The following is a 57,671-nucleotide window of genomic DNA, read 5'->3' as shown; positions in this document are numbered from 1 at the left end:
GATTTATCAGAAGGGAAAGAAAAATACAAACACGGTATTTTTGGATTTCAAGTTTCAACCAAAAGTTCATCTAAAAATGAAGCCGAACAAATTTTAGATTATTCTAGTGGAGGCACCACAGCAAAAGAAACCGCAATTCTTATTAATAAAATGCAAAAATATTTTATAAACGAAACAAGACTTGGCATTCCTATTATTCCTTTTGATGAAGCTCTGCATGGTTTAATACGTAAAGATGCAACGGCTTTTCCGCAATCTATTGGGTTAGCAGCATCTTTTAACACAAAACTAATGGATACAGTTGCAGCAGCAATTGCAACCGAAGTAAAATTACGCGGAATTCGTCAAATCTTATCTCCGGTAATAAACATTGCTAGAGATGTAAGATGGGGGCGTGTAGAAGAAACCTATGGAGAAGACCCTTTTTTAACTTCAAGAATGGCTGTTTCTTACGTTTCTGCCTTCGAAAAACGTGGCGTAATTACCACTCCTAAACATTTTGTAGCCAATGTTGGAGATGGTGGACGAGACTCCTACCCTATTCATTTTAACGAACGTATTTTAGAAGAAGTGTATTACCCAGCTTTTAAAGCCAGCGTTCAAGAAGGAAAAGCATGGTCTATTATGACTTCTTATAACTCTGTTGATGGAACCCAAGCCAGCGCAAATAACGAAATCTTAAACGAAAAATTAAAAAAAGATTGGGGTTTTGGAGGGTTTGTAATTTCTGATGCAGGCGCAACTGGAGGTGCAAATGTGTTGCATTTTACAGCGAAAGATTATGCAGAATCTACCAAACAGGCTATTGAAGGTGGATTGGATGTTATTTTTCAAACCTCTTACAATCATTATCCGCTTTTTTACGAAGCTTTTGAGAAAGGAATGATTGACGAAAAAGCCATCGACGAAGCTGTAAGACGTGTTTTATACGCAAAATTTAAATTAGGTTTGTTTGAAAATCCGTATGTAAATGTTACCGATTTAGAAAAAAATAATAGTGTAGAAAAAAACAAAGGCTTAGCAAAAACAGCTGCTTTAGAATCTATTGTTTTGCTTAAAAATAAAACACAAACACTGCCGCTTAAAAAAGATATAAAATCGATTGCTGTAATTGGTCCTGATGCAGATGCAGCACGTTTGGGTGGTTATTCTGGGCCAGGAAACAACCCTGTAAGCATTCTAAAAGGCATTAAAAATAAGGTAGGTAATGCTAATATAACATATGCAAAAGGTGCTGAAACAGTTGTCGAAGATTTTGTGTCGATTCCTAAAGAAAATTTATTTCATTTAGATAATGGCGAAAAAAAACCAGGTTTAAAAGCTAATTATTACAACAATATTAATTTAGAAGGAGCGCCTGCATTATCGAGAATTGATGAAAAAATCGATTTTCGTTGGACGCTTTTTTCTCCAGATCAAAATAAAATTAACTACGACTATTATTCAGCAAGATGGACTGGTAAATTAATTGCGCCAGAATCTGGAAACATAGCTATTGGTATTAAAGGAGATGATGGTTATAGATTATACATTAATAACGAACTTATTATTGATAATTGGAAAAAACAAACAGTACAGCAAATCACAAAAAAATACAAGTTTCAAAAAGACAAAATTTACGATATTAAGGTAGAATTTTACGAAACTACTGGAAATGTTTGGTTTAAATTGCTTTGGAATGCTGGCATAAAAGATAATTGGAAGCAAGAAATAGCAAATGCCGTTTCAATCGCAAAAAAAGCAGAAGTAGCAGTTGTTTGTGTTGGAATTGAAGAAGGCGAATTTAGAGATCGTGCTTATTTAACATTGCCAGGACATCAAGAAGAATTAATTAAAGCTGTTGCCGAAACTGGCACACCAACTGTTGTTTTATTGGTAGGTGGAAGTGCAATTACAATGCAAAATTGGGTAAATGATGTCGCTGCTATTGTAGATGTTTGGTATCCTGGAGATGAAGGAGGAAATGCTGTTGCAGACGTACTTTTTGGCGACTACAACCCTGCTGGCAGATTGCCTATAACTTTTCCTGTTCACGAATCGCAAGTTCCTTTGTACTATAATCATAAACCAACAGGAAGAGGAGACGATTATTTAAATCTCACTGGAAAACCAATGTTTCCTTTTGGTTTTGGGTTAAGTTATACAAACTTTAAATACAGTGATATAAAACTCGATAAAAGCAACATAAAACCATCTGAAACCACAACCGTAACTTGTAAAATAACAAATACTGGTAATTTTAATGGAGACGAAGTTATTCAATTATACATTAGAGACGAGTTCGCTTCTGTGGCAAGACCTGTTTTAGAACTAAAAGGTTTTAAACGTATTCATCTTAAAAAAGGAGAATCTAAAACAGTAAATTTTAAAATTACCCCAGAGTTATTAACAATGTTAAATAAAAAAATGGAACGTGTTGTAGAACCTGGAACTTTTAGAATTTTAATAGGAGCAGCGTCTAACGATATTCGATTGAGAAAGATTTTAACAGTCGAGTAATTTTTTGGCTACGATATTAAAATCTGGCTTTAAAAATCACTAAAAAACTTACATTTGCAAGATGCGAATAGATATTATTTCAGTAGCTCCAGATTTATTAGAAAGTCCGTTTAATCACTCAATTGTTAAACGTGCAAAAGAAAAAGGTTTGGCAGAAATTATAATTCATGATTTACGTGAATATGGCTTAGGCAACTACAAACAAATTGATGACACTCAGTTTGGTGGTGGTGCAGGAATGGTAATGATGATTGAACCGATTGCAAATTGCATTCGAAAATTACAATCAGAAAGAGTGTATAACGAAATTATTTACATGACTCCAGATGCAAAAACGCTAAATCAATCTACCGCAAACACACTTTCATTAAAAGAAAACATCTTAATTCTTACAGGACATTATAAAGGTGTAGATCAACGCATTAGAGACCTATTTATTACCAAAGAAATTTCCATTGGCGATTATGTTTTAACGGGTGGCGAATTGGCTGCTGCAGTTTTAGTAGATGCTATTGTTCGTTTAATTCCAGGGGTTATTGGCGATGAGCAATCGGCTTTAACAGATTCTTTTCAAGATAATTTGTTGTCTCCTCCTGTATATACAAGACCTGCCGATTTCGAAGGAAATAAAGTGCCTGATATTTTATTGTCTGGAAATTTTCCAAAAATTGATGATTGGAGAAGTGAAAAAGCTTACGAAAGAACAAAAAAAATAAGACCCGATTTATTAGATGAGTAGCGTTCAAAAAATAACAACCTATTTTAAAGAAAATAAAGCCATTCGTTGGGTTTTAGGGTTTCAATTATTTAGGTTGATACTCTTGCCATTTATGGGGTTAATGCCTCAAGATGCTTACTATTATCTATATGGGCAAAATTTATCGCTTTCTTATTTCGATCATCCAGGAATGATTGGCTACATTCTAAGAGCCTTTACAGATACATTTGGCGATTCTGTTTTTGTGGTAAAATTTGCCGATTTTGTAATTACATCTTTAACTATATTCAGTTTTTACAAATTAGCGAGTTATTTTTTGTCTAAAAGAAAACAGCAAAGAGCCTTGTTATTATTTGCATCTAGCATTTTTGTTTCCATACTTTCTTTCAATTCTACACCAGATGTTCCACTATTATTATTCTGGACCTTAAGTTTAACCTGCTTGTACAAAGCCATTTTCGAAGAGAAAAAATGGTTTTGGATTTTGGGTGGAATTGCAATGGGGTTGGCTTTCAACAGTAAATACACCGCAATTTTATTACAATTTGGTTTGTTCGCTTTCTTACTATTCTCCAATAAATACAGAAAATTATTAATTTCTCCTTGGGTTTGGATTTCTATAATTATTTCTGTAGCAGTTACTTTTCCTGTTTGGTACTGGAATTATCAAAACGAATTTGCTTCGTTTGCTTTTCAATCTTCTGCAAGAACAAGTTCTATCAGTAAGTTTGAAATTTCTCCTAAAAACTTCTTTGGTGCCATTGGTCATCAACTATTTTTATTATTACCTGTTTTATTTTTAGTGATAATTACTTTCACTTTTAAATACATTAAAAGAGCCTTGCTAAAATTTAAAATTCCGCAGGCGAAAACTTTATTTTTATTAGCCTTTTTCGTTCCAACATTTGTTGGTTTTTTTGCCCTCACTCCTATTTATTGGGTAAAATTAAATTGGATGATGCCTTCTTACATCACAGGAATTATAATTGCGGGCATGTTTATCAATCAAAAATTATTAAAGGCTCAAATTATAATATCTATTATTTTTCATGTTTTGGTAAGTTTGCAAATTCTCTTTTATTTAGTGCCTATTAAAAGCGATGATACTTGGGTGGGTTGGAAAGAATTGGCTATTGAAACCGAAGAATTACAAGAAAAATACCCAAACACATTTATTTTTTCTAACGACAATTATAAAACTTCTGCTTGTTTAAAGTTTTTTATGGAAGATAAAGTGTATGCACAAAACATCATAGGTTTGCCTGCTTTGCATTTCGATTATTTAGGAGACGACTTATCTACCTTAAAAGGAAAAAATGCTATTTTTATAGATTCTGATAAACGTTTTAAAGATAAAAATCGATTAGGAACCATCGATCCTTTATTAAAAGCTTACTTTAAAAATGTTGCTGAATTAGAACCAATTATCATTAAAATTAATGGCAAAGAGAGTAGAAAATTTTGGGTTTTCTATTGTACTGACTATCAACCTAAAAATTAATTAAAAATTAGTTTTTACGAACTAAAAATAATTACTACTTTTGCAACCGCTAAATTAACCTCTGACGAAAAAATCGTGAATGTTGCTTTACAAAATCATAAATATTTAATATGGAAGCTTTAATAAAATTTGTACAAGACGAATTTGTAACAAAAAAAGAATTTGCAGAATTTTCTGCTGGTGATACAATTACTGTGTATTACGAAATTAAAGAGGGAGAAAAAGTAAGAACTCAGTTCTTTAGAGGTGTTGTTATTCAAAGAAGAGGAACCGGTCTTTCTGAAACGTTTACTATCAGAAAAATGTCTGGTACTGTGGGGGTAGAAAGAATTTTCCCTGTAAACCTACCTTCTATTCAAAAAATTGAAGTGAACAAAAGAGGTAAGGTACGTAGAGCTCGTATTTTCTACTTTAGAGGTCTTACTGGTAAGAAAGCTAGAATTACTGAAAAAAGAAGATAATCTCTTTCAAATAAAAGTATTAAAAAGCGTTGTGAAAATTCACAACGCTTTTTTTTAGATGCCTTTTTGGGATAACCATTTCAGTTGAAATCTTGTGAAGAAAAATCACAAGAATTTATCTTTTAAACAAATGTTTATAACTATAGTTAATATTGTGTTGATTTCTAAATGGTTAAAAAATTTGCAAGTTTTAAAATTGAAACTATATTTACCATAGCATTTACTAACTAATTAAACGATAAGTTTACAAAAGCTCATAAAAAAATTAAAAGTAAATACTTAAAGTAACGTTCTTTACATATTGTTTTTCTAAAAATTAATCGAATATTAAGATTCAATTCAGGTATTTTAAATCATTATAATTAGGTAGTTTAAAAAAGAAACATTCTAAAAAATAACAAAGACAACTGCGTTTATTTTAGAATTGCTAAGAAATTAGTAGCGTAAGCTTACTTCTTAACGCACAGAATTTATAACGTATATTTTAAAATTATCTACTAAAATGTATTCTTAGTTTAAGTTTTATTTTTTTAAAACAATAGAAACATCGATAAAAATTTTATAAAAGTAGAATGCTTCTATAACATTAAGGATGTTTCAAAAACTGAAATAGCAGATAGCAATTTCCTTTTTAACCCGCATTATGCATTAGGAATACACAAAAGGAGGACTTAAATCATTAATTTGGGAGAATAAGCCATCCATCCAAGGTCTTTTTTTAGTGTTTAAAGCAATCTTTAAGACCTTTCTGTTAGCATGATTTACTGTCCAAGCTCCTAATGCAAAGCAATAGACTTTTAGGGTTTTTAAAGTTGCTCGATTATGATGATTTAAGGCAAAATGTCTAAACAAACTCATTAGGTTATAAGCCACCATAATGAATCTAAAGGAAGCCTCAGTTGCCCAAAAATCCTTTAAACAAAAGTTATCTAATCCAAAGTCTTCTTTGAGTTCTTTGATTCTGTTTTCACAATCAGCTCTGGTGTTGTAGATATTCCAAACTTGGTCTAGCGGTAAATCTAGATTGGTTACATAGCAACTAAAACGATAACCAGGCAGATCATCAAAAAGTAATTTTCCAGCTGCTTTTGGACGATCTTCTACTTTCTTTTTTATGACAATATAGCGCCTTGACTTACCATCTGTATGGTTAAAAATCATCTCATTAAGCTCAATTCCTTTTGTGAGTTCTATCCAATTATCCAAACCCCAAACTGCATTTTTTATATTTGGGTACATACGTGCTGCCATAATGTAATTGAGTTGTTTGCCTTCTAGATAATCTAATAAATCTTGTGTGTAAAAACCACTATCTGCACGAACTAAACCAACTCTTTTGTCCTTTAAAGCTTCATTGAAGGTTTCTTCCATAAACTCTTTACAGCTACTACTATCTGCTGTATTGCCTGGTCTTAACCAAGCATTGGCAACCATTCTGGTTTGGCTTACAAAGGCCATTAATGGGTGATGTGAGTTCCTGCCTTTTTTATTGGGATTATAACCTTTTGCGCTACCTTGTTGCTCTCCATATCTTGTAATAACTGTGCTATCAAAATCTATAGTTAAGTTGTCAACATCTAATTGCTTGAAAAACCAATGTTGCAACTTTGGAAATACTTCTGTATTGCGCTTTTGAGAAAACTTGCCAAAAAAACGACTATAGGTACTTTGTGATGGCATACGATTCCATCCAAAAATATCTTGCAATGTGCTATCATAACGTAACCAATCACAATGGATATAACGAGAAGCTCCTGTCCAAATACTCAACCAAAAAGCTTCAGTTATATGTGCAGGATTATAACCTGCATTAGAGCTTGGTTGAGGTAAATCTAATTGTGCTAGTTGTTCTCTAATTTCTGTTTGATCAATAAAACGCTTCATTAAGCTCATCCCTCCAAAAGGGGTGACTTTCTTACTTGAATACTCAATAGGGAGATTAACCATTTGGGTTATGTGTTAAATTCGCTATAAAGCTAATAATCATAAGCGTTTATACAAAATTTTAAATCATCTATTGCATAATTCAGGGTTAAGGAAATATAAAACATTTGTTTTATTTGTTTTGTACCAATACAAAACAGTACTTAAAACTATTTCGAAGAAGCCATATCGCAACAAGAAATTGTTTGATATGGCTTTTATTTTTAACTTTAACGAAATCGATTTCAAAAATTGCTAATTCTGCAATAAAACTCGCTAATTAATCACATTTTACCAATAAAATACTCAACAAAAATTCTTAAATTTGCTCGCTTTCAAAAATAATGATTCTTCATTAAGGAAGTTATTCCATTAGTACAATTACTTAAAACACAATTTACATGAGCAAAATAGCTAAGATTATATACACAAAAACAGACGAAGCACCTGCTTTGGCCACACGTTCTTTTTTACCAATTGTAGAAGCTTTTACAAAATCTTCTAACATCGAAATTGAAGTAAAAGATATTTCTTTAGCTGCAAGAATTTTAGCTAATTTTTCTGAATACTTAACAGAAGATCAAAAAGTTGAAGACGCCTTGGCTCAATTAGGCAATTTGGCAAAATTACCAGATACAAACATTATAAAGTTGCCTAATATTAGTGCATCTGTACCACAGTTAAATGATGCTATAAAAGAATTGCAAGCTTTAGGTTATGCACTGCCAGATTATCCAGAAGAAGCAAATACTGCCGAAGAGAAAAAGGTATTGGCTTTATACAACAAAGTAAAAGGTTCTGCTGTAAACCCAGTTTTACGCGAAGGAAATTCCGACAGAAGAGCTCCAAAAGCAGTAAAAAATTATGCTCGTAAAAATCCGCATTCTATGGGAGTTTGGTCTTCAGACTCAAAAACACATGTTGCAACGATGGCAGAAGGCGATTTTGCCCACAATGAGTTATCTGTAACACTACCAAAAGCAACGACAGTAAGCATACAACATATTGCAGAAAATGGAGAAAAAACAGTTTTAAAAGACAATCTTTCTCTTTTAGAAGGAGAAATTATCGATGCCACTGTAATGAGTAAAAAAGCATTGGTTAATTTTTTAGAAAGAGAAATTGCAGACGCTAAAGAAAAAGATGTTTTACTTTCATTACATATGAAAGCAACGATGATGAAGGTTTCTGACCCAATTATTTTTGGACATGCAGTTCGTATATTTTTTAAAGATATTTTTGATAAGCATGGTAACACTTTAGAAGAAATTGGTGTAGATGTAAATAATGGTTTTGGAAATTTATTAAGAAATTTAGAAGAATTATCTCCAGAAAAAAAAGCAGAAATTTTATCGGATATTGCCGAAGTTTATAAAAAAAGACCCGCTGTTGCCATGGTAAATTCCGACAAAGGAATTACCAATTTACATGTTCCTAGCGATGTAATTATTGATGCGTCTATGCCAGCAATGATTCGTACTTCTGGACAAATGTGGAATGCAGAAGGAAAATTACAAGATACCAAAGCAATTATTCCAGATAGTTCTTATGCAGGAATTTATACTGCAACCATCGATTTTTGTAAAAAGAATGGTGCTTTCGATCCAACCACAATGGGTACAGTTCCTAATGTTGGTTTAATGGCTCAAAAAGCAGAAGAATATGGTTCTCATGACAAAACTTTCGAAATCAATAGAGATGGAAAAGTTGTAGTTGTAGATGCAGATGGAAATACATTAATGCAACACCATGTAGAAACTGGAGATATTTGGAGAATGTGTCAAACAAAAGATGCTCCCATACAAGACTGGGTAAAATTAGCCGTAACAAGAGCAAGAGCTTCTAAAACTCCTGCTGTTTTTTGGTTAGATAAAAACAGAGCACATGATGCCGAAATTATTAAAAAAGTAAATACTTATTTGCCAAATCACGATACTTCTGGTTTAGATATTCGAATTTTAGCTCCTATTGAAGCAACCAATTTTACATTAAATAGAATTATTAAAGGAGAAGACACCATTTCTGTTTCAGGAAATGTTTTACGCGATTATTTAACAGATTTATTCCCAATTTTAGAGGTAGGTACTTCTGCAAAAATGTTGTCGATTGTTCCTTTAATGAATGGTGGTGGGTTATTTGAAACGGGTGCTGGAGGTTCTGCTCCAAAACACGTGCAACAATTTTTAGAAGAAAACCATTTAAGATGGGATTCTTTAGGAGAATTTTTAGCCTTAGCCGTTTCTTTAGAGCATTTAGGAAATACACAAAACAACCCAAAAGCCCTTATTTTAAGCGAAACGTTAGACGATGCTACAGACACTTTCTTAGATAATAAAAAATCTCCTTCAAGAAAAGTGGGCGAATTAGACAACAGAGGAAGCCATTTCTATTTGGCATTATATTGGGCAAAAGCTTTAGCAAACCAAACAAAAGATGTAGAATTAAGTAAAGAATTCTCTAAAATATATAAAGAGTTGCAAGAGAATGAGACTAAAATTATAGATCAGTTAAACGAAATTCAAGGAAATCCTGTTAACATTCAAGGGTATTACAAACCTAATGATGCCTTGGCAAACAATGCAATGAGGCCTAATGAAATTTTTAATGCAATTTTAAATTAACTAAATATTTAAAAAATTGTAATTTTATTAACATAAAGAGTACTTTCAAAAGTACTCTTTTTTTATAGCTTTGTTTTTCTTCAATCAACCATTATTATGAACAAGAAACGTATTGCAATTATTACTGTGCTATTAGCTTTAGTAACTTATGCCCTTTATAGTTATTTTTCTACATCTTCAAACGATACAATATATTTAACTTCAAAAGTTAAAAAAGGAGATTTTATTAGCGAAGTAATTACCTCTGGCGAAGCCCAATCTACAAGTTTAAAAAATATTAATGGGCCAGAAAATCTAAGAAAATTTAAATTACGAGATATTAAAATTCAAGATTTAATTCCAGAAGGAACTATCGTTAAAAAAGGAGATTATGTTGGAAGATTAGATCCTTCTGGCGTAAATGAACAAATTTTAGATGCCCGTTTAAATTTAGAAACGGCACAATCTAAATACACACAACAACAATTAGATACCACTTTATCTTTAAAACAAGAAAGAAACGCAATTAAAGATTTGCGTTTTTCGATGGAAGAAACAAAACTAGAGTTAAAACAATCTATCTACGAACCACCTGCAACCATAAAAAAATTAGAAATAAAACTAGAAAAAGCAGAAAGAGATCTTAAAGAAAAGTTAGAAAACTATAATATTAAAAAAAAGCAAGCCAATGCTAAAATGGTTGAAGTAGGTACAGAGGTTTCTAAAATAAAAAAAGAGGTAAATAACTTATTAGAGTTATTAAAATCTTTTACTATTTATTCGAACGGTAATGGAATGATTACTTATGTAAAAGAATGGAATGGAACAAAGAGAAAAGTAGGATCTTCTATAAGTCCTTGGGATCCATCTATTGCAAGTTTGCCAGATTTAACAAAAATGGAATCTAAAACATATGCAAACGAAGTAGATATTCGAAAAATTAAAAAAGGGTTGCCTGTAAAAGTTGGTTTTGATGCTTTTCCTGATGTAGAATTAGATGGAGTTGTAACAGATGTTGCAAATGTTGGAGAAAAGAAAAGAGGTTCAGATATTAAAGTGTTTCAAGTTTTAATTAAATTAAAAGAAACAAATGAAAACATAAGACCAGGAATGACTACTTCTAATAGAATATTAACCTTCGAAAAAAAGGATGTCTTAAGCATTCCTTTAGAAGCTGTTTTTTCTAAAGATTCAATAACCTATGTATATACAAAATCTGGTTTTTCTATTACAAAAAAACAAATAGAAATAGGAGACTCTAATAACGATGCGGTTATTGTTAGAAAAGGATTGTCGGAAAACGACCTCGTTTACCTAAACAAACCCGAAGGTTATGAGGCAGCCGAAATTATAAAATTAAACTAATTTCTATGTTTAATAAAATATACATAGAGAAACTAAAATCTAATTTTAGTGAAGCCATTCGTGTAATTTCTTCCAATAAAATAAGAACTTTACTAACTTCTTTAGGCATTATTTTTGGTGTTGCAGCTGTAATTACCATGCTTGCGATTGGTAATGGAGCCGAAAAAGAAATTTTATCTCAATTAGAATTGGTGGGGGTAAATAATATTGTTATTACACCTATACCCGATGAAAAAAAAGACAACGCTTCAGAAGATGAAGATGATGAAGCGAATACAGAATCTAAACGTTTTTCTAAGGGATTAGACATGTTAGATGTAACAAGTATTGCAAACAACATTCCTTCTGTAAAAACAGTAAGTCCAGAAATAATTTTAGACACTTACGTAATTAAAAAAGGAAGACAAAATCCTGTAAAACTAATTGGTGTTTCTAATGAGTATTTTGCAACCTCTAATATAGAGATAGAAAGCGGAAAAAACTTTTCTATTGCACAATCGAAAAATGCATTGCCTGTTTGTATTATTGGTAAAAAAATCGAGAAAAAATTATTTACTGGAGAAAGTGCCATCGGAAAAAATATTAAAGTAAAAGATGTTTGGTTACAAGTTATTGGGGTTATAGAAGAAAAATTTATTTCTGATACTGCACAAGAAAATTTAGGAATTAGAGATATGAACCAAGATATTTATATTCCCATAAAAACATTTTTAGTTAGATATAAAGACCGTAAAATAATTTCTGAAAAACAAATGGATTTTGAAAATGGAATTTTTGTGATAAGTAATGGCAATTCACAAGGTCCTAAAAAAAGAATTCCAAGAGGTAATTATCATCAAATAGACAAATTAATTGTTCAAGTAAACAACTCAAAAGAACTAAATGCAACTGCAGATGTTTTAAGTAGAATGTTAAAGAGAAAACATAATGGAATGTTAGATTTCGAAATCTCTATACCCATTCAGCTTTTAAAACAGCAACAAAAAACAAAACAAATATTTAATATTGTTTTAAGTATTATTGCTGGTATTTCTTTGTTAATTGGTGGTATTGGTATTATGAATATTATGCTGGCTTCTGTTTTAGAAAGAACCAAAGAAATTGGCATTATAAGAGCCATTGGCGCCACACAAGAAGATGTAATTCTTCAATTTTTAACAGAATCTGTACTGGTAAGTATTGGTGGAGGAATTATAGGAATTTTTTTAGGGATTTTAGCCTCCTATATTTTAGAAGCTACTACCGGAATTGAAACTATTTTATCTTTAAATTCTATTTTACTATCCTTTTTTGTGGCAACACTTATTGGATTAGTTTTTGGAATCGCACCTGCAAGATCTGCCGCAAACAAAAGCCCTATTGAAGCAATTAGACACGAATAAAACTATGAAAAATCTTATTTTATTTCTTTGCGTTTTATATACTGGAGTTACTTTCAGTCAAAATAAACAGTTTATTACACTAGAGCAAGCAATAGAAATTGCACAAAAAAAATCACCCGATTACAAAGCATTATTAAACCAAAATCAATCTAGTTATTGGAGGTATCGAAATTATAAAGCAGGTTTTTTACCTCAATTAAGGTTAGATGCTACTTTACCACAATATGCCAATTCAGTTCAAAGGTTAACCAACGATAGTGGACAAGATATTTTTGTGCGTTCGAATCAATCTAGAATCGATGGAACACTTTCTTTAAATCAGAATATTGCTTTTACTGGAGGTACCTTATCTTTTAGTTCTCAATTAGAACGCGTAGATATTTTTGGAGATAATAACGCTACCAGATTTTCCGTAGTTCCATTTTCTATCAATTACAATCAAAATTCTTTATTATTTAATGAGTTTAAATGGGACAAAAAAATTGAACCTTTAATTTACGAAGAGTCTAAAAGGCAATTTATAGAAAGTATGGAAGAAATATCTTTAAATACAGCCAGAAGATATTTTGCGCTTTTAAAAGCCCAAATGCAAACAAAAATTGCATTGGCCAACTTATCAAATCAAGATACACTTTTTCAAATCTCAAAAGGAAGATTTAAAATAGGAAAAATCGCAGAAAACGATTTGCTACAAATGGAGTTATCTGTACTAAACTCTAAAAATACAGTTACTACAAACGAAATAGATTTAAAAAGAAGTTCTCAAAATTTAGCAAGGTATTTAGAGTTAAACACAGAAAACCTCGTACTAAATATTCCTAAAGAGTTAACCACATTTACAGTAACCGTAGAAAAAGCATTAGAAGAAGCAAAATCTAATAGAAAAGCAGTTATAGAGTTTCGTAGAAAACGCTTAGAGGCAGAAAAACGTGTTGCAGAAGTAAAAGGAAGCAATCGTTTGCGACTAGGGTTAAGTGCTAATTTTGGTATTTCGCAACAAGGAGATGTTTTTAACGATCTTTTTCAAAACTACAATCAACAACAAAACTTACAAGTTACACTAAGTATTCCTTTATTAGATTGGGGCGTTTCTAAATCTCGAAGAAAATTAGCTGAGGCAGATAAAGATTTAATTTACAATAATGTAGATCAAGACGAACAAGAATTCGAACAAGAAATTTACCTACACACACTAAATTGGCAAAATCAACGTAATTTTTTAAAAACAGCTAAAAAAGCGAAAGAAATCGCAACCAAAAGGTACGAAATTACTAAAAAACGTTTTGTTTTGGGCAAAATTACTATTACAGACTTAAACTTGGCTTTAACTGAAAAAGACAGATCTGTATTGCAATATTTAAATTCTCTAGAAAAGTTTTGGATAGATTATTATACACTTAGAAGGTTAACTTTATACGATTTTATTAAAAACAAAAAAATTGAAGTAGAAGATATCACGTACGATTAATACATTCTTTTTTAAAATTTCTTTTAAAGTTTCTTTTTGTATCAGTTTTGTGTTGTATTTTTGTTGAAATTATTATCAATATAATTAAACAAAAAACAATGCATTTAAAAAACATATGTATTCTATTTTTCCTCTGTTCTTTTACTTTTTTAGGACAAGAAAAAATTACACTTAGTGGAACTGTTTACGACAATTCTAATAACGAAACATTAATTGGTGTTTCTATTTATTTTCCAAATTTAAATGCAGGAACAACCACCAACGAATATGGTTTTTACTCCATAACAATTCCTAAAGGCACCTATAAAATACAAGTTAGTTATTTAGGATATACTACTTTACAAGAAACCCTAAACTTAGTAGAAAAAACGACCAAAAATTTTAATCTTGTCGAAGAAACCGAAAGTTTAGACGAAATTATTATAGAAAGTAATATCGAAAAACTAAACATTCGTACACCGCAAATGAGTGTAAACAAGCTTACTGCATCTACCATAAAACAAATTCCTGTTGTTTTAGGTGAAGCAGATATTATAAAATCACTTATTCTGTTACCTGGAGTTACCAGTGCTGGAGATGGCGCTTCTGGTTTTAATGTAAGAGGTGGAGCAGCAGACCAAAATTTAATTTTATTAGACGAAGCCATTGTTTTTAATTCTTCGCATTTATTTGGTTTTTTCTCGGTTTTTAATCCAGATGTAATTAAAGATGTACAACTTTATAAAGGAGGCATACCAGCAAAATATGGTGGAAGATTATCTTCGGTTTTAGATATTTATCAAAAAGAAGGAAATAGCAAAAACTTTAATATTACTGGCGGAATTGGTTTGGTATCGAGTAGATTATTGGTAGAAGGTCCTTTAGAAAAAGAAAAAAGTTCTTTTTTAATTGGTGGTAGAGCTTCATACGCCCATTTATTTTTACCACTGTTTAATAATGACAACAAAGCATACTTTTACGATTTAAATAGCAAAATAAATTATCGTTTTAACGATACAAACAATGTTTTTCTTTCTACTTATTTTGGTAAAGATGTTTTCGGAATTAACGATAGCTTTGTAAATTCTTACGGAAATACAGTGGTTAACTTACGTTGGAATCATCTTTTTTCAGATAAATTATTCTCTAACCTTTCTTTAATTTATTCAGATTATTTTTATGGATTGATCTTAGATTTTGTCGGTTTCGAATGGGATTCTGGAATTACCAACTTTAACCTAAAATACGATTTTAAACATTATTTAAACGAAAAATTAAAACTAAGTTATGGTGTTAACAACATCTATATAAAATTCAACCCAGGTAAAATTATTCCAAATAGAGAAGATTCTGGCATTGTTGCCGAAAAATTAATTGATAAATATGCGAATGAATTTGCAGCGTATGTAGAAGCAGAACATAAAATTAGCAACAAACTTACTTTACAATATGGTGTTCGTTTTAGCAACTTTTTAAGATTAGGGCAAGACGAATTAAATACCTATCAAAATAATCAAGCAGTTATTTTTAATAATCAATTTAAAAAATACGAATCTGCCACACCAACAGGAACAGAAAATTTTAAAAGAAGCGATGTAATTTCTAGCTTTAGCAATTTCGAGCCTCGTTTTTCGATGTCTTATACTTTAGATGATAATACCTCTATAAAAGCGAGCTATAATAGAATGGCACAATATTTACATTTACTTTCGAACACTGCCTCTCCTACTCCATTAGATGTTTGGACCCCAAGTGGAAAATATATACAACCGCAATTATTAGATCAATTTGCTGTTGGCTATTTTAAATCGATAAAAGATGGCGATTATTCTTTAGAAACTGAAGCATTTTATAAAGATATAAAAAACAGAATAGACTATATAAATGGCGCTAATTTAATTGCAAATAACGAAATAGAAACCGTTATTTTAAATGGAAAAGCCAGAGCTTACGGATTGGAAGTATTATTTAAAAAAAACGAAGGAAAATTTAAAGGATGGCTTGCCTATACCTTGTCTCAATCCGAACAATTAACAGTTGGTAGAAATGCCAACGAACCAGGAATTAACCGAGGAAATTGGTACAGTACACCTTACGATAAAACACACGACTTTTCTATAAATGCAAGTTACGAACTCAATGAAAAATGGACGTTTAACAGTAATTTTGTTTTTCAAACTGGGCAACCCACCAATTACCCTGTTGGGCAATATGAACTGCAAGGTTTAAATGTACCTATTTATGATGATAATCGTAGAAATGCAGACAGGCTTCCTGCATATCACAGGCTAGATATTTCTGCCACATTAACTCCCAAAAAAAATAAAAACAGAAAATGGCAAGGAGAATGGGTTTTCGGTATCTACAATTTATATGGAAGACAAAACGCAGCTTCTTTAGCCTTTAGACAAAATGATGAAACCATGCAAAACGAAGCCTTACAAACTTCCATTTTTGGAATCGTACCTTCTGTAACCTACAATTTTAAATTTTAACAATGGGTTTTAACCCATTGCTTTTAAAAAACATATAATAATGAAAAATATAAAAATAATTTTTGTTTCTTTAATACTTCTTTTTGCCAACTGCGAAAAAGTAGTAGATATCGATGTGCCAAGCATTCCACCAAAATTAATTATCGATGCTTCTTTTGAAGTGTTTTTTAATGAAAATCCTGTGGTTGCAAATACCGTTGTTAAATTAAAATTGTCTGCAGATTATTTCGAGGAAACCATACCAACTGTAACCAATGCAACTGTATTTCTTACCAACTTAAGCGACAACACTGTTATTAATTTTACTGATGTAAATTTAGATGGCAGTTACGAACCAACTACAAGCTTTATTCCGGAAGATAATGTTGTGTACGAATTAACTGTAATTCACGACAGCCAAACCTACAAAGGTAAAGCTACAAAAGTAAAATCGACAGTGATAAACAACGTTAGTCAAGGAGATGGTACGCTTTTTTCTGGAGATGAAATAGAGTTAGAAACATCTTTTACAGATGATGGCACACAAGAAAATTACTATTTATTCAATTTTGGTTTTAACAACTATGTAACTATCGAAGACAAGTACTTAAATGGTTCTGAATACAATTTTTCTTACTATATAAATATGGAAAAAGTGGCATTACCTTCTACTCTAGTCGTTACACTTTCTGGTGTCACCAAAGAATATTACACCTATTTTAGAATTTTAGTGGACCAAAGTGGACAAAATGCTGGTGGTCCATTTCAATCTGTACCCTCTTCACTTTTAGGAAATATAATAAATACTACCAATGAAGAAAATTTTCCTCTAGGGTATTTTCATATTGGAGAATCAGATACTTTTTCTTTAGATTTAGTAGCAAAAAACTAAACCATCTTTATAAAAATCCTACAAAGTCTTTTTTTTTGATTTTGTAGGTATTACAAAACAATATTTGTTGTAAGTATTGCAAAACAATACTTATTATCTAATACCTACAAGGTTTTTGAAACCTTGCAGGAAAACAGTATTTTTGATGCATGACATTTATAAAAACGACAGAGCAAGATTCCAAGTACAATCATTTAGAAAAAATGACGGTACAAGAATTACTTTTCAATATAAATAAAGAAGACAAAACGGTTCCTTTGGCTGTAGAAAAAGCGTTACCACAAATAGAAAAATTAACAACACAAATTGTTCAAAAACTAAAAAATGGTGGAAGGCTTTTTTATATTGGTGCTGGAACTTCTGGCAGATTGGGCATTTTAGATGCTTCTGAATGTCCGCCAACTTTTGGTGTTTCTCACGAATTGGTCGTGGGTTTAATTGCTGGTGGAGATATGGCCATTAGAAAAGCTGTAGAAAATGCAGAAGATTCTAAAACCCAAGGTTGGTTAGATTTAAAAAAACATAAAATTTCAGAAAAAGATGTTGTGGTTGGTATTGCTGCTTCTGGCACTACACCTTATGTAATTGCTGCTTTAAAAAAATGCAACGAAAATAACATCGTTACAGGTTGTATTAGCTGTAATAAAAACAGCCCTTTAGCAGAAGTTTCTCTATTTCCAATAGAGGTAATTGTAGGAGCTGAGTTTGTTACTGGAAGCTCTAGAATGAAAGCTGGAACCGCACAAAAATTGGTTTTAAACATGCTTTCAACAGCTACCATGATTCAACTTGGAAAGGTAAAAGGCAACAAAATGATAGACATGCAATTGTCTAACAACAAGTTAGTAGAAAGAGGCGAAAAAATGTTAGTTAAAGAATTAAATATAGACTTAATAACTGCTTCTAAACTTTTAAAAAAGTATGGAAATGTTAGAAATTCGATTATAAACTACAAAAAATGAGTACAAATGTAAATTTATTGGGCAAAGGTTTCAAATATTTAGCCATTCTTGTTTTTCTCTTTATTGCATCTCCAATTGCCTTAACAATGAGTTTTAAAGCTTTAAAAAAGTTTGAAAACACAGCTAATGAATCCCTTTCTTATATTATTTTACCAATTGCAGGAATTCTAGTAATTTTTACCATTTACTTCGCTTTTAAAACTTTTAAAATTTTACTAAAAGCTATTTTTAATAAGTAAGAAGAATGCATAATTCTAACGGAATCATAATTATTTTATCATATCCAGATACAGTTGTACGCCCTGCTTATTGGGAAAGATTAAGTGGCTTTTGGCCAAAAATTGGCATTGGTGGTAAACACGCTGTACAAGCTGGTCATGCTGCATTTTTGCTTATCAAAAAAGAAAAACCAGAGATTAATTATTTCGACTTTGGCAGGTATATAACTTCTTACGGAAATGGGCGCGTTCGCTCTAAAGAAACAGATCCAGAATTAGCAATTCCTATTGTTGCCCGCTTTAAAAATAATACATTAACAAATCTTTCAGAAATTTTATTGTGGGTAGAAAATCATCCTAAAAAAACACATGGAGATGGCAGGTTGGTTGCAAGTATAAATGAAGATATTAATTTTGAAAAAGCGAAACTATTTATCAATCAATTAATTGAAAAAAAAGAAATACCTTATGGAGCGTTTCTTAAAAACGGCACCAATTGCGCTCGTTTTGTTACAGATACTATTATTGCAGCTTCAAACAACAAAAAAATTACCAATCAATTAAAAACATCGAACTTATTTACACCAAGCCCTATTGGAAATGTAATTAAAGGAACTACAGAAAATATCATTTACGAAACATACAATCAGCATATTACCGAATATAAAAACAGGTCTATTATAAAAGAATACAAAGCTTCTTTTTTTAATAAATTTAATCACGAGCCAAACTTAAAAGGAACCGAAGAACCCAATTTAGCTGCTTTTAACTTAAAAAACGGAACGTGGTTAGGAGGCATTGGTAGTGGTGCTTGGTTTAATATCGAAGAAAAAGTTAGCAATAATACGTACAAAATTGCAAGATATACTTCTGAAGGAATAAAAGATTTCGAAAGTATTTTTATGATAGATAATGCTCTTTTCAATCATCAAAAAGAATATAAATTTGTACATCCTACAACTTGTAAAGAGGTTTTTATTGAGCAAAACAATCATATTTTTTCCTCTAAAATTTTTTCCTCTACCTCGACTTCTTAAAATATCGATTTTTATTTAATACCGTCTGCAAACTGCATTTATGGTAAATTTAAAAGATAAATGGTAGTACTTTTCGTTAAAAGCCTTTCGAACTTAAAAAATTTTAACCCATACAATTCTTTTGTTAATGCAATTGCATAAATAGCTGTTGCATATCAATTTAACCCGCATTATGCATTAGGAATACACAAAAGGAGGACTTAAATCATTAATTTGGGAGAATAAGCCATCCATCCAAGGTCTTTTTTTAGTGTTTAAAGCAATCTTTAAGACCTTTCTGTTAGCATGATTTACTGTCCAAGCTCCTAATGCAAAGCAATAGACTTTTAGGGTTTTTAAAGTTGCTCGATTATGATGATTTAAGGCAAAATGTCTAAACAAACTCATTAGGTTATAAGCCACCATAATGAATCTAAAGGAAGCCTCAGTTGCCCAAAAATCCTTTAAACAAAAGTTATCTAATCCAAAGTCTTCTTTGAGTTCTTTGATTCTGTTTTCACAATCAGCTCTGGTGTTGTAGATATTCCAAACTTGGTCTAGCGGTAAATCTAGATTGGTTACATAGCAACTAAAACGATAACCAGGCAGATCATCAAAAAGTAATTTTCCAGCTGCTTTTGGACGATCTTCTACTTTCTTTTTTATGACAATATAGCGCCTTGACTTACCATCTGTATGGTTAAAAATCATCTCATTAAGCTCAATTCCTTTTGTGAGTTCTATCCAATTATCCAAACCCCAAACTGCATTTTTTATATTTGGGTACATACGTGCTGCCATAATGTAATTGAGTTGTTTGCCTTCTAGATAATCTAATAAATCTTGTGTGTAAAAACCACTATCTGCACGAACTAAACCAACTCTTTTGTCCTTTAAAGCTTCATTGAAGGTTTCTTCCATAAACTCTTTACAGCTACTACTATCTGCTGTATTGCCTGGTCTTAACCAAGCATTGGCAACCATTCTGGTTTGGCTTACAAAGGCCATTAATGGGTGATGTGAGTTCCTGCCTTTTTTATTGGGATTATAACCTTTTGCGCTACCTTGTTGCTCTCCATATCTTGTAATAACTGTGCTATCAAAATCTATAGTTAAGTTGTCAACATCTAATTGCTTGAAAAACCAATGTTGCAACTTTGGAAATACTTCTGTATTGCGCTTTTGAGAAAACTTGCCAAAAAAACGACTATAGGTACTTTGTGATGGCATACGATTCCATCCAAAAATATCTTGCAATGTGCTATCATAACGTAACCAATCACAATGGATATAACGAGAAGCTCCTGTCCAAATACTCAACCAAAAAGCTTCAGTTATATGTGCAGGATTATAACCTGCATTAGAGCTTGGTTGAGGTAAATCTAATTGTGCTAGTTGTTCTCTAATTTCTGTTTGATCAATAAAACGCTTCATTAAGCTCATCCCTCCAAAAGGGGTGACTTTCTTACTTGAATACTCAATAGGGAGATTAACCATTTGGGTTATGTGTTAAATTCGCTATAAAGCTAATAATCATAAGCGTTTATACAAAATTTTAAATCATCTATTGCATAATTCAGGTTTAAAAGAATAAATTTGTAAAGTAAAAATAAAAATCTATGAAGAACATTACTCTCGTTTACAGCATTTGTATATTATTACTTACAAGTACAACATTTGCTCAAAAAAAATCGAATAACGAACTTAAAAAGTTAGTAGAAACTTACAAAAAAGATATAAGAGGCCCTTATTACAGAATTAAATGGTTTTGTAAAGATGGTAGCATTAGAGATGCAAAAGACCCTTGTCCAGATTCTATTGGTGGAGGAATACAACATGCCAGTTTTAAACAATCTGCTTTAGCTGTAAGAAAAACCAATCATTTATTTTTTGCTGAAATCTTAGCGAGTGTAAATACAGATAATTTTTTAGATGAAAAAAATAATTACAGCCGATTAAAACAATATCAAATTGGGCAGTATTTAGCAAGTATAGACGATGGTTGGATTTTAAAAAAAGGGCAATATTACAGAGGCGCAGTACAATCGGAAGATGAAGAAGCTTGGGGCAAAAATTTTTATGAAACAATTTTAAAAGACGATACTTTTTTAAACGCTAACTATTATTTGGTAAGGCAATCTTTAAAAGACATACCCCATAATGGAGATTCTAATATTGCACAAGCAATGCGTAGTGAATCTAAAATTTTAGCAGAAGAAATTCCAGATTTTATGGATATTAGAATTAAAATTCATGGAAACCCTCAAAAATCAGATATCTATCTAGTACAAAGTTACGTAAAGAAAAATGCCTCTAAGATTTCTGCAAAGCAGAAAAAAATGTTCGACAATCTCTTAACCACTATGAACGAGTTTTACGCACCTTTAAATTATAAAACAATTGCCAACGAACTTGCGAAAGTGAAAGATAAAAATGGTGTTTTAAAAACACTTAAAGATTTTGTAAATGAAGATAAATCTAACTTTTCTGCAAAAGATATCGTTCAAAAAATAACCGATAATTTAGATTTCTTGCGTTTTAACATAACCCTATTTCAAAACAGTAAAGACCGTTTAATTCTTTTAGATTTAACCAATCAATTAGAAAAAATTCTATTGATAGAAACACAAAATTGGAATCCAGAAACCTTAGAAGAAACCATTTTAAAAACAGAAACCTTAATTTGTGCTTCGTATGCAACCGGTTTGGTAGAAGCATGGGAATTTGATGTTGTAAAACCTATTTTTTCGAATACTCTAGAAAATGAAAAAACAAGTTTAAAAAAACTTAATTCTTTAGTAACAAATGCAAGAAGAATTGTAGAATGGAGTACTTCTTTAGTGAAAGCAAATTACCAAGAAGACGTAAACCAATATGCAGCTTTCGAATCTTTAGCTTATGGTTTTATAGACGACAGAATTAGAAATTCCATTACTTTAAATTTAGGAGAAACTGTAAGTAAATTAAATGCCTTCGCAAGCAAAGTTTTAAAAGTAAACAACAATGTATTAGGCATTAAAGACCAAGATGCAATTAGAGGTTTAAACCCTGGTTATGCTTTTGGTAAATTAATTGTTGTGCAAGGAAACCCAAATGATGTAGAAGTAAATTCTAACAACATTTATATTTTTCAAAAACCACCATCAGATTTAAAACCTGTAGCAGGAATTATGACGGTTTCTGAAGGAAATTTAGTTTCTCACGTACAATTGTTAGCAAGAAACTTAGGAATACCAAATGCTGCACTGTCAAGTGAAAACTTAAAATCTTTAGAAAAACACAACAACAAGAATGTGTTTTATGCTGTTTCTAACAAAGGAAATGTTATTTTAAAGTTAGAAAACGACATGACAGATGTAGAAAAAAAATTGTTTGATAAAAAAGAAAGAACAAAAAATATGATTGAAGTACCCACTAACAAATTAAAGTTAGATGTTTCTAAAATCATAAATTTAAGAAGCGTAAAAGCTACAGATTCTGGAATTTTATGTGGGCCAAAAGCAGCCAATTTAGGAGAATTAAAAAATCTTTTTCCTGATAAGGTCGTAGAAGGAATTATAATTCCGTTTGGAATTTTTAAAACCCATATGAATAAAGAAATGCCAAATAAAAAAATGTCTTATTGGGAATTTTTAAATGCAACTTTTGCACAAGCCAAAGAATTAAAAAATAAAGATGTCTCAGATGAAGAAATCGAAAATTTCTTAATCCGCTCTTTAAAAGAATTGCATACCGCTATTACAAACATTCATTTAGAGGAAAGCTTTATGCAAGATTTAAAAGATAATTTTATATCGGTTTTAGGAGATAAAATGGGTAATGTTCCTGTATTTTTAAGAAGCGACACCAATATGGAAGATTTAAAAGAATTTACAGGAGCTGGTTTAAACTTAACGCTTTTTAACATCTTAGAAGAGCAAAAAATTATCCAAGGAATAAAAGAAGTTTGGGCTTCTGCCTATACAGAAAGAAGCTTTAAATGGCGTCAAAAATATTTATTGAATCCAGAAAATGTATATCCTTCTATTTTAATTATTCCAAGTGTAGATGTCGATTATTCTGGGGTAATGATTACAAAAGGAATCAACCAAGGTTCCGAAGACGATTTAACAGTTGCCTTTAGTAGAGGCGCTGGTGGTGCAGTAGATGGCCAATCTGCAGAAACAAGACTAATAACCTCGGAAACAAGTTATTTATTAAGCCCTGCAAGACAGGCAGATTATATTCGTTTACCAGCAACTGGAAGTACTAAAAAATATTACACCACTTTTAGCAAACCCATTTTAAATCCTCAAAATATAAATGATATTAGAGAATTAGCCACAGAAATTAGAACCAAAATTGGCACAAAAACTTCGGAAGAATCTCATGCCTACGATGTTGAATTTGGTTTTAAAGATAATAAACTATGGTTATTTCAAATAAGACCTTTTGTAGAAAATAAACAAGCCAAAAGTTCTAATTACTTAAACTCCATTACTCCAAAAGTAAACATGGAAACTGAAATAAATTTAACCGAAAAAATATAACTATGAAAACTAAATATCTCTTACTAAGCATATTTATTGTTGCCTCTCTTGGGTTTATAAATTATCCGATTGATGGTTACGAAACCACAGGTATTAAACGTTTATATCAACTTCGAAAATTTCAGCTAGATAGTGTTCGATATACAAGAATTCCTGCAGGAGCTTATAAAAAATTAGCCGATATTAAATTAAATTTATTAAGCAAATCGAAAGACAGTGTACAAGATTTATTGTTTTCCGACAGCGATTTCGAAAGAAAAATAAAAAGAATTATTCCTTCTGGAGCGTACTCTATGGCTGTTATGGATATGAGCAATCCCGATAAACTTAGGTACGCAGAATATAGAGAAAACGTAGGTTACCAACCAGGAAGTGTTGGTAAAATCGCTGTTTTATTGGCGGTTTTCGATCAATTAGAAAAATTATGTCCAGATTCTTTTGAAGAAAGAGCTGCTTATTTAAAAAATATAAAAGTTACCTCTAGATATTGGGGTACAGGAGATCATCACACAATTCCTGTGTACGATATAGAAAAAGATCGATTAACAAAAAGAAAAGTAGTTGCTAGCGACGAGTTTTCTTTATACGAATGGTTAGATCATATGGTTTCTGTAAGCAACAATGGTGCTGCAAGTGTTATATATAGGGAAGCGATGTTAATGGCTGCTTTTGGGCAAGATTATTTTTTTTTAGATGCAGAAAAAGCAGAAACTTATTTTAAAGAAACTCCTAGAGATTCGCTTACAAACTTAGCAAATACAGTTGTAAACAAACCTTTAAGAGATTTAGGAATTACGAAAAACGAGTGGCGCTTAGGAGGAATGTTTACAAGACCTGCAGGAAAATATGTGGGTAGAAAAGGTGGCAGTATTGGAACTCCAAAAGGATTAATGAAGTTTTTGGTACAATTAGAGCAAGGAAAAGTAGTCGATAAAGCTTCTAGTTTAGAGATGAAAAGACTTTTGTATTTAACAGATAGAAGAATTCGATATGCAAAATCGCCAAGGTTAGACAGTGCTGCTGTATATTTTAAGTCTGGAAGTTATTACAAATGCGATCGAGAGAAAAACCCCGATTGCGCAAGTTATGCCGGAAATGTTTTTAATTATATGAATTCTGTAATTATTGTAGAACAGCCAAATGGTGTAAAATATATTGCATGTTTAATGTCTAATGTCTTAAACAAAAATTCGGCAGGTGCACACATGTATATGGCTAGTAAATTAGATGATATTATTGATGAAGCTAACGCATCTAAAAAACCAATTATTAAAGAAGAAGAATATAAAAGTGATGCAGATGAAGACGATAATAATTAATCGTTAAAATCCCATAAAACTAGTATAAGTATCGCTGGCAAGTTTTTTTACCTTCTTGCTGCGATACTTTTTTAATGGCAATAAAATAGGAACATAACTTTTGTTTTTAGAAGCTGCAATTAATTCTACTGCTAAAAAGCGCAAATGGCTTCCTCCCATTCTCATTATTATTTGTAAACACTTTTTTTCTGAAAGTAAACTTAAATTAATAATGGGCGAATTGTAATGCTTATCGCCCACAATATAATACTCTACAATAGGCAATACTTTCGACTTAATTTCTGTTTGCAATAAATTGTCTAAAAACTCTAAAGAGTTAATTTTCGCTTCTTTTATTTCGCTTTTAATTCCAACATAAGTCATGTTTATATCTTCTTCGTTATAAAGCATGCTTAACAATTTAAATATGTTTTCTAAGGTATTTTCTAACTCTATTTCTAAAGCTGTAATTAAGTTTTGTCTTGCTTGATCAATTGGTTGGTTAGAAGTCGTTTTATCTTTTAACAACTCTAAATTGATATTATTTTGTACAGAAGTTATTATTTCTAAAATAGTACGATAATAACTAGATTCTCTTGATACTTGGTTTTTTATAAACCTTCTACTAATTCGTAAATTCGAGTTTTTCTTCTTTAATTTTGCCAACGAATTAGATGCGGCTAATCTTGTAACACTATTTTTATTTTTAAGCAAACGCTTTAAAATTTTTACAGCATTATCGTTATTAAAAGACTCTATAATTTTAGGAATGTATTTCTTTACATTTCCTTTTAAATCGTCTTCTTTGTCTAATTTTAAGAGGATGTCTATAATTTTTGGCCCGTAGTTTTTTAATGCTTTAATCGCTCTTTTTCGATGTTTTCTTTTAAGCGTTAAAAGCAATAAATCTTCTATAAAAAGTTCATCTGATGTAATACCGGCAGCAATGGTTGCAAATTTTACAATGTAACTTTTTTTACTTGTTAATTTCTCGCTTATAAAATGATAGTGATGCGTTATTCTCGCATTTGCAATGCTTATTAATAAACCTGCAATTACTTCTTTTCGAACCGTATTTTCACCAGCATTAAAAAGATATATTTTACGATTAAGTCTTTCTGTTAAATTATATTTTAAACCTAATTTAGAGTTGTACGAGTTTTGTTTTGCCAACGCCATTAAAGCACCATTTGCAATGTACTCGTTTTCGTGATCTAAATAATAGGTAAAAAACGAATTCTCGTCTATGTGAGATTTTTCTAAAATATACTCTAAAGCAACATACACCAAGGTATCGTCTTTTTCGTGTACCAATCGTTTTACTTCATCTAAAACAGATACATCTTCAACATCATGAAGAAAATCAATCGCCTGAATTTTAACTTTATGAGATGGATGCTTTAATAATTTTACGACTGAATCTTGAAAAATTTTAGAATTAAAATCACCTAATCTTGTAATGACTTCTAGAATTGATGCTTCTTTACCACTTTCTAAAATTCTTTTCATGTTGGTAATCGAATTCTCTTTGGCGAGTTTTACATCGTCGTTTTCTGCCCCTAATGTTTTTTGAATATTATTTTTAAAAGAGTTAAAATAGGCTTCACGCAAACGGTAAATAAGAACAATCCAAATAAAAACGAATAGTAAAATAATTACAGTAATGTATGCTGTGTCTAATTCTAATCTTTTTACGAGAAAAATTAATAAAAACCCTGCAATACCAGTAGCTATGCTATCTACAACAACATCTATATACGATTTTGCCTGATTTTTTATCAATGTAGGAATTGGCATAATAGAGAGTTCTATTGATGCTTTGTTTATAGATTGTTTAAAGCTACCATCAATTCCTTTAATTAACACTAAAACCCATAGTTCTGGAAACGTTAAGAATAACAAACTTCCAAAACCAATGGCAAGAGGTAAAATTAGCAATGTAGATGAAACCCCTAATTTGGTAAGAATTTTATTGGTTAAAAATAGCTGAATGGTTAAAGCAACCACATTAAATGTCGAAAACCAAAATCCAAAAAATGCTGCTAAATCATCTGAATTTGGAATGGCTTTGTTCGCAAAATCACTAAATTGAAAATCGATTAATTTTGCAACAATAACCCCAATTCCTGTTATAAAAGCAATATAAGTTAAGTGTTTCGAATTGATAATTAGTTTTATTGCAGAATTTTCTAAAACATCTTGTTTTGCAATTACTTGTTTTCTTTTAAAAGTATTTAAATAGCGAATACGTATTTCGTACACCTTTTTAATAATAGGAATACAACCCAATAATAATATTGCGGCTACTAAAATTGCAACTTCGTTTCCAAAACTAGAAGCAATAACACTTGTTAAATATCCGCCGAAAATACCACCTGCAATGGCTCCTGCTCCAATAAAACCAAAAATTCTTTTGGCTTCTCTTGCATTAAAAACCATGTTGGCAAAAATCCAAAATTGTGAGGTTGCAATTACTGCAAATAAAGAGATAAATACATAGTAAAAATAGAGAATCCAATTACTAATAAGTAAAAATTTTAAAATAATACTTAGCGTTATAAAAGCGAAACTAAATATTATTAAAGAAGTAACAGCTACTTTTACTAACGACAATTTTCTAATTGCTCTGTTGTAAAAATAAGAGGTAAAAACCGCAATTATTGCCACCAATAAATACCCGAAAGGCAAGCTATTTGCACCTAGTTTAGAGACAAAAAGTGCGTTTACAATAGGTTTTACGATTAATAAAACCGTAATTATAAGAAAAATATACAGTTGCATTAAAAAAGAGATGAATATTTCACCATCTCTTAATCCGAATGTTTTACCTAATAATTTTCTCACTTTTATAGCCCAATTTTTAGCGCTATAAAGAACGTGATTTTTTTAATACTTTTTCTAATGGTTTCACTAAATTTCTAATAATTTGTTCTCCATAATCGTTATCTACTAATGCTACAATAATATATTTTCTATCTGGTCCCCAAACCAATGCAGAGTCTGCATGGTAATTTCTCCAAGAACCCGATTTTCGATATACATCTGCCTTTGGAGCCACCACATCTAAAGTATTTACAAATTTGTGATGCAAATCTGGGTCTTTCATTATTTCTAACATTTCGGAAGATTTTTCCGTAGAAATTAAATTCCCCAAAGCCAATTGGTAGTAAAAACTACAAACCTGCCTTGTAGTTGCTGCATGACTTAACCCTTTTATAGGATCTGGATTTCTTTTTCCTGATGCTGCATATCTTTTTCCAACCCAAAGACCACCACCAAGTTCTTCGTCGTATAATTTGTTTTTTGGAGCTCTTAAAACCTCTTCAATTTTTTTGTATCCCAACCTATCAATCATTCTTGTAGAAGCTCTGTTGTCAGATTTGCTAATCATTAATCGCAAATCTCTACGAACTTCTTTGGTATCTTCTAATTCTCCTTTATCTAAAGCATCCATTGCAGCCAATAAAATAGCAATTTTTGGTAAACTGGCAGCATACATCATAAAATTGTCGTTAACACCTGCATACTTAAACTTTGTAGAATCGCTTAAATCTACAATACCTATAGACATTTGCCTACCTTTAATTAAACGTTTCCAGGTTTTGTTTTTATTAATTTCTGATATTAAAATTTTTTTAAGTTCTTTACTTTCAATTTCAGAAATAGGTTTAATTGTTTTGTATAAATCTAATGGAAGACTAGCGTCGTAAGTGCTTCTTGTTTCATTTTTTAAAATAATTGAATTTTGAGCTCGCCCAATAAATGGCAAAGCCATTAATAAAATTGTAAGTATAAGTTTGTTGTTTTTAGTAAACATTATAATTATTTTTAAATTCACTATTTAATGTACAAATTTAACACCAAGTTACAATTAAAAAGTGTTAATGTTTTACAAAAACCCTTTTAAACATTTAACTTTTGGGGAGTTGTTGGGTTAAATCCGAAACCAGATTCTGGTAACTGAACTCCTATATGATGCACCAAATAACCAATTGTGGCATAATGGTGCGTTGTATGGCTTTGCGCTTGTACTAAAATCGAGGCGAGAGTCGTTTTTATGGTTACATTTCCTAAACCTAAATCGTCTGTTACTGCCACCTCTTTATTTAGGTCGGTATTTTTTAAACTCCTTAATTTTTTAATTATTGTATTAAAATAATCAATTCCCACATGGGTATATTTTTCTGCCAATTCGTTTCTTTCTCTTTTTGTTAAATCTATTTCTTTAGTATCTAACCCATTAAATATACAAGAAAACACGTCTAAAATATGGCGTGTGTGGCAACCAATGCTCGAATGGTAAGGTGCAACTGAAGTATTGTTATATTGTTCGTCTGTTAAACTATGTAATAAATTTATTCCCCTTTGTAGGTTTTGCTCAATAGCTTTAATCATATATTGTTTTTTTATTTTACAGTCGTAAAAACGTTTATAAATTTACAAGTTCTTTCTGAATATAAAAAATAATTAACAATCTAAAAATCAGCCTAATAAATATATTAAAACGAATAAATATTCATATTTTTTACGATATGTATATTTTTTTGGCACGTTCTTTGAAAACTTATAAACCAAATGCGAAAGCCGAAAAGCAATTAGAGTAGGCAAAACCCTTTAAAACCATATATTATGAAAAAAGGTATACTTATATTATTAGCGATGTTCATGATGGTTTCTACTGTTGAAGCCGAAAATGGCAACTTACTACCAAACAGCTACAGGGTAAATTATTCTTACGACAATTCCGTAAATTTTACAGAACGTGGTATAGAGTTCTTTGTGTTTTTAAATGGAGAATTCGATTTTAATACACATTATAACGAGAGTTATTACGATTATAATGGAAGACGATTTTCTACAAATGGCGTTAGAATCGATAGAGATTATAGAGGAAGAGTTAGGCGTGTAGGAAACGTTTTTATAAATTATGATATTTATGGCAATGTAACTAGAATTGGAAGTGTTTTTCTTAGATATTACAGAGGAAACTTAACCAATGTTGGCAACTTAAAAGTTGTCTATAACAGACGTGGTTACCCTACTTTTTATGGAAATGTAAAAAACGAATACTATTATTACAATGGTGTAAATATTAACCTAAGCTTAGGAACTGTTTGTAATTATAATGATGCTTATTTCTATAGAAACGACTTTAGAAGAAATTATACAAAATTTAGAGAAGATAGTAGGTACTTTTACTACAAAGCAAATAGAAATGCTAAAATTGGAAATAGAAATAAAATTTTAAAAAGAAGAAAACCAGTTTCTATAAACAGAAACAAGACATACAACAAACGTAAAAATATTTCTTACAGAAAATCGAATGCAACAAGAACATTAGATACTCATAGAAAGAGAAATGCAACTTCTACTTCGAGAAGAAGAGCCTCTAAAAATACTGTTGGTAACATTACAAATTCGAATGTACGAAGAAGCTCTACAGTTGTACCTAACAGAAGAGGCACTACAGTTTTACCAAACAGAAAAACTGTTCATAAAAACTCTAGAAGGGTTTCTGAAACAAGAAAAAAAGTAAAACCAAAAACAAAAATAGCTACTAGAATTCAAAGAAAAATTGCCGATAAAAAAAGAGAAAATAACAATTCTACAACACGAAGAAGAAGTACAAATAGAAATTAAAACATTAGACACTTTCCTAAAAAGTGTATAACTAAAATGTCAAAAGGGTTTAACTTATTTAAAGTTGAACCCTTTTTTTTAATCTATTGAAACACTTTCCCATAAAGTGTGTAAGTTAGAAATTACAGGATTAAATTTTTCATAGTTTAATCCTGTTTTCAAATATAGCCAAAAATTGGTTAAGAATGATACCCCAATTTCTAATAGGCAATGTCCATTTTTTTGTTGACACTAACACTTTCCTTTAAAATTAATGATTTCAATTACTTTCTTTTTTGGTTGAATTCTGTAGATTATATAATTATTTTTATCAACCAATCTTTTGTGAATATTATTAAATTTTCCAGTTTGAAAACAAATTTTAGGATATTTACTAATTCTGTTTAAAAGTTCATTTTAGATTCTTTTCTAAATTCAGAATTTCCATTATTGTCCATTCTTTTTCTAAATAATTCAAAACCCTATTTAATCGATTTTCTGCCTATGATGTTCAAACGATTTTTAATGCCATTTATCAAAGCGTTTCATTACTGTTTCATTAGCTTTATATTTCCTTTTGTTAGTTTGATTTAAACCCGTCTTGATTTCTTTTTGTTCCTCTTTAGTCATTTCACTCCACCAATCCACTTGTTCTTCTTCAAAAACAGATTTGAGTTTTTTTTAAAATGCTTTCTTTTTGAGTTTGAAGTAAAGTTTCCCTTCAATAACTGAAACACAAAATGATTTTACCGTAATAAAAAATCCTTTTTTTCACTCATCTTTCACTCATCTTCAAAAAACATTATTTTTTATTAGAGTAATTTCAAGTTATAAACGGTTATTAATTTTTTTTTCAGAATAAAGTAAGGGTAAAAAAAATAGGAGCGTTTTAAAAACCCTCCTATTTTTATGTTGAAACAGTTTTTTTGAGTACTGTTTTTATTTTGAAAAATTGAAATTAGTTACCAGATCTCATTTTTTTATAAACTTCTCTTAAAGGGTTCGCCTTATCTTCCATTTGTAAAGTATCGTAAATATTTAGTAGCGTACGTACTGTATCTTCAGATCTGCTAATTTCATCTGCTTTTTCTAAAAAAGGCAATGCTTTTCTGTACAATTCTTTTTGCTTTTCTTGTAATTCGTCGTACTTTTTAAAGTTAGATAAATTTTTATTCATCTCTTCTACAATTTCTTTTTCTTTACTTAACATAGCTACTGCCAAATTCATATAAGCATCTCCATAATTTGGGTCTAATTCAATTGCTTTTTTATAATATTTAATGGCTTCGTCTTCCTTATTTTCATTTGCATTTACAACACCTAAATTAAAAAATAATGTTGGGTTTGTAGGATCCAATTCAACAGCCTCTTTCATTAATGCTCCAAACTTATCCATTTGTTTAAGCTTAATATACATTTGAGCTTCATTTAATAGCAAGTTAATATCTTTTGGATTTGATTTTCTTGCTTCTTTCAAGGCAGTAATTGCTTCTTCTGTTTTTCCTTGGTTAACATAAATATAACCTATGTTTTTAACAATTTCTGCTTCTTTAGATTCAGAAACTTTGCTGGTTGGGTTTGTATATTGACCTAGTTTAACCATAGCATCTCTATTAGATTTTGATCCTAAATTTTCTACTTCGCCAGATGCTTTGTTCGTTGCCAAGTATTGTGTTTCGATGCCTGTATATCCAACATTTTTTAATTCTTTATAATATTCTAAAGAAGTGTCGTAATCTTTAGCTAAAGATGCGCTAACTGCAGCGTTGTAAAGAAAAGCAGTGTCTTTAGGGCTTAATTTATAGGTAAGATAAAATTGTTTTGCGGCTTCTTTATAATTTTTATCTTTATTGTATAAATTAATCGCAAGGTTAGAAACTTTTTGTACCAAATCGTTTAACATGGGTTGAGCTTCTTTAGAGTATCTATTTTTTCCGATTTCTTTTTCATAAGACATTAAATCATTAAAAGCTTCTGCTGCACCTTCATAGTTACTTTTACCTGCTAAAGCTTGTCCTTTTAAAAAATAATATTTAGATTTATACTTGGCATCCATATCTGCAAGCATTCCTGTTACAGAATTAATTGCACTTAACGCTTCATTAAATTGCTGTTTTTTAATCGCTTTTTCGGCAGTTCTTAGCTCTTTCTTTTGAGCAAATGTTATCACAGACATTAATCCTAATGAAAGCGCTATGATTTGTTTTTTCATTTTGTTCGTTTTTATTTGTTATTCTTATTCTTTTGTTGTGTTATTTTCAATATCCGTGCCATTTTCTGTTTTGCCTTCGGAATTAGTGGTGTTTTTAGAGTTTTCTAAAGCATCTTCTTCTGCCTCTTCTTCTTCGTGCATTACTTTTGCAACTGCAGCAATACTATCGTCTTCTTTAATTTTAATTAAACGCACACCTTGTGTTGCACGTCCCATAACTCTTAAATCTTCGACAGCCATTCTAATGGTAAGACCCGATTTATTAATAATCATTAAATCGTTCGAATCATCTACATTTTTAATAGCTACTAGATTGCCTGTTTTTTCTGAAATGTTTAAAGTTTTTACGCCTTTACCTCCTCTATTGGTAATTCTGTAATCTTCTAAATTAGAACGTTTTCCATATCCTTTTTCCGAAACAACTAAAATATTACTTTCCATATCGTTTACGGCAACCATTCCTACAACTTCGTCGTTTTCGTGCTGTAAAGTAATTCCTCTTACACCAGAAGCGGTTCTTCCCATGGGTCTTGTTTTTGCTTCTTCGAAACGAATGGCTTTACCAGATTTTAATGCCAACATTACTTGGCTATCTCCTGTTGTTAGTTTTGCTTCTAATAACTCATCACCTTCTTTAATGGTAATTGCGTTAATTCCGTTGGTTCTTGGACGAGAATATTGCTCTAAAGAAGTCTTTTTAACTTGACCTTTCTTTGTTGCCATTATTACATAATGATTATTGATGTATTCTTCGTCTTTTAAATCTTGCGTTACCAAAAATGCTTTTACAGAATCGTCTGGCTCTATATTAATTAAGTTTTGCATGGCTCTACCTTTGGTATTTTTACCACCTTCAGGTATTTCGTAAACACGCATCCAAAAAACTTTTCCTTTCTGCGTAAAGAACATCATGTATTGGTGGTTGGTTCCTACAAATAAGTGTTCTAAGAAATCTTCATTTCTGGTAGTGGCACCTTTTTGTCCTCTTCCTCCTCTATTTTGAACTTTATATTCATCGAGATTTGTACGTTTTAAGTAACCTGCATTCGAAATGGTTACCACAACTTTTGTATCGGGTATCATATCTTCAATACGCATATCTCCACCAGCATATTCTATTTTAGATCTGCGTTCGTCTCCATATTTCTCTTTAATGTGTACTAATTCTTCTTTTATAATTTCGTAGCGTCTTGGCTCGTTAGATAAGATGTCTTTTAAGTCTGCAATTGTTAGCATTATTTCGTCGTACTCTGCACGTAATTTATCTTGCTCTAACCCTGTTAATTGGCGCAAACGCATTTCTACAATTGCTTTTGCCTGAATTTCTGTTAATTCGAAACGCTTTACTAAACTTTCTCTTGCTTCGTCGGCATTGCTAGAAGCTCTAATTATTTTAATTACTTCGTCTATATTGTCTGAAGCAATAATTAAACCTTCTAAAATATGGGCTCTAGCTTCTGCTTTCTTTAATAAAAATTCTGTTCTACGAACAATAACTTCGTGCCTGTGTTCTACAAAATAATGAATTAATTGTTTTAAATTCAACTGCTCTGGTCTTCCATTAACCAATGCAATATTATTTACACTAAAAGAAGTTTGTAATTGTGTGTATTTAAATAGTTTATTTAATATAATATTCGGAATTGCATCTCGTTTTAAAACATATACAATACGCATTCCGTTTCTATCAGATTCATCACGAATGTTTGCAATACCTTCTAATTTCTTTTCGTTAACAAGATCTGCAGTTTTTTTAATCATATCTGCTTTGTTCACTTGATAAGGAATTTCTGTAACAATAATGCACTCACGCCCTTTTACTTCTTCGATAATTGCTTTTGCACGCATTACAATACGTCCACGTCCTGTATGAAAAGCATCTCTTACCCCATCGTAACCGTAAATAATTCCTCCTGTTGGAAAATCTGGAGCAGTTACATGTTGCATTAATTCGTCTATCTCTATATCGTTATTATTAATATAGGCGATGGTACCGTTAATTACTTCTGTTAAATTGTGTGGAGCCATGTTTGTGGCCATTCCTACTGCAATACCAGAGGCGCCATTTACCAATAAGTTTGGAATGCGAGTTGGCAATACAGTGGGTTCTTGTAAAGTATCATCGAAATTTAAACGGTGATCTACAGTATCTTTATCAATATCAGCCAACATGTCTTCCGATATTTTTTGCATTCTCACCTCTGTATAACGCATTGCTGCAGGCGAATCTCCATCTACAGAACCAAAGTTTCCTTGACCATCTACCATCATATAACGTACACTCCAATCTTGTGCCATACGTACCATAGAATCGTACACAGAAGTATCTCCATGCGGATGATACTTTCCTAAAACTTCTCCAACAATTCTTGCTGATTTTTTATACGAACCTGTCGCTTTAACTCCTAATTCATGCATTCCGTACAAAACCCTTCTGTGTACGGGTTTTAAACCATCTCTTACGTCTGGTAATGCTCTTGAAACAATTACTGACATCGAATAATCGATGTATGCAGCTTTCATCTGCTCTTCAATATTAATCGGAATTAACTTTTCTCCGTCTGCCATATATATTTTCTATTAATATTTAGTCATTTTTTTAAAACAAGGCAAGATAGCATTTCTCTTATTATTTACAAAGATTTCCACCCATTCAATTAAAGAGAGTTATCAACATTTATTAATAATTTTTAACAGTATTTTATTTGGCTGACTTTCAATTGTTTTATAATTTAGTTTCGAAGTCAAACTGTCAGATATACAGTCTTGGCATCTTTTTTGTAATTTTTTACAAAAAAAAGGACTAAATTTACATCAATAAGATAAAAATATGGACGATAATTTTTCACCGAAAGTTAGAGATGTGATTGCTTTTAGTAAAGAAGAGGCGCTAAGATTAGGGCACGAATTTATTGGAACAGAACACTTAATATTAGGTTTAATAAGAAAAGGAGAAGGAAAAGCAATGGAAATTTTAACTGCATTTGATGTAGATACCACTCTATTGCGTAAAAAGTTAGAACAACTAAACCCTGCAAATCCTGCTTTTACAGAAACCACAGAAAAAAAGAGCTTGCATTTAACGAGACAAGCAGAAAAAGCGCTAAAAACCACGTTTTTAGAAGCCAAACTATATCAAAGCGATTCGATAGACACTGCCCACTTATTACTTTGCATCCTTAGAAACGAAAACGACCCAACTACAAAGTTAATTCATAAATACCACGTAAACTACGACGAAGCAAAAGCATTGTACAAACAATTGCATGTAGAAGATGTAGATTTGCCTACAAACCCAATTGCAGAAACCTCTTCTGACGATGAGTTTGCATCCGAAAAACTAAATCCCTTTGAGCAATCTCAAAAAGGAAAATCGGTTAAAAAATCGAAAACACCCGTTTTAGATAATTTTGGAAGAGATTTAACTTTATTAGCCGAAAGCGGAAAACTAGATCCTGTGGTTGGAAGACAAAAAGAAATTGAACGTGTTTCGCAAATTTTAAGTAGGCGTAAAAAAAACAACCCAATGTTAATTGGTGAACCTGGTGTTGGTAAATCTGCCATAGCAGAAGGTCTCGCACTAAGAATTGTAGAACGTAAAGTTTCTAGAGTTTTGTTCGACAAACGATTGGTATCTCTCGATTTAGCAAGTTTGGTTGCAGGTACAAAATACCGTGGCCAATTCGAAGAACGTATGAAAGCGTTAATGAATGAACTAGAAAAGAACGACGATATTATTCTTTTTATAGATGAAATACATACCATTGTTGGTGCTGGCGGAGCTACAGGTTCTTTAGATGCTTCTAACATGTTAAAACCTGCGCTTGCAAGAGGAGAAATACAATGTATAGGAGCTACTACTTTAGACGAGTACAGAACAAATATCGAAAAAGATGGTGCCTTAGAGCGTCGTTTTCAAAAAGTACTTGTAGATCCTACCTCTGTTGAAGAAACCATACAAATATTACAGAATATTAAAGGAAAGTACGAAGAACACCATCATGTAAATTATACAGACGAAGCTTTAGAAGCCTGTGTAAAACTAACAAATAGGTATATGACAGATCGTTATCTACCAGACAAAGCAATCGATGCTTTAGACGAGGCAGGCTCTAGAATTCATATTACCAATATTGTGGTTCCTAAACAAGTTTTAGAATTAGAAACACAATTAGAAATTATTCGCGAGAAAAAAACAAAAGCTGTTAACGGACAAAAATACGAAGAAGCAGCTAAGTTACGAGACGACGAAAAAAATATGGAAGCCGCATTAGATTCTGCCCAAAAACAATGGGAAGACGATTCTAAACTAAATCGAGAAATCGTTACAGAAGACAATGTTGCAGAAGTCGTTTCTATGATGACAGGAATTCCCGTAAATAGAGTTGCAGAAGCAGAAAGCCATCGTTTACACGAACTTCCTGGAATGATTAAAGGAAAAGTAATAGGGCAAGATGAAGCTGTTACCAAAGTTGTAAAAGCAATTCAAAGAAATAGAGTTGGCTTAAAAGACCCAAACAAACCCATTGGTTCTTTTATTTTCTTAGGACAAACAGGTGTAGGTAAAACACAGTTAGCCAAAGTTTTAGCGCGCGAATTATTCGATTCAGACGATTCTTTAATTCGAATAGACATGAGTGAATATATGGAAAAATTTGCGATTTCTCGTTTAATTGGAGCGCCTCCAGGTTATGTTGGTTACGAAGAAGGTGGCCAATTAACAGAAAAAGTTCGCAGAAAACCCTACTCTGTTGTTTTGTTAGATGAGATTGAAAAAGCGCACCCAGATGTATTTAATATGTTACTACAAATTTTAGATGATGGACATATTACTGATAGTTTGGGTCGTAAAATCGACTTTAGAAATACCATTATTATAATGACTTCTAATATTGGCGCACGTCAATTAAAAGATTTTGGTGGTGGTGTTGGTTTTGGTACAGCTACAAAAGTAGCCCAAGCAGATGCCCATGCGAAATCTGTTATTGAAAGTGCACTAAAAAAATCTTTTGCACCAGAATTTTTAAACAGAATCGATGATGTAGTTGTCTTTAACGCTTTAGAAAGAGAAGACATCCACTCTATTATAGATATTGAATTGGATAAATTATTACATAGAATTTCCGATTTAGGATACACTTTAAACTTAAGCGAAAAAGCAAAAGATTATATTGCTGATAAAGGTTTCGATAAAAAATATGGTGCCAGACCGTTAAAAAGAGCCATTCAAAAATACATCGAAGATGCTTTGGCAGAAGAAATTGTAAACTCTAAACTTTCGGAAGGCGATACAATTACGATGGATTTAGATGAAGAAAAGAACTTACTAACCATTAACATCGAAAAAGGCGAGAAAAAACCAGAAACAAGAACAGAAAAAGAATCTTAAGAAGAGTGCATTTCAAACACAAAAATGTACAACGTTATAAAAAGTTGAACAACGAATAATTAATGAGCTCGGTAGTTATCGAGCTCATTTTCTTTACAAAAGCAAACATTCTACTTTTCTATTATTTAGACTTGTTTTTATATCGCCTTATAAACAAAAAATTCAAAAGTTACTAAATTGAATGTGTTCCCAAAAAACATAATAAACGACATTAATTCTTTAATGAAATTGTTTCGATTTAATAAGCATTCAAAATCCGTTAGATGTTGCTTTACAGCAAACAAAAAATGTAAATAAAAACAATAGAAATATTGTGTTATCCCGTATTATAATTAAAAAAAACATATATTTGTTTGGATATAACTAGTTGTAAAAAACTGGCTGAATCGCGCCAAAAACAAATCAGTTCTCCAAAAATAACTTTTAGTTTTTTACCGTTTCGAAATCTGAAAAAAAATTGAATCCAAAAATGCGGAACACTCTCTCGCTCGCAAAATTCAGGCGGAATTTTGCAAACGATTAAAACTATAAAATACTGAAAATCAAATACTAAAGAAATTTTACTCAAATCCTGAAAATCATTTTGGGGGAATGCTTACTCAAACGCTGAATTTAGAAAGTTGGCGGAATTGAACAAAATCTGAAAAATTCTAAGCGTGAAAAAATCACTCAAAACGGAATTTATAACTGAATGAAAAAGTGAGAATTTTAAAAGCTGAAAAATAAATTACGGAAAATTAAACCCGCTTTTTACAACACCGCTTATAAAAAATTGCTACTTTTAGCCATATTAAAGTTGGTTGCTTTTTTTGCCTACTACTGAATTTCCTTCGGAAATTCCTCGCAGACAAAATCGCAACTTTCCATAAACAAATACGTTGTGAGCAATAAGTCAAACTTTTTGCTTTTTCATATTTACTATTCGGAATTTTTAGAAGCGGAATGTTTTACTTTTTAAATCAATTCGGAAATTGACTAGAAGGAAATTTCGGTTTACAAACTTAATAACATTACATCGTGTGAGAGTTACACTATCAAAAACGTTGAAACGTTATTAAGTTTGTAAATTACGGTTTTTTTTTGAGAAAGTCAAATAAAAGATTGAATTTTAGTGATTTAAAAAGTAAAAGGTAGAGAGAATGAATTCCGATTATTTTTTGACGTAACCTTATACAGTTGGTATAAAGTTCATAAAAAAATAAACTAATAAGATATGAAAAGCGAATTATCGTAGCGTTTGACTGACTACGTAAATATGAAATTAGCCAACTAATTGCTATATTTACTGCACACAACAGCGCACATAGCAAATGAGCTTCGCTATTCACTTGCCATGTACGCATACGTTAGCAAAAACTGCTGATTTGCGCAAAAAAAGCATAAGCCCTTTAAGCCTGGTTTTTTATCAAAATTGTGATTTTAAACTCTGAATTTTAAAACGAAAGAAAAAGGAATTTTTAAAATGTGGAACACTCTCTCGCTCTCAAAATTCAGGCGGAATTTTGCAAATAGTTGGAATCGTAAAACGTGTGAATTCACTCAAACTCTGAAAAAATTAAAGGCGGAATTCTTACTCAATTTTTGAGTTTAAAACGTTTTTTGAATTAAGCAAAATGTAGAATTAAAATCTTTGCGGAAAATAAAAAAAACGTTGAAAAAAAACATAAAAACACGCATTTGCTAACACCGTTTATAAAAAATTGCTACTTTTAGCCTTATCAAAATTAGTTGCATTTTTGCCTACTACTGAATTTCCTTCGGAAATTCCTCGCAGACAAAATCGCAACTTTCCATAAACAAATACGTTAGCAAAAACTGCTGATTTGCGCAAAAAAAGCATAAGCCCTTTAAGCCTGGTTTTTTATCAAAATTGTGATTTTAAACTCTGAATTTTAAAACGAAAGAAAAAGGAATTTTTAAAATGTGGAACACTCTCTCGCTCTCAAAATTCAGGCGGAATTTTGCAAATAGTTGGAATCGTAAAACGTGTGAATTCACTCAAACTCTGAAAAAATTAAAGGCGGAATTCTTACTCAATTTTTGAGTTTAAAACGTTTTTTGAATTAAGCAAAATGTAGAATTAAAATCTTTGCGGAAAATAAAAAAAACGTTGAAAAAAAACATAAAAACACGCATTTGCTAACACCGTTTATAAAAAATTGCTACTTTTAGCCTTATCAAAATTAGTTGCATTTTTGCCTACTACTGAATTTCCTTCGGAAATTCCTCGCAGACAAAATCGCAACTTTCCATAAACAAATACGTTGGCATTCATAGCCCATTCAAACTCCGAAAAGTGAATTTATAGTTTGGAAAAACTTGAATTTTAATGAGAAAAACTGAAAAATGCGGAACACTCTCTCGCTCGCAAAATTTTGAGAAATTGAGAAAAAATGAACTAAAAAATGCTTGAATTTACTCAAATCCTGAAAATCAGTTTCGCGGAATGCTTACTCAAACGCTGAATTTAAGAAACTTGCAGAATTGAGTAAATGCGGAAAATCAGAATTGCGGAAAATTCATTCTAATGCTGAATCAAAAACTTGGCGGAATAATCACTAAAAAACAGAATTATAAACTAAAAAAAACTACGAAATGCCAACACCGCTTATAAAAAATTGCTACTTTTAGCCTTATCAAAATTAGTTGCTTTTTTGCCTACTGCTGAATTTCCTTCGGAAATTCCTCGCAGACAAAATCGCAACTTTCCATAAACAAATACGTTGTAAAAAACTGGCTGAATCGCGCCAAAAACAAATCAGTTCTCCAAAAATAACTTTTAGTTTTTTACCGTTTCGAAATCTGAAAAAAAATTGAATCCAAAAATGCGGAACACTCTCTCGCTCGCAAAATTCAGGCGGAATTTTGCAAACGATTAAAACTATAAAATACTGAAAATCAAATACTAAAGAAATTTTACTCAAATCCTGAAAATCATTTTGGGGGAATGCTTACTCAAACGCTGAATTTAGAAAGTTGGCGGAATTGAACAAAATCTGAAAAATTCTAAGCGTGAAAAAATCACTCAAAACGGAATTTATAACTGAATGAAAAAGTGAGAATTTTAAAAGCTGAAAAATAAATTACGGAAAATTAAACCCGCTTTTTACAACACCGCTTATAAAAAATTGCTACTTTTAGCCATATTAAAGTTGGTTGCTTTTTTTGCCTACTACTGAATTTCCTTCGGAAATTCCTCGCAGACAAAATCGCAACTTTCCATAAACAAATACGTTAGGCAACATTTTGACAAACATTATGCAATTAGAAGAATATTCTGAAATTAAAGAGAAAGAAGAGTTTTTTGTCAATGGAGGGAGTAAAATCAATCACAACATAAATAAAATTTTTGCCGAAATAGAAAAATTCAAAAGCGAGGGAACAAATTTTGTTTTTAGAGGATGTAGTGAGGCAAAGTATCGACTTTATAATTCAGCTCAAAGAATTTATATCCAGCAAGAATTACATAAACAAGTGCCATCTGATAGTATCGCAGAACATTACCGAGATTTCATCACCGAATTGATTAAAATTTGTAGATCATGGAACAATGGTGTAATTGAAAGATTATTAGAAAGTACTGGAATTGATCCCAACAACGCATTAGCCTATTTAAGCTACATGCAACATTTTGGCGTACCTACGCCATTACTCGATTATTCCTATAATCCTTACGTAGCATTATTTTTTGCAATAGACGGTTTGGTTTATAAACCTAGTGACAAAGAAATTGACAATTATTTTTCCTTCTACTACACATTTACAAATTCCACAGTATTCGAGAGCTGGAAATATGTTTTTGACGAAAATCTAAAAAAAGTAGATATTACCTATGAAAAAATTGATGAAAACGATATGGCAATACTTCTTCCTGATGAAGAATTATATCAAATTATGAATAGTGTGAATATTATAAATCAAGAAGGCCTATTCTTTTACAACAATCATCCTTGGTACCCTCTTGAAAGGACTTATAAAGAATATACTGACTTTCTTCTTAAAGAATGGGGACAAGAGAAATTTGATAAATTAATGACCGTAAGAACATTTAGCGGTTGCTATAATATTCACAAATCATTAATCCCCGCAATTAAAGAAAAATTGAGTGAGATGGGAATTAATAAAAATCATATATATCCAGATATGGCGGATTTTAGAAAATCTGTAACTAACAATGGAATTTTGAATAGTTTGACGCTCGAAAAGTAACGTTGCCTAACAAAGTACTGTGGTAAAAAACAAGTAAAAACTCATTAATTTTTTACGAAAGTACTTTTATAATTTTCATCATATATTAATCCTGATTTTGCTATTGCAAAGACCTGTTTTAGTAGTTTATTACAGACTGCGATTAAGGCTAATTTTTTGCTCTTTCCCTTGGCTACGATTCGTTGATAAAGATCTCGACAAGCCTTGTTGTATTTGCACGCATTAAAACTACACATAAACAATAAATTTCTTAGTTTTTGATTCCCTATTTTACTTATTCTCGATCGTCCTTTTACACTACTACCACTTTGTCTAATTGTTGGCGTTAGACCTGCATAACTACACAATTCACTACCACTCGTAAAACGCTCAAATCCATCGGTTAAAACTACTAACATTAAAGAGGTTTTGGGACCAATGCCTGGGATGCTTTTTAAACGTGTTAAAACATCGTTATGAACTTCTTTTACTAAAATTAATAGGTCTTCTTCTATCGTTTTTATTTCTTTCTCAACATGTTTTAAACTGCGTTTTAAAGACCTCACAACAGATTTACTTGGTGTACCTAAAACGGCTTCGCCATGTAATTTATTTTTCAGCATAGTGCTCTGCTTTGTATATGCTGAAAGGGTTCTTGTCATTTGTAAACATTCCAGCTGATGTTTAGAATTGCCTTTCCACAACTTTAATTTAACCTGCTTTGCATACTCACAAATTAGTTTAGAATCGCTCTTATCTGTCTTTATTTTAGACAATTTCATTTGAATAAAACGTTTTACCGATAATGGATTTTCTACCGATAATTTAAAACCTTTTTCTTGTAAATAATAGGCTAATTGGTAATGATAATAACCGGTAGCTTCCATCACGCAATGACTCTTTAAATCTAATAATTTTACAAACTTTTTAAAGCCTGTTAAATTGTTTTTAAACTGGTAATAATTGCCATCTGAATCTGTGACATCAAAAAATAAATGACTGATGTCTATTCCAAAATATTTAATATCTTTATTCATAAATAAATGTTTTTACGAAAGGACATACTACGCGAGTTTCAACGACTTAAAAGCGAGGTCTAAAAGCCTCATAGAACTGTACGAAATCTGTGTAGAAAAGAGAGGGGATTTTCAATGTTGACGAAGTCTATGCTTCTGCGTATATATTAACCTTATTCCTCTCTTTTGTCTTTTCTTAATTATGTTCAAATTTAATGAATTACAAACTTAAGACGTATATAACACATTGCCAAAATTTGGCTAACTTTAAACTCTCCCCTACTAATAAACCTCAGTTACGACTGAATAATATAAAACTATTAATATGGCAACGTGCCATATACAAAACCGTTAGCAAAAACTGCTGATTTGCGCAAAAAAAGCATAAGTCCTTTAAGCCTGGTTTTTTATCAAAATTGTGATTTAAAACTCTGAATTTTAAAACGAGGGAAAAAGGAATTTTTAAAATGTGGAACACTCTCTCGCTCGCAAAATTCAGGTGGAATTTTGCAAATAGTTGGAATTGTAAAACGTGTGAATTCACTCAAACTCTGAAAAAATTAAAGGCGGAATTCTTACTCAATTTTTGAGTTTAAAACGTTTTCGGAATTAAGCAAAATGCGGAATTAAAATCTTTGCGGAAAATAAAAAAAACGTTGAAAAAAACATAAAAACACGCATTTGCTAACACCGCTTATAAAAAATTGCTATTTTTAGCCTTATCAAAGTTGGTTGCTTTTTTGCCTACTACTGAATTTCCTTCGGAAATTCCTCGCAGACAAAATCGCAACTTTCCATAAACAAATACGTTGTGAGCAATAAGTCAAACTTTTTGCTTTTTCATATTTACTATTCGGAATTTTTAGAAGCGGAATGTTTTACTTTTTAAATCAATTCGGAAATTGACTAGAAGGAAATTTCGGTTTACAAACTTATCGATTACATCGTGTGAGAGTTACACTATCAAAAACGTTGAAACGTTATTAAGTTTGTAAATTACGGTTTTTTTTTGAGAAAGTCAAATAAAAGATTGAATTTTAGTGATTTAAAAAGTAAAAGGTAGAGAGAATGAATTCCGATTATTTTTTGACGTAACCTTATACAGTTGGTATAAAGTTCATAAAAAAATAAACTAATAAGATATGAAAAGCGAATTATCGTAGCGTTTGACTGACTACGTAAATATGAAATTAGCCAACTAATTGCTATATTTACTGCACACAACAGCGCACATAGCAAATGAGCTTCGCTATTCACTTGCCATGTACGCATACGTTGTAAAAAACTGGCTGAATCATGCCAAAAACAAATCAGTTGTTTAAAAATAACTTTTAGTTTTTTACCGTTTCGAAATCTGAAAAAAAAATTGAATCCAAAAATGTGGAACACTCTCTCGCTCGCAAAATTCAGGCGGAATTTTGCAAACGATTAAAACTATAAAATACTGAAAATCAAATACTAAAGAAATTTTACTCAAATCCTGAAAATCATTTTGGCGGAATGCTTACTCAAACGCTGAATTTAGAAAGTTGGCGGAATTGAACAAAATCTGAAAAATTCTAAGCGTGAAAAAATCACTCAAAACGGAATTTATAACTGAATGAAAAAGTGAGAATTTTAAAAGCTGAAAAATAAATTACGGAAAATTAAACCCGCTTTTTACAACACCGCTTATAAAAAATTGCTACTTTTAGCCATATTAAAGTTGGTTGCTTTTTTTGCCTACTACTGAATTTCCTTCGGAAATTCCTCGCAGACAAAATCGCAACTTTCCATAAACAAATACGTTAGCAAAAACTGCTGATTTGCGCAAAAAAAGCATAAGCCCTTTAAGCCTGGTTTTTTATCAAAATTGTGATTTTAAACTCTGAATTTTAAAACGAAAGAAAAAGGAATTTTTAAAATGTGGAACACTCTCTCGCCCGCAAAATTCAGGCGGAATTTTGCAAATAGTTGGAATTGTAAAACGTGTGAATTTACTCAAACTCTGAAAAAATTAAACGCGAAATTCTTACTCAATTTTTGAGTTTAAAACGTTTTCGGAATTAAGCAAAATGCGGAATTAAAATCTTTGCGGAAAATAAAAAAAACGTTGAAAAAAACATAAAAACACGCATTTGCCAACACCGCTTATAAAAAATTGCTACTTTTAGCCTTATCAAAATTAGTTGCTTTTTTGCCTACTGCTGAATTTCCTTCGGAAATTCCTCGCAGACAAAATCGCAACTTTCCATAAACAAATACGTTGGCAAATATTGTGAAAACCACTCAAACTGGTTAAAAGAATAAAAAAATGAAAAAGATTATTGTTATTTTAATTTTTATCGCTCTGAATAGTTGCAAGCCCTCACCTACTTATAATGCTTTTGACAATCAATTTAATATTTCAATTAGAGAAGTCGTGAAAGATGGTTGCGATACAATATCAGCTGGATGTGGATGGTTTAATTTACGTCAAAAAGAAGGAAGATTGAGAAACTATTATCAAATCTATATTGATGATTGGAATAATGTTGTCGCAAAAGGTTTTGATTACTTTTTAGATACATTAAATATTAAAGGAGAGAAAGATTATGACAAAATCCGTTCTTTGAAAATCTCGAATAAGCAAATTGCCGAATTAAATTCTGAATTAAAAAAGTATAGATATAAATTTCTCAACCAAAAATTGAGTGAATACGGAATGTTTTGACCCCTATAAAACAAGAGTAATCTTTTAAATTTCGATTATTAATTAAGCTGTTAATTTATTTCTTCTAATAAGGTGTTTATCTTGACTCCATTTTTCCATTGGAGTTATTCGTCCTAATAGACCATGGATCCTTCTATTATTGTAAAATTTCACGTAGCGTTTTAGTATTTGCTCTATTTCTCCAAAATATTGATAATCGAACCTTTTGAATACTTCTTTTTTTAATATTCCGTGGTATGCTTCAATATGTGCATTCTCTTCTGGAGTCGCAATGTGTGTAAATTCTTGTTGTACTCCGATTAATCCTAAATATTCACGCACTTTTTTTGCTATAAATTGACTGCCATTATCACTCCTAATAACTACATTATTGGGATAATCACAATCTTCAAACAATGCAGATAATAGCGCTATTACGTGATTTTGTTTGATATTAAAGGAAAAATAGTCTTTCAATATTCTACGTGTGTGAACGTCAATAACCGAGAGTAAATAAGCGTTTTTACCTACACTTGGTATCCAAACCATCTTTATATCCATCTCTAAACACTCCAAAGGTCTAGAAGTATAAACCTTTCTAAACTTTACAAATTTACGTCCAGAACCACTTCTATCTATCCTATTGTCAAGCTTCAACAGACCTTCTTCCTTCATAATTCTATATAGCTTTTTATGGTTTATAGTATAGCCGTCTCTATTTAAATAACTGGTCATTAATCTATAGCCACAATCTATAAATTCATCCTTTAAAACCTCTTTAATAGCTGCAACTACGTCATCCTGCAATACCAGGCCTTTAGTCTTGTGAAAGGTCTCTTTAGTTGGCTTATTTCCTTTTTTACCACCACTAGGCTTTCTATAATAGCTACTTGACACAATACCTACCATTTTGATAATCTTACTCTTGCTAATTTTATGTTTTTTATATATAGCGTCTACTAGATCTTTCTTGGATCGGACGTTCCAAACTTTTTTTTTAAAAGTTCTCGTTGCACTTCAAGTTCTATTTCTCTATCGCTTAGTAATTTTCTTAAAACACGATTTTCTTGTTCGGCTTCTTTAAGTTCTTTGCTTTTAGTGTCATAGGTAACTTTTAAACCAGCTTCACCTTTGTGCTCAAACTTTTTCCGCCAACTGTAGAAAGTACCTGTGCTTACACTGTATTTTCGGCAGGCTTCAACAATGCCGATTTCTTCTGAAACTGATAGTATTTCTAACTTCTGTGCTAATGTCCATTTCTTGTATTTCATATCTCAAATATATTTATTTGAAATTTAAAATATCACTCCGAATTAATAAGGGGCTAAAGTACGGAAGTAATTATATTGAAATCATAAACGAAATTTCTAAAGAAAAAAGTAAATTAGAAATTCAACTAAATTGGAAAAACGATAAAGATTCAATAATTTATAGAGAATTGAATTATTGGAAAGAAAAATAACATTTGCTAACACTGTATAAAATTAATTGCTATTTTAATGCTTAATCAAAGTGAGTTGCATTTTTGCTACTTCTGATTTTCCTTCGGAAAATCCTCGAGCACAAAAACGCAACTAATCTTATACGAGAAACGTTGTACACCATTTAAGAAAACCAAGAAAATGAGTTGGGATATTGTACTTTTTAATTCAAAACAAAAAATAGAATCGATTGCGGAATTGGATGAAAACCAATTGGAACCGACTGATTTTTGTGGAATTTTGGAAAGTTCATTTGACCAAATAAAAAAAGACGAAAATCACAGAGAAATAATCGGAATAGATTTTACAATTGACTTTGTTACAGACAAAGAAAAATCAAGCAATTTTATGCTTCAATTATATGGAGAGAATGGACTTTATGAATTGATTGAATTAGCTAAAAAACATAATTGGCAGATTTACGATTCTGGAATCGATGGAATGATTGACTTGGAAAATCCTGATAAAAATGGATTTGAAAACCATAGAAAATATGTGACTCAAATTATCAATAGGAAACAAAATTATTAATGAAATATACAATTCAAATTTGGTTGTTTACAGTAATAAGTTCGCCATTATTATTAGCTATTATTTTAGGGCTTATAATCAACAAATCTGAATTAAACGAAATTTTGAATTCATATGAAATGATATTTTTAATGATAATCTTCGGTTTGTTTCTTTCAATACCAGCAATGATGATTTTTTGGTTAATACAGAGAAGACTAAACTCGGATATATCTATTTGGAAAAATAAAATAATTTTGAGTTTATATTCTTTTTTATCCGTCTGGTTGACTTTCTATATTGTTGACAATGGATTTGTAACAAGATGGTCGGACCAAACAGTTTGGGTTTTAATCTATTCATTAACTATAGTTTTAGGAGTTTGGATTTTTAAAATGCCTACGAAAGAAATAATTGAATAAAAAACGGTGTACAACAAAGTACTGTGGTAAAAAACAAGTAAAAACTCATTATTTTTTTACGAAAGTACCGGAATGACCAGAAGAAAATATTAAAATGACGATTGAGGTTTTAGAAGATTTTTAGTTTTTTTTTAATACGGATTTCACAAATTTTCACGGATTTTTGCGGCTTGTTTCATAGAGTTTTAAAAAAAAAATTGACATATATTTCACAGGTTTTTACGCATTATTTTTTTAAAAAACCTGTGGTTAAATCTCTTTATTTCTCCAAAGAAAAACATGCTATCAAGAGTTTCTGCATCATTATCCGTGAAAATCTGTGCAATAATCCATAAAATCTGTCCCTTCATATTTTCTTTAAAATCATCCTTTTCATCCCTTTAATTTCATTATAAAAATTATAGAATAAAACCTATCTTTGCACCTCAAAATTTGTAAATGAGTTTTTTAAAAGAAATAGCACGCAGAAGAACATTTGGTATTATATCGCATCCAGATGCAGGAAAAACGACACTAACAGAAAAATTATTACTTTTTGGTGGTGCCATACAAGAAGCTGGAGCTGTAAAAAACAATAAGATAAAAAAGGGAGCAACTTCCGACTTTATGGAAATTGAGCGTCAGCGTGGAATTTCTGTAGCCACCTCTGTGTTAGCTTTTATTTACAAAAACAAAAAAATTAACATTTTAGACACTCCTGGGCACAAAGATTTTGCCGAAGACACTTTTAGAACCTTAACAGCTGTAGATAGTGTTATTGTGGTAATTGATGTCGCTAAAGGTGTAGAGCCACAAACCGAAAAATTAGTAGAAGTATGTAGAATGCGAAGCATACCTATGTTGGTTTTTATCAATAAGTTAGATAGAGAAGGTAAAGATGCTTTCGATTTATTAGACGAAGTTGAACAAAAATTAGGTTTGCGAGTTACTCCTATGAGTTTTCCTATTGGAATGGGGTACGATTTTAAAGGCATCTATAATATTTGGGAGAAAAAACTAAACTTATTTGCTGGAGATAAAAAGCAAACTGTTTCAGAAGGAGTTGAATTTAACGACCTTTCTAGTACAGAATTAGACAAAGCTGTTGGTAAAAAACCAGCAGATACTTTGCGTGAAGAACTAGAATTGATAGATGAAGTATATCCACCTTTCAATCAAGATGAATATTTAAAAGGAGAACTTCAACCTGTATTTTTTGGATCTGCATTAAACAATTTCGGAGTTAAAGAATTATTGGATGCATTTATTGAAATTGCCCCTTCTCCACAGCCAAAAAAAGCAGAAGAACGTTTGGTGGATTCCAAAGAGAAAAAAATGACGGGTTTTGTGTTTAAAATTCATGCAAATATGGATCCTAAACATAGAGATAGACTGGCGTTTATAAAAGTAGTTTCTGGAACTTTTAAAAGAAATTCGCCTTATTTACACGTTAGAAATGGCAAAAAAGTAAAATTTTCGAGTCCGAATGCATTTTTTGCCGAGAAAAAAGAAATCGTAGAAGAGTCTTTCCCTGGCGACATTGTAGGAATTCACGATACCGGAAACTTTAAAATTGGAGATACTTTAACGGAAGGCGAAGAACTGAACTTTAGAGGAATACCAAGTTTTTCTCCAGAACATTTTCGCTATGTAAACAATGCAGACCCAATGAAGTCTAAACAATTGTACAAAGGTTTAGACCAATTAATGGACGAGGGTGTTGCCCAATTATTTATCTTAGAAATGAATGGACGAAGAATCGTGGGTACAGTTGGCGCACTTCAATTTGAGGTCATTCAATATCGATTAGAACACGAATATGGGGCAAAATGTACCTACGAAAATCTACAAGTCCACAAAGCTTGTTGGGTAGAAGCTACAGACCCCAAAAACGAAGAATTTAAAGACTTTAAACGCGTAAAACAACGTTATTTAGCAAAAGACAAACAAGGCCAATTGGTATTTTTAGCAGATTCGGAATTTACCATTCAAATGACACAAAGTAAATACCCTTCTGTAAAATTGCATTTTACAAGTGAGTTTAAAAAATAGAATTATGAAAAAAATAGTTTTTTTGGTTTCAATTTTATCCTTTATTTCTGTTTTTTCTCAAGAAAACACTTTCACGAATTTAAAGGTAAAAGAACTCAGTAATAAAATCCGTTTAAACTATACTCTTGTTCACATGCCTGATGAATTAAATATTTATAGTAATTATCAACTAAGACCAACAATGGGTTTTATTGGATTAAATTACAATATTCCTATAAACGATTGGCTTTACACAGGTGCTGGTTTCCATGCAGCATTTACAGGAGATCAAGGTGGTTTATTTACATTAGGGCTAAACTTGGGCATCAATAAAAAAATCTATAAAAATTTATATTTTGATGCAAATATTCACTTTGGTGGTGGTGGTGGTTACAGAGTTTTAGTAGATGGTGGTGGTATATTGTATTCGAACATTGGTTTACAATATAAGAAAAACAACTACTCTTTTGGTGTACAATATGGTAACGTTAACTTTTTTACAGGTTTTATAAAAAATGATAATGTGTCGTTTTTCGTAGAAATTCCTTCTACTTTAAGAACAGCTTCTTATGCAGATATTCAAAAAAAATTTGTGGTTAACACTAAATCTAAAGAAGAGTTTTGGATCAAACCCGCTGTAAAAAGTGTGCAACAAGTAACGTTTGATTATTTTTTTCCTTTCGGTAACTCGCGAACAGATTCATTTCAAGGAAACAAACCTATTAATAATACCTTATCTATTTTAGGTTTCGAGTACCAACGCTACTTAACAAGCAATACATTTATTTATGCACATGTAGATGCCATGTATAGTGGATTAATTGCTGGTTTTATGGATTTATTTTTTGGTGTAGGTAAAAACCTTAACTTAACCAATAGAATTAATCTTTTTGGAAAAATGGGAATTGGGGCTGCTGGTGGAAGAATTTATCAAGAAGGTGGTTTAACAATGTACCCAAACATAGGAGCTGATTTAAGAATTACAGAAAAATTTGGTTTAAGCGTTCATGGAGGTTATCACAGGGCAATTGGCGGCACTTTTGAAGCATATACTGCTGGTTTTAGCCTAAAATACTATGGTTTAAGTGGTGGCATTAAAGACCCTTTTACCGGAGAAGAAATCAAAGAAATTAAAACACAAGGATTGCGAATTAGTGCAGAAAATCAAACTTATTTTGATGTTGCTAAATTTGGTATTCCTGATAGCGATTTACAGTTAATAGCCTTAAAAGTTCAGTACGATTTAAACAAAAGATTTTATTTAGCAGGAGAAGCTTCTTTTGCTTATTTAGGGAAATCTGGTGGTTATGCACACGGAATTTTTGGTTTGGGTATTAACAGTAATAAATTTGCAAATAATAAATTATCTTTATTTGCAGAAGCTGCTGCTGGTGTTGCTGGTGGTGGAAGAATAGATTCTGGCGAAGGTGTACTTATAAGACCAACTGCAGGAATCAATTACCATGCAAATGACGATTTATCTTTTCATGTTTCTGGCGGGCAAATGTGGTCGCCTTTTGGAAACGTAAATTCATCCAATATAAATGTTGGTTTAAGCTATGGATTCTCACTTTTAAATGCGAAAAAATAAATATTTTAAACTTATCAGAATATAAATAAATGTTCGTTCGAGTGCAGTCGAAAACTATTGTAAATAACCTCTCGACTGCGCTCGAGGAGACAAAAACAATTAAAATTAAGTATAATGAACAACGGAATATACGCAAAATTTACCACTGCAAAAGGTAATATTTTAGTACAATTAGAACACGAAAAAACTCCTGGAACAGTGGGTAACTTTGTTGCATTGGCAGAAGGAAATTTAGAAAACTCTGTAAAAGCCCAAGGAACCCCATATTACAACGGATTAAAGTTTCATAGAGTCATTCCAGATTTTATGATTCAAGGTGGTTGCCCATTAGGAACAGGAACCGGAAACCCAGGTTATAAGTTCGATGATGAATTTCATCCAGATTTAAAACACGACGCTCCTGGAAAATTAGCCATGGCAAATTCTGGTCCAGCCACAAATGGTTCTCAATTTTACATCACTCACGTTCCTACTCCATGGTTAGATGGTAAACACACTGTTTTTGGCAATGTTGTAGAAGGCCAAGAAGTTGTAGATGCGATCGCGCAAGGAGATGCATTAACTGCGGTAGAAATTATTAGAGTAGGTGCAGATGCAGAAGCTTTTAATGCGGTAGAAGCTTTTAGGACTTTTGAAGGTGAAAGAGAAAAAAGAGAAGCAGAAGCAAAAGCAAAACAAAAAGAATTATTAGACAAAGTTGCTGCTGGTTACGACGAAACAGAAAGCGGACTTCGTTACCAAATTTTACAAAAAGGAACAGGAAAAAAAGCAACTAAAGGTGCAGGAGTTTCTGTACATTACAAAGGGCAATTATTAGACGGAACCGTTTTTGATTCTTCTTACAAGAGAAAACAACCAATCGATTTTAATGTAGGTGTAGGGCAAGTAATTGCTGGTTGGGATGAAGGAATTCAACTATTACAAGTGGGCGATAAAGCACGTTTTGTAATTCCATCTCACTTAGCTTACGGTTCTGCAGGAGCTGGAGGCGTAATTCCACCAGACGCAACACTTATTTTTGATGTGGAATTAATGGACGTAAAGTAAAATACATTCAAAACAATCACAAACCTCATAGTTTTATTTAATTATGAGGTTTTTTTTATTTCTATCTTATTCTTAAACTATTAAAGATGAAAAAATTGGAATTAAAGGCATTCTTAGACGAAAAAGTAATTCTGTACAACAATCCTAAATTTATTGAGTCTGACCCGATTCAAATTCCACATCGTTTTTCCTTAAAAGAAGATGTTGAAATTGCTGGTTTTTTAACCGCAATAATTTCTTGGGGAAACAGAACCATGATTATTAAAAATGCTTCTAAAATGATGGAATTATTAGACAATTCGCCTTACGATTTTATTACCAACCATCAAGAAAAAGATTTAGAAAATTTAACTGGTTTTGTACACAGAACTTTTAATCATATCGATTTTCAGCAATTTGTAAAATCATTAAAACATATTTACCAAAATTACAATGGTTTAGAAGAAGTACTTTCTATAAAAGATCATTCGACTACTTACCAAACTGCAATTCATCAATTTAAACAATATTTTTTCGAGGTAAAACACCAACAAAGAACTCAAAAACATATTTCAGATCCTTTAAAAAATTCTGCAGCAAAACGCATTAACATGTTTTTACGTTGGATGGTAAGAAATGATAAAGCTGGTGTCGATTTCGGAATTTGGAAATCACACAATGCTGCCCATTTATCATGTCCTTTAGATGTGCATTCTGGAAATGTTGCACGAAAATTAAAATTACTTCCAAGAAAACAAAACGACTGGAAAGCCGTTGCAGAACTCGATAAAAACCTGCGAAAATTAGATTCAAACGACCCTGTAAAATACGATTTTGCACTTTTTGGTTTGGGGGTTTTCGAAAAGTTTTAGCATCTCTTTTTAATTTCCTTAAAGAGAAAACACGTTTTATGTTAATGCTATATTTGTATCTTTTATTTTTACCATCCATTTGCAAAATCAATTCTATAAATTTGCCTATTTTTGATGCTACATAAACACCAATAATGCAATTTAAAAACCCTGAAGTTTTATACTTTTTTGCGCTACTAATTATTCCTATTTTAGTGCATCTTTTTCAGCTACAAAAATTTGTAAAAGTTCCTTTTACCAATGTGGCTTTTTTACAAAAATTACAGCAACAAACACGTAAGAGTTCGCGTATAAAAAAATGGTTAATTCTCGCCACAAGATTGCTGTTATTTTCTGCGATACTTTTAGCTTTTTCACAACCTTATTTTAGCGATAAAAACATCGATAAAAAACAACATACTTTTATTTATTTAGACAATTCTTTAAGCACCAATACAAAAGGAGAAAAAGGAAATTTGTTAAAAATTTCGGCACAAGAAATTATAGAAAGTGCTAATGAAAAAGATGTATATTCGCTACAAACAAATTCTAATTTTTACAAAGATATTTCTAAAAACGAATTGAAAAATTTGTTACTAAAAATAGAAAACACATCAAAAAAATTAGATTTATCGACAATTTTTCTAAAAATAAATCAGTTAAACAAAAATAAAACAAATACTTTATATAAAAACATTTTAATATCTGATTTTCAGAATACTTATAAAAATAAGTTTACAAATGTAACACCCGCTTTTTCGGCTGTAAAATTAGAATCTTCACAGAAAAACAACCTTTCTATAGATAGTGTTTTTATTAGCAATGCAAATACCACGAATTTTACAGTAAACGCAATCATTAAAAATCAGGGAGAAGAAAAAAGTAACACTCCTATCTCTATTTTTAACAACGAAAATTTAGTAAGCAAGCAATCTTTTAATATTGATAAAGATAGTGAAAAAACAATTCAATTTACGATTCAAAATAAAGATACATTTCTAGGAAAAATACAGCTAACTTTTAGCGATACTTTTCCATTCGACAACACGTATTTTTTTAGCATCAACAAACGAAAAAAAGCAAGTGTTTTGGCGATTGGAAAAGAGTCCCATTTTTTATCAAAAATTTATACTAAAGATGCGTTTAATTTTACGAACGCGACTCTTCAAAATGTAAACTACAATGCCATTTCAAAACAACAATTAATTATCTTAAACAGTCTAGAAAATATTCCAGAAATTTTAGCACAAAGTCTTTTAGATTTTTCTAAAAATGGAGGAAGCCTAGTAATTATTCCGAATGAAAAATTAGAAGTAAATTCTTACAATTCATTTTTTAACAAATTGCAAATTGGCAAATTACAAAATAAAATCATCGATACTTTAAAAATAACTTCTATCAATTACAATCATCCTTTATTTAAAAACGTATTTTCTAAAAAGGTAAATAATTTCCAATATCCGTCTGTAAATAGCCTCTACCCTATTTTTTCAAAAAACAGCAGTACAATTATTTCGTTCGAAAACAACACCGCATTTATTAGCGAATTAAAAAATAATATTTACTACGTTTCTAGTTCTTTGGCCAAAACCAATAGCAACTTTGTAAATTCGCCACTAATTGTGCCTGTTTTTTACAATTTCGGACAATTAAGTTTTCAATTTCCGCGATTGTCTTACAGAGTAGCTACCGAAAATAAAATAGGCATAGAAACACAGTTGGGTAAAGATGAAATTCTAACGATTGCAAACAGTCGAAAATCCTTTATTCCACTACAACAAACATTTCAAAATAGTGTGGTAATAACTACCAAAGAACAGCCTTTAGAAGCCGGAATTTACTCTATTTTAAAAGAAAAAGACACTTTACAAAACATTGCGTTTAATTACCCAAAAGAAGAAAGTTCTTTAAAATATTTAGACTTAAATACACTTGCTAAAAACAATAAAAACATAGAAATAACTTCTTCTATACCAGCAACTTTTAATGCTTTGAATAAAAAAAATGAAGTTCAATGGCTTTGGAAATGGTTTTTAGCCTTGGCAATTGTATCTTTGTTATTAGAAATTTTGATATTAAAATTCTATAAACCATGATTACGCTTCTAAAATCGGCTAAAATTATAGATGCTTCTAGCCCATTTCATCAACAAACAAAAGACATTTTAATTCGTGATGGAGTGATTAAAAAAATAGCTGATTCTATTCCTAATAAAAAAGATTATCAACTTGTAGAAAAAGAAAATTTACACGTTTCTTGTGGCTGGTTCGACACCAGTGTTTCTTTTGGCGAACCTGGTTTCGAAGAACGAGAAACCATTAAAAAGGGGTTGCAAGTTGCTGCAAAAAGTGGTTTTACGGCAGTTGCTGTAAATGCCAACTCAAATCCGGTAATCGATAACAAATCTGCCGTAGAATTTTTAACAAACAAAGCTACAGGTTTTGCTACTAAATTATACCCAATTGCTGCTTTAACGCAAGGCAGTAAAGGAATTGAAATGGCAGAATTGTACGACATGCAACAATCTGGAGCGATTGGTTTTGGAGATTACAACAAACCTATTGAGAATGATAACTTGATGAAAATTGCGCTCTTATATGCGCAAAATTTTAATGGTTTGGTACTTAGTTTTCCAAAAAACAATGCAATTGCTGGTGCAGGAATCGCACACGAAGGTATTAACAGTACTAAATTAGGCTTAAAAGGAATTCCTGCTTTAGCAGAGCACATTCAAATTACTAGAGATTTATTTTTATTGGAATATACTGGTGGAAAATTGCACATTCCAACAATTTCCACAGCAAAATCTGTAGAATTAATTAAAGAAGCTAAAAAGAAAGGGTTGCAAGTTACTTGCAGTGTTTCTGCACATCATTTGGTTTTAACAGATAACGAATTGCACGAATTTGACAGTAATTTTAAAACCAACCCGCCTTTAAGAACAAATGCTGATGTAAGAGCATTGCAAAAAGGCGTGAATTCTGGAGTGATTGACATGATTACTTCTGACCACAATCCTATAGATATTGAACATAAAAAAGTGGAATTTAGCCAAGCAAAAGATGGTGTAATTGGCTTAGAAACTGCTTTTGGGGCTGTAAATTCGGTTTTAGATTTAGAAAATTTCATTGAAAAAATTACTACAAATCCAAGACGAATTTTTAATTTAGAAACTACTTCAATCTCCGAAGGAAAAACAGCAGACATTTCTCTTTTTAATCCGGACGAAAAACATACGTTTGCAAAAGAAAATATTTTATCAACATCGAAAAACAGCCCTTTTATCAATAAAAAATTAACTGGAAAAGTGTATGGTATTTTTGCGAATAATCAATTAATTTTAAATTCCTAAAATTTGGAGAATTATACTGTTAAAGAAGGAAAAACGATGGCTGTTATT

Annotated in this window: 38 protein-coding genes (1 of these 38 running past the window's edge); 28 read left to right on the top strand and 10 right to left on the bottom strand. The window is 31.2% G+C overall.

The annotated features are described in order from the left end of the window. The 4 genes from JL193_RS16950 to rplS all read left to right on the top strand — a co-directional run. Positions 1-2,499, top strand: the 3' portion of a protein-coding gene (locus JL193_RS16950) for a glycoside hydrolase family 3 C-terminal domain-containing protein (protein ID WP_207971882.1). The gene continues 180 nt to the left of window position 1, outside the view; only the last 2,499 of its 2,679 coding nucleotides appear in the window; the start codon falls outside the window, past its left edge; the stop codon is at positions 2,497-2,499. Between the two features lie 61 nt (positions 2,500-2,560). Further along, positions 2,561-3,238, top strand: a complete 678-nt coding sequence (gene trmD, locus JL193_RS16945) for a tRNA (guanosine(37)-N1)-methyltransferase TrmD (RefSeq protein WP_207971881.1) — start codon at positions 2,561-2,563, stop codon at positions 3,236-3,238. After that, positions 3,231-4,718, top strand: a complete 1,488-nt coding sequence (locus JL193_RS16940) for a glycosyltransferase family 39 protein (RefSeq protein ID WP_207971880.1) — start codon at positions 3,231-3,233, stop codon at positions 4,716-4,718. The genes trmD and JL193_RS16940 overlap by 8 nt, the downstream gene beginning before the upstream one ends. A gap of 110 nt (positions 4,719-4,828) precedes the next feature. Then, a complete protein-coding gene (rplS, locus tag JL193_RS16935; protein WP_207971879.1) occupies positions 4,829-5,179 on the top strand; it encodes a 50S ribosomal protein L19 in 351 nt (116 codons plus the stop codon). A 648-nt stretch (positions 5,180-5,827) separates the two neighbouring features. Here rplS and JL193_RS16930 read toward each other — a convergent pair. Continuing rightward, on the bottom strand, positions 5,828-7,126 hold the full coding sequence (locus JL193_RS16930) for an IS1380 family transposase (protein ID WP_207971324.1): 1,299 nt from the start codon (positions 7,124-7,126) through the stop codon (positions 5,828-5,830). A gap of 377 nt (positions 7,127-7,503) precedes the next feature. Between JL193_RS16930 and JL193_RS16925 the strand changes: the two genes are divergently transcribed. The 9 genes from JL193_RS16925 (at position 7,504) to JL193_RS16885 (ending at position 19,479) form a co-directional block, all read left to right on the top strand. Next, positions 7,504-9,723 (top strand): NADP-dependent isocitrate dehydrogenase, encoded by a 2,220-nt coding sequence (locus JL193_RS16925; RefSeq protein WP_207971878.1) that lies wholly within the window; start codon positions 7,504-7,506, stop codon positions 9,721-9,723. 96 nt (positions 9,724-9,819) lie between these two features. Beyond that, positions 9,820-11,067 (top strand): efflux RND transporter periplasmic adaptor subunit, encoded by a 1,248-nt coding sequence (locus tag JL193_RS16920; protein WP_207971877.1) that lies wholly within the window; start codon positions 9,820-9,822, stop codon positions 11,065-11,067. Between the two features lie 5 nt (positions 11,068-11,072). Beyond that, the gene (locus JL193_RS16915) at positions 11,073-12,449 is read left to right on the top strand and encodes an ABC transporter permease (RefSeq protein ID WP_207971876.1); all 1,377 of its coding nucleotides are present in this window, start codon (positions 11,073-11,075) and stop codon (positions 12,447-12,449) included. Positions 12,450-12,453: 4 nt separating this feature from the next. Further along, complete coding sequence (locus tag JL193_RS16910) at positions 12,454-13,917, top strand: TolC family protein (RefSeq protein ID WP_207971875.1); 1,464 nt, start codon at positions 12,454-12,456, stop codon at positions 13,915-13,917. 98 nt (positions 13,918-14,015) lie between these two features. Continuing rightward, positions 14,016-16,391, top strand: a complete 2,376-nt coding sequence (locus JL193_RS16905) for a TonB-dependent receptor (RefSeq protein ID WP_207971874.1) — start codon at positions 14,016-14,018, stop codon at positions 16,389-16,391. A gap of 40 nt (positions 16,392-16,431) precedes the next feature. Further along, positions 16,432-17,262 (top strand): DUF4249 family protein, encoded by an 831-nt coding sequence (locus JL193_RS16900; RefSeq protein ID WP_207971873.1) that lies wholly within the window; start codon positions 16,432-16,434, stop codon positions 17,260-17,262. A 149-nt stretch (positions 17,263-17,411) separates the two neighbouring features. After that, positions 17,412-18,224: an N-acetylmuramic acid 6-phosphate etherase gene (gene murQ / locus JL193_RS16895; protein ID WP_207971872.1), complete on the top strand. Its 813-nt coding sequence runs from the start codon at positions 17,412-17,414 to the stop codon at positions 18,222-18,224. Next, on the top strand, positions 18,221-18,463 hold the full coding sequence (locus JL193_RS16890) for a DUF6095 family protein (protein ID WP_207971871.1): 243 nt from the start codon (positions 18,221-18,223) through the stop codon (positions 18,461-18,463). The genes murQ and JL193_RS16890 overlap by 4 nt, the downstream gene beginning before the upstream one ends. A 5-nt stretch (positions 18,464-18,468) precedes the next feature. Continuing rightward, positions 18,469-19,479 carry a DUF6695 family protein gene (locus JL193_RS16885; RefSeq protein ID WP_207971870.1) on the top strand — a complete coding sequence of 337 codons (1,011 nt, stop codon included), beginning with the start codon at positions 18,469-18,471 and terminating at the stop codon, positions 19,477-19,479. A gap of 177 nt (positions 19,480-19,656) precedes the next feature. Here the strand turns inward: JL193_RS16885 and JL193_RS16880 are convergent, their stop codons facing one another. Beyond that, complete coding sequence (locus JL193_RS16880; RefSeq protein ID WP_207971324.1) at positions 19,657-20,955, bottom strand: IS1380 family transposase; 1,299 nt, start codon at positions 20,953-20,955, stop codon at positions 19,657-19,659. Positions 20,956-21,077: 122 nt separating this feature from the next. Here JL193_RS16880 and JL193_RS16875 point away from each other — a divergent pair, with 122 nt between their 5' ends. Together JL193_RS16875 and JL193_RS16870 are read left to right on the top strand one after the other, a co-directional pair. Continuing rightward, a complete protein-coding gene (locus JL193_RS16875; protein WP_207971869.1) occupies positions 21,078-23,987 on the top strand; it encodes a PEP/pyruvate-binding domain-containing protein in 2,910 nt (969 codons plus the stop codon). 2 nt (positions 23,988-23,989) lie between these two features. Continuing rightward, positions 23,990-25,306 (top strand): serine hydrolase, encoded by a 1,317-nt coding sequence (locus tag JL193_RS16870; RefSeq protein ID WP_207971868.1) that lies wholly within the window; start codon positions 23,990-23,992, stop codon positions 25,304-25,306. A 3-nt stretch (positions 25,307-25,309) separates the two neighbouring features. Here the strand turns inward: JL193_RS16870 and JL193_RS16865 are convergent, their stop codons facing one another. From JL193_RS16865 to JL193_RS16855, 3 genes are all read right to left on the bottom strand, one after another. Next, positions 25,310-28,129 (bottom strand): Npt1/Npt2 family nucleotide transporter, encoded by a 2,820-nt coding sequence (locus JL193_RS16865; protein WP_243456795.1) that lies wholly within the window; start codon positions 28,127-28,129, stop codon positions 25,310-25,312. A 22-nt stretch (positions 28,130-28,151) separates the two neighbouring features. After that, positions 28,152-29,102 (bottom strand): serine hydrolase, encoded by a 951-nt coding sequence (locus JL193_RS16860; RefSeq protein WP_243456794.1) that lies wholly within the window; start codon positions 29,100-29,102, stop codon positions 28,152-28,154. 86 nt (positions 29,103-29,188) lie between these two features. After that, positions 29,189-29,680, bottom strand: a complete 492-nt coding sequence (locus JL193_RS16855; RefSeq protein ID WP_207971867.1) for a DinB family protein — start codon at positions 29,678-29,680, stop codon at positions 29,189-29,191. Between the two features lie 234 nt (positions 29,681-29,914). Here JL193_RS16855 and JL193_RS16850 point away from each other — a divergent pair, with 234 nt between their 5' ends. Continuing rightward, positions 29,915-30,925 carry a hypothetical protein gene (locus tag JL193_RS16850; protein WP_207971866.1) on the top strand — a complete coding sequence of 337 codons (1,011 nt, stop codon included), beginning with the start codon at positions 29,915-29,917 and terminating at the stop codon, positions 30,923-30,925. A gap of 937 nt (positions 30,926-31,862) precedes the next feature. Here JL193_RS16850 and JL193_RS16845 read toward each other — a convergent pair. Beyond that, positions 31,863-33,116, bottom strand: coding sequence for a tetratricopeptide repeat protein (locus tag JL193_RS16845; protein ID WP_207971865.1), 1,254 nt, complete (start codon positions 33,114-33,116; stop codon positions 31,863-31,865). Between the two features lie 24 nt (positions 33,117-33,140). Further along, positions 33,141-35,684 carry a DNA gyrase subunit A gene (gene gyrA, locus JL193_RS16840; RefSeq protein ID WP_207971864.1) on the bottom strand — a complete coding sequence of 848 codons (2,544 nt, stop codon included), beginning with the start codon at positions 35,682-35,684 and terminating at the stop codon, positions 33,141-33,143. A 262-nt stretch (positions 35,685-35,946) separates the two neighbouring features. Between gyrA and JL193_RS16835 the strand changes: the two genes are divergently transcribed. Together JL193_RS16835 and JL193_RS16830 are read left to right on the top strand one after the other, a co-directional pair. Continuing rightward, positions 35,947-38,505 (top strand): ATP-dependent Clp protease ATP-binding subunit, encoded by a 2,559-nt coding sequence (locus tag JL193_RS16835; protein ID WP_207971863.1) that lies wholly within the window; start codon positions 35,947-35,949, stop codon positions 38,503-38,505. A gap of 3,258 nt (positions 38,506-41,763) precedes the next feature. Continuing rightward, entirely contained in the window at positions 41,764-42,714 is a 951-nt protein-coding gene (locus tag JL193_RS16830; RefSeq protein WP_207971862.1) for an FRG domain-containing protein, read from the top strand. Positions 42,715-42,758: 44 nt separating this feature from the next. Here JL193_RS16830 and JL193_RS16825 read toward each other — a convergent pair whose 3' ends face one another. Continuing rightward, a complete protein-coding gene (locus tag JL193_RS16825; protein ID WP_207970637.1) occupies positions 42,759-43,730 on the bottom strand; it encodes an IS110 family RNA-guided transposase in 972 nt (323 codons plus the stop codon). Between the two features lie 2,272 nt (positions 43,731-46,002). Here JL193_RS16825 and JL193_RS16820 point away from each other — a divergent pair. Beyond that, complete coding sequence (locus tag JL193_RS16820; protein WP_207971861.1) at positions 46,003-46,401, top strand: hypothetical protein; 399 nt, start codon at positions 46,003-46,005, stop codon at positions 46,399-46,401. A gap of 42 nt (positions 46,402-46,443) precedes the next feature. Here JL193_RS16820 and JL193_RS16815 read toward each other — a convergent pair whose 3' ends face one another. Both JL193_RS16815 and JL193_RS16810 read right to left on the bottom strand, forming a co-directional pair. Then, on the bottom strand, positions 46,444-47,313 hold the full coding sequence (locus JL193_RS16815; protein WP_243456875.1) for an IS3 family transposase: 870 nt from the start codon (positions 47,311-47,313) through the stop codon (positions 46,444-46,446). 26 nt (positions 47,314-47,339) lie between these two features. After that, positions 47,340-47,651 carry a transposase gene (locus tag JL193_RS16810; RefSeq protein ID WP_207970461.1) on the bottom strand — a complete coding sequence of 104 codons (312 nt, stop codon included), beginning with the start codon at positions 47,649-47,651 and terminating at the stop codon, positions 47,340-47,342. 17 nt (positions 47,652-47,668) lie between these two features. Here JL193_RS16810 and JL193_RS16805 point away from each other — a divergent pair, with 17 nt between their 5' ends. The 9 genes from JL193_RS16805 to JL193_RS16765 all read left to right on the top strand — a co-directional run bounded on the left by JL193_RS16805 (position 47,669) and on the right by JL193_RS16765 (position 57,623). Beyond that, complete coding sequence (locus JL193_RS16805) at positions 47,669-47,842, top strand: hypothetical protein (RefSeq protein WP_207971860.1); 174 nt, start codon at positions 47,669-47,671, stop codon at positions 47,840-47,842. Positions 47,843-48,002: 160 nt separating this feature from the next. After that, positions 48,003-48,392 (top strand): hypothetical protein, encoded by a 390-nt coding sequence (locus JL193_RS16800; protein WP_207971859.1) that lies wholly within the window; start codon positions 48,003-48,005, stop codon positions 48,390-48,392. Next, the gene (locus JL193_RS16795) at positions 48,392-48,793 is read left to right on the top strand and encodes a hypothetical protein (protein ID WP_207971858.1); all 402 of its coding nucleotides are present in this window, start codon (positions 48,392-48,394) and stop codon (positions 48,791-48,793) included. Before JL193_RS16800 ends, JL193_RS16795 begins: the two co-directional genes overlap by 1 nt. A gap of 438 nt (positions 48,794-49,231) precedes the next feature. Then, positions 49,232-50,824, top strand: a complete 1,593-nt coding sequence (locus JL193_RS16790; protein WP_207971857.1) for a peptide chain release factor 3 — start codon at positions 49,232-49,234, stop codon at positions 50,822-50,824. Between the two features lie 4 nt (positions 50,825-50,828). Further along, the gene (locus tag JL193_RS16785) at positions 50,829-52,394 is read left to right on the top strand and encodes a hypothetical protein (protein ID WP_207971856.1); all 1,566 of its coding nucleotides are present in this window, start codon (positions 50,829-50,831) and stop codon (positions 52,392-52,394) included. A 114-nt stretch (positions 52,395-52,508) separates the two neighbouring features. Beyond that, positions 52,509-53,441, top strand: a complete 933-nt coding sequence (locus tag JL193_RS16780; protein WP_207971855.1) for a peptidylprolyl isomerase — start codon at positions 52,509-52,511, stop codon at positions 53,439-53,441. 86 nt (positions 53,442-53,527) lie between these two features. Beyond that, positions 53,528-54,292 (top strand): TIGR02757 family protein, encoded by a 765-nt coding sequence (locus JL193_RS16775; RefSeq protein WP_207971854.1) that lies wholly within the window; start codon positions 53,528-53,530, stop codon positions 54,290-54,292. A 134-nt stretch (positions 54,293-54,426) separates the two neighbouring features. Beyond that, the gene (locus JL193_RS16770; RefSeq protein WP_207971853.1) at positions 54,427-56,367 is read left to right on the top strand and encodes a BatA domain-containing protein; all 1,941 of its coding nucleotides are present in this window, start codon (positions 54,427-54,429) and stop codon (positions 56,365-56,367) included. Further along, entirely contained in the window at positions 56,364-57,623 is a 1,260-nt protein-coding gene (locus JL193_RS16765) for a dihydroorotase (RefSeq protein WP_207971852.1), read from the top strand. The genes JL193_RS16770 and JL193_RS16765 overlap by 4 nt, the downstream gene beginning before the upstream one ends. Positions 57,624-57,671: the final 48 nt, after the last annotated feature.

Origin of the sequence: Polaribacter batillariae (genome assembly GCF_017498485.1) — a bacterium.
GTDB lineage: Bacteria > Bacteroidota > Bacteroidia > Flavobacteriales > Flavobacteriaceae > Polaribacter > Polaribacter batillariae.
The sequence above is the reverse complement of the archived record's forward strand: the minus strand, read 5'-3'. Positions and strand labels throughout refer to the sequence as shown.

Bases quoted from the DNA above. Each gene is read 5' to 3' on its own strand.
- JL193_RS16835 (WP_207971863.1), top strand. From the start codon at position 35,947: ATGGACGATAATTTTTCACCGAAAGTTAGAGATGTGATTGCTTTTAGT.
- JL193_RS16810 (WP_207970461.1), bottom strand. From the start codon at position 47,651: ATGAAATACAAGAAATGGACATTAGCACAGAAGTTAGAAATACTATCA.
- JL193_RS16885 (WP_207971870.1), top strand. From the start codon at position 18,469: ATGCATAATTCTAACGGAATCATAATTATTTTATCATATCCAGATACA.
- JL193_RS16905 (WP_207971874.1), top strand. From the start codon at position 14,016: ATGCATTTAAAAAACATATGTATTCTATTTTTCCTCTGTTCTTTTACT.
- JL193_RS16890 (WP_207971871.1), top strand. From the start codon at position 18,221: ATGAGTACAAATGTAAATTTATTGGGCAAAGGTTTCAAATATTTAGCC.
- JL193_RS16775 (WP_207971854.1), top strand. From the start codon at position 53,528: ATGAAAAAATTGGAATTAAAGGCATTCTTAGACGAAAAAGTAATTCTG.
- JL193_RS16785 (WP_207971856.1), top strand. From the start codon at position 50,829: ATGAAAAAAATAGTTTTTTTGGTTTCAATTTTATCCTTTATTTCTGTT.
- JL193_RS16875 (WP_207971869.1), top strand. From the start codon at position 21,078: ATGAAGAACATTACTCTCGTTTACAGCATTTGTATATTATTACTTACA.
- JL193_RS16880 (WP_207971324.1), bottom strand. From the start codon at position 20,955: ATGGTTAATCTCCCTATTGAGTATTCAAGTAAGAAAGTCACCCCTTTT.
- JL193_RS16765 (WP_207971852.1), top strand. From the start codon at position 56,364: ATGATTACGCTTCTAAAATCGGCTAAAATTATAGATGCTTCTAGCCCA.
- JL193_RS16940 (WP_207971880.1), top strand. From the start codon at position 3,231: ATGAGTAGCGTTCAAAAAATAACAACCTATTTTAAAGAAAATAAAGCC.
- JL193_RS16910 (WP_207971875.1), top strand. From the start codon at position 12,454: ATGAAAAATCTTATTTTATTTCTTTGCGTTTTATATACTGGAGTTACT.
- JL193_RS16920 (WP_207971877.1), top strand. From the start codon at position 9,820: ATGAACAAGAAACGTATTGCAATTATTACTGTGCTATTAGCTTTAGTA.
- murQ (WP_207971872.1), top strand. From the start codon at position 17,412: ATGACATTTATAAAAACGACAGAGCAAGATTCCAAGTACAATCATTTA.
- JL193_RS16925 (WP_207971878.1), top strand. From the start codon at position 7,504: ATGAGCAAAATAGCTAAGATTATATACACAAAAACAGACGAAGCACCT.
- gyrA (WP_207971864.1), bottom strand. From the start codon at position 35,684: ATGGCAGACGGAGAAAAGTTAATTCCGATTAATATTGAAGAGCAGATG.
- JL193_RS16915 (WP_207971876.1), top strand. From the start codon at position 11,073: ATGTTTAATAAAATATACATAGAGAAACTAAAATCTAATTTTAGTGAA.
- JL193_RS16780 (WP_207971855.1), top strand. From the start codon at position 52,509: ATGAACAACGGAATATACGCAAAATTTACCACTGCAAAAGGTAATATT.
- JL193_RS16850 (WP_207971866.1), top strand. From the start codon at position 29,915: ATGAAAAAAGGTATACTTATATTATTAGCGATGTTCATGATGGTTTCT.
- JL193_RS16855 (WP_207971867.1), bottom strand. From the start codon at position 29,680: ATGATTAAAGCTATTGAGCAAAACCTACAAAGGGGAATAAATTTATTA.
- JL193_RS16825 (WP_207970637.1), bottom strand. From the start codon at position 43,730: ATGAATAAAGATATTAAATATTTTGGAATAGACATCAGTCATTTATTT.
- JL193_RS16870 (WP_207971868.1), top strand. From the start codon at position 23,990: ATGAAAACTAAATATCTCTTACTAAGCATATTTATTGTTGCCTCTCTT.
- JL193_RS16930 (WP_207971324.1), bottom strand. From the start codon at position 7,126: ATGGTTAATCTCCCTATTGAGTATTCAAGTAAGAAAGTCACCCCTTTT.
- JL193_RS16830 (WP_207971862.1), top strand. From the start codon at position 41,764: ATGCAATTAGAAGAATATTCTGAAATTAAAGAGAAAGAAGAGTTTTTT.
- JL193_RS16820 (WP_207971861.1), top strand. From the start codon at position 46,003: ATGAAAAAGATTATTGTTATTTTAATTTTTATCGCTCTGAATAGTTGC.
- JL193_RS16790 (WP_207971857.1), top strand. From the start codon at position 49,232: ATGAGTTTTTTAAAAGAAATAGCACGCAGAAGAACATTTGGTATTATA.
- JL193_RS16795 (WP_207971858.1), top strand. From the start codon at position 48,392: ATGAAATATACAATTCAAATTTGGTTGTTTACAGTAATAAGTTCGCCA.
- JL193_RS16800 (WP_207971859.1), top strand. From the start codon at position 48,003: ATGAGTTGGGATATTGTACTTTTTAATTCAAAACAAAAAATAGAATCG.
- JL193_RS16860 (WP_243456794.1), bottom strand. From the start codon at position 29,102: ATGTTTACTAAAAACAACAAACTTATACTTACAATTTTATTAATGGCT.
- JL193_RS16900 (WP_207971873.1), top strand. From the start codon at position 16,432: ATGAAAAATATAAAAATAATTTTTGTTTCTTTAATACTTCTTTTTGCC.
- JL193_RS16845 (WP_207971865.1), bottom strand. From the start codon at position 33,116: ATGAAAAAACAAATCATAGCGCTTTCATTAGGATTAATGTCTGTGATA.
- trmD (WP_207971881.1), top strand. From the start codon at position 2,561: ATGCGAATAGATATTATTTCAGTAGCTCCAGATTTATTAGAAAGTCCG.
- rplS (WP_207971879.1), top strand. From the start codon at position 4,829: ATGGAAGCTTTAATAAAATTTGTACAAGACGAATTTGTAACAAAAAAA.
- JL193_RS16770 (WP_207971853.1), top strand. From the start codon at position 54,427: ATGCAATTTAAAAACCCTGAAGTTTTATACTTTTTTGCGCTACTAATT.